Source organism: Parashewanella sp. 2210YD4-3, assembly GCF_056591735.1.
Genome location: NZ_JBWQOG010000003.1, coordinates 1 through 57,671 on the forward strand (window position 1 = coordinate 1; position 57,671 = coordinate 57,671).

At 38.9% G+C, this 57,671-nt stretch carries 50 protein-coding genes, 1 tRNA gene and 1 other annotated feature (1 of these 52 running past the window's edge); of the genes, 17 read left to right on the forward strand and 34 right to left on the reverse strand.

Annotated features, from left to right (window positions below):
* On the forward strand, positions 1 to 381 hold a 381-nt coding region (locus AC1EU0_RS05270), incomplete at its 5' end, for a hypothetical protein (RefSeq protein ID WP_480300971.1).
* Here AC1EU0_RS05270 and AC1EU0_RS05275 read toward each other — a convergent pair.
* The 3 genes from AC1EU0_RS05275 to AC1EU0_RS05285 all read right to left on the reverse strand — a co-directional run bounded on the left by AC1EU0_RS05275 (position 353) and on the right by AC1EU0_RS05285 (position 2,002).
* A complete protein-coding gene (locus tag AC1EU0_RS05275; RefSeq protein WP_480300973.1) occupies positions 353 to 628 on the reverse strand; it encodes a hypothetical protein in 276 nt (91 codons plus the stop codon). The genes AC1EU0_RS05270 and AC1EU0_RS05275 overlap by 29 nt on opposite strands.
* Before the next feature lie 487 nt (positions 629 to 1,115).
* Positions 1,116 to 1,436 carry a hypothetical protein gene (locus AC1EU0_RS05280; RefSeq protein WP_480300975.1) on the reverse strand — a complete coding sequence of 107 codons (321 nt, stop codon included), beginning with the start codon at positions 1,434 to 1,436 and terminating at the stop codon, positions 1,116 to 1,118.
* 83 nt (positions 1,437 to 1,519) lie between these two features.
* On the reverse strand, positions 1,520 to 2,002 hold the full coding sequence (locus AC1EU0_RS05285; protein WP_480300977.1) for an N-acetyltransferase family protein: 483 nt from the start codon (positions 2,000 to 2,002) through the stop codon (positions 1,520 to 1,522).
* A 201-nt stretch (positions 2,003 to 2,203) separates the two neighbouring features.
* Here AC1EU0_RS05285 and AC1EU0_RS05290 point away from each other — a divergent pair, with 201 nt between their 5' ends.
* The gene (locus tag AC1EU0_RS05290; protein ID WP_480300978.1) at positions 2,204 to 2,401 is read left to right on the forward strand and encodes a hypothetical protein; all 198 of its coding nucleotides are present in this window, start codon (positions 2,204 to 2,206) and stop codon (positions 2,399 to 2,401) included.
* Positions 2,402 to 2,490: 89 nt separating this feature from the next.
* On the opposite strand, the gene AC1EU0_RS05295 is transcribed toward AC1EU0_RS05290, so the two are convergent.
* The 6 genes from AC1EU0_RS05295 to AC1EU0_RS05320 all read right to left on the reverse strand — a co-directional run bounded on the left by AC1EU0_RS05295 (position 2,491) and on the right by AC1EU0_RS05320 (position 7,747).
* Complete coding sequence (locus tag AC1EU0_RS05295) at positions 2,491 to 2,805, reverse strand: hypothetical protein (RefSeq protein ID WP_480300980.1); 315 nt, start codon at positions 2,803 to 2,805, stop codon at positions 2,491 to 2,493.
* Between the two features lie 1,638 nt (positions 2,806 to 4,443).
* Positions 4,444 to 4,707, reverse strand: a complete 264-nt coding sequence (locus AC1EU0_RS05300) for a hypothetical protein (protein WP_480300982.1) — start codon at positions 4,705 to 4,707, stop codon at positions 4,444 to 4,446.
* Between the two features lie 626 nt (positions 4,708 to 5,333).
* Complete coding sequence (locus AC1EU0_RS05305) at positions 5,334 to 5,966, reverse strand: relaxase/mobilization nuclease domain-containing protein (protein WP_480300983.1); 633 nt, start codon at positions 5,964 to 5,966, stop codon at positions 5,334 to 5,336.
* Complete coding sequence (locus tag AC1EU0_RS05310; RefSeq protein ID WP_480300985.1) at positions 5,947 to 6,477, reverse strand: plasmid mobilization protein; 531 nt, start codon at positions 6,475 to 6,477, stop codon at positions 5,947 to 5,949. Before AC1EU0_RS05310 ends, AC1EU0_RS05305 begins: the two co-directional genes overlap by 20 nt.
* A gap of 224 nt (positions 6,478 to 6,701) precedes the next feature.
* Positions 6,702 to 7,055, reverse strand: a complete 354-nt coding sequence (locus AC1EU0_RS05315; protein ID WP_480300986.1) for an oxidoreductase — start codon at positions 7,053 to 7,055, stop codon at positions 6,702 to 6,704.
* Positions 7,056 to 7,075: 20 nt separating this feature from the next.
* Complete coding sequence (locus AC1EU0_RS05320) at positions 7,076 to 7,747, reverse strand: oxidoreductase (RefSeq protein WP_480300987.1); 672 nt, start codon at positions 7,745 to 7,747, stop codon at positions 7,076 to 7,078.
* A gap of 237 nt (positions 7,748 to 7,984) precedes the next feature.
* Between AC1EU0_RS05320 and AC1EU0_RS05325 the strand changes: the two genes are divergently transcribed.
* From AC1EU0_RS05325 to AC1EU0_RS05355, 7 genes are all read left to right on the forward strand, one after another.
* On the forward strand, positions 7,985 to 8,710 hold the full coding sequence (locus AC1EU0_RS05325; RefSeq protein WP_480300989.1) for a class I SAM-dependent methyltransferase: 726 nt from the start codon (positions 7,985 to 7,987) through the stop codon (positions 8,708 to 8,710).
* Entirely contained in the window at positions 8,697 to 9,194 is a 498-nt protein-coding gene (locus AC1EU0_RS05330; protein ID WP_480300990.1) for a hypothetical protein, read from the forward strand. The genes AC1EU0_RS05325 and AC1EU0_RS05330 overlap by 14 nt, the downstream gene beginning before the upstream one ends.
* A complete protein-coding gene (locus AC1EU0_RS05335) occupies positions 9,125 to 9,874 on the forward strand; it encodes a queuosine precursor transporter (protein ID WP_480300992.1) in 750 nt (249 codons plus the stop codon). The genes AC1EU0_RS05330 and AC1EU0_RS05335 overlap by 70 nt, the downstream gene beginning before the upstream one ends.
* Positions 9,875 to 9,966: 92 nt before the next feature.
* Positions 9,967 to 10,608, forward strand: coding sequence for a hypothetical protein (locus AC1EU0_RS05340; RefSeq protein WP_480300993.1), 642 nt, complete (start codon positions 9,967 to 9,969; stop codon positions 10,606 to 10,608).
* 245 nt (positions 10,609 to 10,853) lie between these two features.
* Positions 10,854 to 11,093, forward strand: a complete 240-nt coding sequence (locus AC1EU0_RS05345) for a hypothetical protein (protein WP_480300994.1) — start codon at positions 10,854 to 10,856, stop codon at positions 11,091 to 11,093.
* Between the two features lie 9 nt (positions 11,094 to 11,102).
* Complete coding sequence (locus AC1EU0_RS05350) at positions 11,103 to 13,724, forward strand: toprim domain-containing protein (RefSeq protein ID WP_480300995.1); 2,622 nt, start codon at positions 11,103 to 11,105, stop codon at positions 13,722 to 13,724.
* A 37-nt stretch (positions 13,725 to 13,761) separates the two neighbouring features.
* Positions 13,762 to 13,968, forward strand: coding sequence for a helix-turn-helix transcriptional regulator (locus AC1EU0_RS05355; RefSeq protein WP_480301552.1), 207 nt, complete (start codon positions 13,762 to 13,764; stop codon positions 13,966 to 13,968).
* 268 nt (positions 13,969 to 14,236) lie between these two features.
* Here the strand turns inward: AC1EU0_RS05355 and AC1EU0_RS05360 are convergent, their stop codons facing one another.
* Together AC1EU0_RS05360 and AC1EU0_RS05365 are read right to left on the reverse strand one after the other, a co-directional pair.
* On the reverse strand, positions 14,237 to 14,614 hold the full coding sequence (locus AC1EU0_RS05360) for a hypothetical protein (RefSeq protein WP_480300996.1): 378 nt from the start codon (positions 14,612 to 14,614) through the stop codon (positions 14,237 to 14,239).
* Positions 14,607 to 14,930, reverse strand: a complete 324-nt coding sequence (locus AC1EU0_RS05365) for a monooxygenase (RefSeq protein WP_480300998.1) — start codon at positions 14,928 to 14,930, stop codon at positions 14,607 to 14,609. Before AC1EU0_RS05365 ends, AC1EU0_RS05360 begins: the two co-directional genes overlap by 8 nt.
* Before the next feature lie 125 nt (positions 14,931 to 15,055).
* Between AC1EU0_RS05365 and AC1EU0_RS05370 the strand changes: the two genes are divergently transcribed.
* The gene (locus AC1EU0_RS05370) at positions 15,056 to 15,961 is read left to right on the forward strand and encodes a LysR family transcriptional regulator (protein WP_480301000.1); all 906 of its coding nucleotides are present in this window, start codon (positions 15,056 to 15,058) and stop codon (positions 15,959 to 15,961) included.
* A 219-nt stretch (positions 15,962 to 16,180) separates the two neighbouring features.
* On the opposite strand, the gene ltrA (AC1EU0_RS05375) is transcribed toward AC1EU0_RS05370, so the two are convergent.
* The 16 genes from ltrA (AC1EU0_RS05375) to acs form a co-directional block, all read right to left on the reverse strand.
* The gene (gene ltrA, locus AC1EU0_RS05375) at positions 16,181 to 17,653 is read right to left on the reverse strand and encodes a group II intron reverse transcriptase/maturase (protein ID WP_480301002.1); all 1,473 of its coding nucleotides are present in this window, start codon (positions 17,651 to 17,653) and stop codon (positions 16,181 to 16,183) included.
* A gap of 838 nt (positions 17,654 to 18,491) precedes the next feature.
* The gene (locus AC1EU0_RS05380; protein ID WP_480301003.1) at positions 18,492 to 21,233 is read right to left on the reverse strand and encodes a M16 family metallopeptidase; all 2,742 of its coding nucleotides are present in this window, start codon (positions 21,231 to 21,233) and stop codon (positions 18,492 to 18,494) included.
* A gap of 353 nt (positions 21,234 to 21,586) precedes the next feature.
* Positions 21,587 to 23,059, reverse strand: a complete 1,473-nt coding sequence (ltrA, locus tag AC1EU0_RS05385; protein ID WP_480301005.1) for a group II intron reverse transcriptase/maturase — start codon at positions 23,057 to 23,059, stop codon at positions 21,587 to 21,589.
* 671 nt (positions 23,060 to 23,730) lie between these two features.
* Positions 23,731 to 24,981: a tyrosine-type recombinase/integrase gene (locus tag AC1EU0_RS05390; RefSeq protein ID WP_480301006.1), complete on the reverse strand. Its 1,251-nt coding sequence runs from the start codon at positions 24,979 to 24,981 to the stop codon at positions 23,731 to 23,733.
* A gap of 323 nt (positions 24,982 to 25,304) precedes the next feature.
* A tRNA-Ser gene (locus AC1EU0_RS05395) sits at positions 25,305 to 25,392 on the reverse strand.
* Positions 25,393 to 25,521: 129 nt separating this feature from the next.
* Positions 25,522 to 26,139, reverse strand: coding sequence for a bifunctional phosphoribosyl-AMP cyclohydrolase/phosphoribosyl-ATP diphosphatase HisIE (hisIE, locus tag AC1EU0_RS05400; protein ID WP_480301007.1), 618 nt, complete (start codon positions 26,137 to 26,139; stop codon positions 25,522 to 25,524).
* A gap of 7 nt (positions 26,140 to 26,146) precedes the next feature.
* Positions 26,147 to 26,923: an imidazole glycerol phosphate synthase subunit HisF gene (gene hisF / locus AC1EU0_RS05405; protein WP_480301008.1), complete on the reverse strand. Its 777-nt coding sequence runs from the start codon at positions 26,921 to 26,923 to the stop codon at positions 26,147 to 26,149.
* A complete protein-coding gene (gene hisA / locus AC1EU0_RS05410; RefSeq protein ID WP_480301009.1) occupies positions 26,905 to 27,642 on the reverse strand; it encodes a 1-(5-phosphoribosyl)-5-[(5-phosphoribosylamino)methylideneamino]imidazole-4-carboxamide isomerase in 738 nt (245 codons plus the stop codon). The genes hisF and hisA overlap by 19 nt, the downstream gene beginning before the upstream one ends.
* Positions 27,643 to 27,644: 2 nt before the next feature.
* Entirely contained in the window at positions 27,645 to 28,268 is a 624-nt protein-coding gene (hisH, locus tag AC1EU0_RS05415) for an imidazole glycerol phosphate synthase subunit HisH (protein ID WP_480301011.1), read from the reverse strand.
* On the reverse strand, positions 28,268 to 29,356 hold the full coding sequence (gene hisB, locus AC1EU0_RS05420; protein ID WP_480301012.1) for a bifunctional histidinol-phosphatase/imidazoleglycerol-phosphate dehydratase HisB: 1,089 nt from the start codon (positions 29,354 to 29,356) through the stop codon (positions 28,268 to 28,270). The genes hisH and hisB overlap by 1 nt, the downstream gene beginning before the upstream one ends.
* On the reverse strand, positions 29,353 to 30,411 hold the full coding sequence (gene hisC / locus AC1EU0_RS05425; protein WP_480301014.1) for a histidinol-phosphate transaminase: 1,059 nt from the start codon (positions 30,409 to 30,411) through the stop codon (positions 29,353 to 29,355). The genes hisB and hisC overlap by 4 nt, the downstream gene beginning before the upstream one ends.
* Entirely contained in the window at positions 30,411 to 31,712 is a 1,302-nt protein-coding gene (hisD, locus tag AC1EU0_RS05430; protein WP_480301015.1) for a histidinol dehydrogenase, read from the reverse strand. Before hisD ends, hisC begins: the two co-directional genes overlap by 1 nt.
* 5 nt (positions 31,713 to 31,717) lie before the next feature.
* Positions 31,718 to 32,614, reverse strand: coding sequence for an ATP phosphoribosyltransferase (gene hisG / locus AC1EU0_RS05435; protein ID WP_480301016.1), 897 nt, complete (start codon positions 32,612 to 32,614; stop codon positions 31,718 to 31,720).
* Positions 32,615 to 32,675: 61 nt separating this feature from the next.
* Positions 32,676 to 32,799 (reverse strand) — a sequence feature (His leader region).
* Between the two features lie 238 nt (positions 32,800 to 33,037).
* A complete protein-coding gene (locus AC1EU0_RS05440; protein ID WP_480301017.1) occupies positions 33,038 to 33,301 on the reverse strand; it encodes a GrxA family glutaredoxin in 264 nt (87 codons plus the stop codon).
* A 236-nt stretch (positions 33,302 to 33,537) separates the two neighbouring features.
* Positions 33,538 to 35,271: a DNA repair helicase RadD gene (gene radD, locus AC1EU0_RS05445; protein WP_480301019.1), complete on the reverse strand. Its 1,734-nt coding sequence runs from the start codon at positions 35,269 to 35,271 to the stop codon at positions 33,538 to 33,540.
* Between the two features lie 230 nt (positions 35,272 to 35,501).
* Positions 35,502 to 37,457: an acetate--CoA ligase gene (gene acs / locus AC1EU0_RS05450; protein ID WP_480301021.1), complete on the reverse strand. Its 1,956-nt coding sequence runs from the start codon at positions 37,455 to 37,457 to the stop codon at positions 35,502 to 35,504.
* 284 nt (positions 37,458 to 37,741) lie between these two features.
* On the opposite strand from acs, the gene AC1EU0_RS05455 reads away from it, so the two are divergent.
* The 4 genes from AC1EU0_RS05455 (at position 37,742) to AC1EU0_RS05470 (ending at position 44,872) form a co-directional block, all read left to right on the forward strand.
* Positions 37,742 to 39,148, forward strand: coding sequence for a hypothetical protein (locus AC1EU0_RS05455; RefSeq protein WP_480301022.1), 1,407 nt, complete (start codon positions 37,742 to 37,744; stop codon positions 39,146 to 39,148).
* 288 nt (positions 39,149 to 39,436) lie between these two features.
* On the forward strand, positions 39,437 to 41,029 hold the full coding sequence (locus tag AC1EU0_RS05460; protein WP_480301023.1) for an ABC-F family ATPase: 1,593 nt from the start codon (positions 39,437 to 39,439) through the stop codon (positions 41,027 to 41,029).
* A 260-nt stretch (positions 41,030 to 41,289) separates the two neighbouring features.
* On the forward strand, positions 41,290 to 43,437 hold the full coding sequence (locus tag AC1EU0_RS05465; RefSeq protein WP_480301025.1) for a hypothetical protein: 2,148 nt from the start codon (positions 41,290 to 41,292) through the stop codon (positions 43,435 to 43,437).
* A 283-nt stretch (positions 43,438 to 43,720) separates the two neighbouring features.
* Entirely contained in the window at positions 43,721 to 44,872 is a 1,152-nt protein-coding gene (locus AC1EU0_RS05470) for a hypothetical protein (RefSeq protein ID WP_480301027.1), read from the forward strand.
* A gap of 98 nt (positions 44,873 to 44,970) precedes the next feature.
* On the opposite strand, the gene AC1EU0_RS05475 is transcribed toward AC1EU0_RS05470, so the two are convergent.
* From AC1EU0_RS05475 to AC1EU0_RS05485, 3 genes are all read right to left on the reverse strand, one after another.
* Entirely contained in the window at positions 44,971 to 45,699 is a 729-nt protein-coding gene (locus AC1EU0_RS05475) for a phytochelatin synthase family protein (RefSeq protein ID WP_480301029.1), read from the reverse strand.
* A gap of 28 nt (positions 45,700 to 45,727) precedes the next feature.
* Entirely contained in the window at positions 45,728 to 46,231 is a 504-nt protein-coding gene (locus tag AC1EU0_RS05480) for a hypothetical protein (protein ID WP_480301030.1), read from the reverse strand.
* A gap of 136 nt (positions 46,232 to 46,367) precedes the next feature.
* On the reverse strand, positions 46,368 to 47,282 hold the full coding sequence (locus tag AC1EU0_RS05485; protein ID WP_480301032.1) for a M14 family metallopeptidase: 915 nt from the start codon (positions 47,280 to 47,282) through the stop codon (positions 46,368 to 46,370).
* A gap of 215 nt (positions 47,283 to 47,497) precedes the next feature.
* On the opposite strand from AC1EU0_RS05485, the gene AC1EU0_RS05490 reads away from it, so the two are divergent.
* On the forward strand, positions 47,498 to 52,453 hold the full coding sequence (locus AC1EU0_RS05490) for a hypothetical protein (RefSeq protein ID WP_480301034.1): 4,956 nt from the start codon (positions 47,498 to 47,500) through the stop codon (positions 52,451 to 52,453).
* A 48-nt stretch (positions 52,454 to 52,501) separates the two neighbouring features.
* A complete protein-coding gene (locus AC1EU0_RS05495; RefSeq protein WP_480301036.1) occupies positions 52,502 to 53,194 on the forward strand; it encodes an SDR family oxidoreductase in 693 nt (230 codons plus the stop codon).
* A 262-nt stretch (positions 53,195 to 53,456) separates the two neighbouring features.
* On the opposite strand, the gene atcC is transcribed toward AC1EU0_RS05495, so the two are convergent.
* Genes atcC through atcJ form a run of 4 tightly spaced genes read right to left on the reverse strand, consistent with a single transcriptional unit; the run spans position 53,457 to position 55,928 of the window.
* Positions 53,457 to 54,359 (reverse strand): cold adaptation protein AtcC, encoded by a 903-nt coding sequence (gene atcC, locus AC1EU0_RS05500; RefSeq protein WP_480301037.1) that lies wholly within the window; start codon positions 54,357 to 54,359, stop codon positions 53,457 to 53,459.
* Between the two features lie 10 nt (positions 54,360 to 54,369).
* Entirely contained in the window at positions 54,370 to 55,128 is a 759-nt protein-coding gene (atcB, locus tag AC1EU0_RS05505; protein WP_480301039.1) for a cold adaptation protein AtcB, read from the reverse strand.
* Positions 55,128 to 55,622, reverse strand: coding sequence for a cold adaptation protein AtcA (atcA, locus tag AC1EU0_RS05510; RefSeq protein ID WP_480301040.1), 495 nt, complete (start codon positions 55,620 to 55,622; stop codon positions 55,128 to 55,130). The genes atcB and atcA overlap by 1 nt, the downstream gene beginning before the upstream one ends.
* A 24-nt stretch (positions 55,623 to 55,646) precedes the next feature.
* Entirely contained in the window at positions 55,647 to 55,928 is a 282-nt protein-coding gene (gene atcJ / locus AC1EU0_RS05515) for a cold adaptation protein ActJcold adaptation protein ActJ (protein WP_121837443.1), read from the reverse strand.
* A gap of 270 nt (positions 55,929 to 56,198) precedes the next feature.
* Between atcJ and AC1EU0_RS05520 the strand changes: the two genes are divergently transcribed.
* Positions 56,199 to 57,671, forward strand: the start of a protein-coding gene (locus tag AC1EU0_RS05520) for an ankyrin repeat domain-containing protein (RefSeq protein ID WP_480301042.1). 1,599 nt of this gene lie beyond the right edge of the window; the window shows 1,473 of its 3,072 coding nt (coding positions 1–1,473); the start codon lies at positions 56,199 to 56,201; the stop codon falls past the right edge of the window.

The following is a 57,671-nucleotide window of genomic DNA, read 5'->3' on the forward strand; positions in this document are numbered from 1 at the left end:
TATGTTTTGGGCTACAATTGCCACTTTTTTGTTAATGATGACAGAAAGCCATTACATGACTCTATGCATATACCTAATAATAGAAATATTGGAAATGAGAAGTTATCCCAAGAAAAAACATTAGCTTTAGCAGGATCTATACCTGAGCTATCCAATAGTAAGAGTGCTAAAAAGACAGAAATACCGATAGTTAAAAAATTAAGGACATACTTTTTACTTTTACTCATTACAAAATCATCCATGAGTTACGATTTGAAACATAACGCCGCATTAAGCGGCAAATGGTTGTTGGCTATAATTTTGGAACGAAGTGACAAAAGCCAACAAGTATTTGTCCGTCTTGAATGCCTTGTTATGTATTTGCTTGATTTACCGATTTAGCTGCTTTTTTATAGCGAAATTGAGCAATGTACCAAGTGACAATACCAAATAGTAAACCTGCTAATGGCCACACAACATAATGAACAATTGCAGCTTTTGATGTGAAACCTTCGGCAAAAGGCCGAGTCATAAATGCCATTGCTATAAACATTGGTAAACCCCATGCAAGCAAGCCATTTATTAATACATATTTAAGCATTCCTTTATCACGAGTAGATTCCCAAGATTCCATTTCTTCTTTCGTCATATCACTTCTCGATTTCAATTTAATACATAACGCCGCATTAAGCGGCAAATGGTTGTTGGCTATAATTTTGGAGCGAAGCGAAAAAAGCCAACAAGTATTTGTCCGTCTTGAATGCCTTGTTATGCGAAGTTACTTTAAACCCAATAGGTTAGGGCACGCAATACCCTTGAATATTTTTACTGCCACGACCAAATACCGGTGACTATTTGAGCCATTTTTTGTAAGCAAACAAGCTAATGGCGAAAACGATAGCAAGATCTTACTTTGCTGGTTGACGCCTATTAGCGTAACGATGCTATTGAGGCGAAAACACAAATGAGCATTGTTAAACGCTGATTTGAACTGAAATGCTCAAATTTCCAAAATACCCAAACACGAATGAGTGGCAGCCACGCATAACGCCCGTCTTAACAGGCAAATAATTGTTGGCTAAAATTTGGAGCGCAGCGACAAAAGCCAACGAGTATTTGTCCTGTTGAAGCGCTTGTTAGTTTTGGGGTAAATCAGACCCATTTTCTAGGCTTAGTAAACAATTGCCGTTTATTGCTGATTCAACTTTTACTGAATCTGCTAGGAACGTCCTATTTTCGAATGAAATTTTAATTCTGTCTTTATCATTAACAGTGATATTCGAAAGCGAAATATCACACGATTTTAGCGTTAATTGGTCAACATAATTGGTTTCAGTAACGTAACCCGCTTGAATATTATGAACTTCAACATTTCGGGTTTGACCGGAAATAACATAATTCACAACAGCGAAAGAGCTGCAAGAGAACACTAAAGCAATTACTACTAAATATTTCATTGTCACGTCCATGTCGAGTAAAAACTAACGCCCAAATCAGGTGCGCCGTAGGCGTCACCTGGATTTTTTTGTTATGTGCGATTCTAATTTTTTGCGAAGTTTAGAAGTGATTCGCCTTCAAGACGATAGCCCACCCATTCATTTTGAGCTTTTGCTCCAATGGATTCATAGAACTTAATAGCAGGCTCATTCCAGTCCAGAACACACCATTCAAACCTTCCACAGTTGCTCTCAACTGCTATCTCAGCTAAATGCTTGAGAAGTTTCTTGCCTGCACCTGCACCACGAAAACTTGGTGAGACATATAAATCTTCAAGATATAATCCATTTCTTCCAAGCCATGTGGAGAAATTAAGAAAGTAAACTGCAAAACCTATTGGTTTATTTTCATGCGTACAAATGAGAGCTTTAGTAGTTGTATTTTCGCTAAATAGAGTATTCTCAATATCTTCTACAGTTGCTACAACTTCATGCTCGGCTTTTTCATATATGGCAAGTTCTCTAACGAATTCAAGTATTAGACTTGAATCCTCTATCGTCGCATTTCTTATATTTACTTCTGACAACTTAACTCTCCGAATTGTGGTAGCACATAACGCCCAGTTAACGGGCAAATAGTGTTTGGCTAAAATTTTGGAACGTAGTGACAAAAGCCAAACAGTATTTGTCCCTGTTGAACTGCTTGTTATACGATTAGTTAATTAGTACAACAACTTAGCAGTTTACAGCTTTTCTAGATTGTCTTTCTACCACGACAACGATGAATTTTGAATTTTGAGCCTGACTACGAAATCAGCAGAGCTAATGGAGCAAAATATCAGTTAGATCTTACTGCAACGTTGCCGACGATTAGCGGAACAAATGAACGCAAAGGCGAAAATACAGAATTACTAAATGCTGTAAAAATAACGACAGCAAACTTGCCGCAACAAATAAACCCAACCTTGCCAAGTGGTAGCGTATAACGCCTCGCTAAGAGGCAAAAAAGCGTTGGCTAAAATTTTGGAACGAAGTGACAAAAGCCAACGATTTTTTGTCCTTCTTGAGCGACTTGTTATGTTTTCTTTTCTACAGCGCTAATAGCTTGTGCTAAAAATGGTTTTATAGTTGGGATTTCTAGACTATTTAATTTGAGATTAATAACCATTGTGATTAGTGCTGAGTAGGCAATTGCTAAGCTGAAACTGAAAAATGAATAAATAGCAAACGCAGGTAAAAATACAACGCCTAATAAAAGTAGAAGTCGCTTAGCTAAATTTATTGGTCGTTCTTTTCGGGATAGTTTCACTGCAGCATTTATAATTTTATTTTTCATTTCTGCAGAATATCCTTCGAGCTCAGGTGCATCATATAACTCAAAATAAAACATTATTCCTCCGTGAAAACATAACGCCCAATTAACGGGCAAATAGTGTTTGGCTAAAATTTTGGAGCGCAGCGACAAAAGCCAAACAGTATTTGTCCCTGTTGAATTGCTTGTTATGTTTAGCTTTTTGATTGTATTTGAACTGTTAGAGCAGACATTGCAGCTATGTAATGTGTAAAAAACAAACCAAAAGCAAATAAATTTATGATAAATACCAGTAAGCTTGGAGTTTGAAGAAAAATAAAAATAATACCTAACGCCACCGAAGTACTAATAGGTGAACAGTTTCGCGAGTTTATGAATTTTAGGGATTTTTGTTTTATAGGTTCAAACTGCGTAAGAACTGGTGCGAGAAGAAGTAAAATTAAAAAAATCTCAAACTTCGCTTCGAAGAAAAATTCCATCAGATACCTTTATCATTCTGCGCTAAACATAACGCCGCATTAACGGGCGCAAAACGTTGGCTTATAATTTGCGACGAAGGAGCAAAAGCCAACGATTTTGCGTCCTGTTGAATGCCTTGTTATACGTACCGCTGACTATTTTCTTGAGATTAGCGGCACAAAATTAACTACTAAATACAAAGAAAAAGCTAATGTAAGAGGCATTAAGCTAATAAATAACCCACTGCTTATGTAGGGAATCATAAATGTGAGCAAAGGAGTAGGCAACATGCTAAACGAAATACCAACAAAGGGAACTGTGAGTTCTGCTTTGCAGGAAGCACACTTTCGAGTTGCAATTGGTGCGAGATTTAGCTTGTTCCAACTAGACATAGCCTTTTGATTACAGTTCGGACAAGTCAATTTACTCATAACATTCCTTGTACGTATAACGCCGCATTAACAGGCGCAAAACGTTGGCTTATAATTTGCGACGCAGGAGCAAAAGCCAACGATTTTGCGTCCTGTTGAATGCCTTGTTATGCGAAGTTACTTTAAACCCAATAGGTTAGGGCACGCATTACCCTTGAATATTTTTACTGCCACGACCAAATGCCAGTTGCTATTTGAGCCATTTTTGTAAGCAAGCAAGCTAATGGCGCAATTGGTAGCAAGATTTTATTTTACTGGTTGTCGCCTATTAGCGTAACGATGCTACTGAGGCGAAAACACAAATGAGCTTAGGCAAACGCTGATTTAAACTGAAATGCTTAAATTTCCCAAACAACCAAACACGAATGAGTGGCAGCCACGCATAACGCCCGTCTTAACAGGCAAATATTTGTTGGCTAAAATATGGAGCGCAGCGACAAAAGCCAACGAGTATTTGTCCTGTTGAAGCGCTTGTTAGGCGCACCAATTACGTTTTGATATTACAGACGTTTTGGAGTGTGCCCAACTTTGTTTTTTGTAAAACAGCCATTGATTTTGGTAATTACTGAAACTTATAAAACGACCAGAAACAACATTGATAAATGCAATTTTGTGGTTGATCTACAGCAACAGAATTTAAGCTGAATTTCCATTGCTACCGCAGTTGAACCTTGCATGGTACAACATTAAAACCAATGAAATTTTTACCACGCATAACGCCGCATTAACGGGCGGAAAATTGTTGGCTATAATTTGCGACGCAGGAGCAAAGCCAACGATTTTGTGTCCTGTTGAATGCCTTGTTAAATTGCGATTGATAGTTGCCCTAGATTACGCCTAGAACTAAGCCAACAACAAAAATTACCCAAAATGTAGCAGTTTCCCTGAAACGGTCGAGTAACCAAAAATATATAAAAGCTAAACCGCCGGAAATAGCTGTACCAATAATTACGGGAATAATCCCCGCGCCAGCTAATAATGAAAAAATAAAAACAACCGCTGCATATATACCAGCGCAAAGACCGGGACGTTCAGTTTTTAAGAGTAATTGTATTAGCCCAATTAAGAGCAAAATTTTTACAGCGATCATTAAACTTTCCCTAGCAATTTAACGCCGCATTAAGCGGCAAATGGTTGTTGGCTATAATTTTGGAACGAAGTGACAAAAGCCAACAAGTATTTGTCCGTCTTGAATGCCTTGTTATGCGAAGTTACTTTAAACCTAGTAGGTTAGGGCACGCAATACCCTTGAATATTTTTTACTGCCACGACCAATTGCAAGTGACTATTTGAGCCATTTTTTGTAAGCAAACAAGCTAATGGCGTAATGAATAGTAAGATCTTACTTTGCTGGTTGACGCCTATTAGCGTAACGATGCAATTAAGGCGAAAACACAAATGAACTTTGGCAAACGCTGAATTAAGCTGAAATGCTTAAATTTCCAAATAATCCAAACCAGAATGAGTGGCAGCTACGCATAACAGCTTATTAGACGGAAAAAATCCTCTTTTCTACGGACACTCTACCGCCTGTTAAAATTTTAACATTTCCCTAATTTATCTTTGAACCCTTATTAAATCAACCTTTAAATATTCAGTGGTTAGTGAATTTTCGGGGAAACAAGGAAAAATTCCTTTTTTCCTCGAGAAAAGAGGAATTTTTTGGAGCTGTATATTTACACAGTGGTTTTTTTGTTTTGTGTAATTTTATTTTTGTTACTCAATTTCTATCTGTGGAAGATGTTTGTGTTTAATAAGTTTTAGCCTTTTCAAACTCGGCGTAGCTTCAGCTACTATACCTTGCCTTTCCATCTCCATCGCAAACCTCTCACGCCAAATCTGCGGCAAGCCTTTACGAACATGCAGTCGCTTACCATCGAATCCAAGGTTCTTAACCGTTAGGTGAACGTGTGGGCTGTCGGTATCAGTGTGCAGCGCCATAACGTATTGATGATTGTGGGCGAAGGTCTTTTTAGCGAACTCTCTTACGGCTTTTTTCACTGCTATTGGTTCCGTTCCATCGGGCATGGATAGTACGATGTGGGTGCTGTGACGGGCGTTCTTTTTGCTGCTATTGGTATCGGATCCCCATTCTTTGGCGAGTTGCTGTAGGGCAGAGGTGTTTTGGTAACTGTTACTTTGCTCGTCTTCTACTTCAAGTTTTCCGTTACGGCTAATGTAATCAAAATGGGCTTGTATGTGGTCGACACTTTTACAATGGCCGCTGATTTTGACCATGACTTCTGGTGCTCGTCGTGTAAAACGTTTTGAAGATTTGATGCGGTTGGCTTTGTGCCAAACGTCATTATTGAGTAAACCTGATATTCGGTCATTCAGTAGTTGGCTCATGACCAGTGCTCCAACGAGTTCGGTTCTTGTCGAGTAATTTGTATACCTTATCTTTGTGCTTCTCAATTCTGTGACTGAGCATTTCAATCATTTCTTTAGTTATTTTGTCGCTTTCTCTAAATTCGATATTTAGCACTTTGGCTATTTGATTAAGGTTCCTACCTATGGCCGATAATTGGCGGTTGGATTCCCGTAATACTTGCATTTCCTCTACTGACAAAACAGGTGAACGGTGCAGGTGAGCGAGTACCGTAGACGTTACCCAATTGGTTTGTGAAAAGTAGCCTTCTTCTTTGGCGAGCATTGATAGTTTTTTGTGATTTTGGCTATCCAGTCTTATGGTCACTTTATTGGTTCTGCTCTCTTTGAAGTTATCGGTATTGGCAGCAAGAGGAGAGGCTTTATTGATGAGCATACGAAGCATTTGGGCTTCGCTCATTGAGTGAGAGCGACAATATTCTTGCCAATGGGATTTTTCATCCGGCTCTAAATGTACTTCTGTTTTTGGCATAAACTTCAACCCTCAGACACTCATGGATTTAATTTATCGCTATGAATAAAAAATGTACAGGGTAAGGAAGGCGTTTTTTTAGATAAATAAGGCTGAAAATGGTGTTGCATGCAAATGCCAGCAACTTTGCATGTATACGCCAGCAGGTTTGCATGCAAATGCCATCATTTTGCGAATCCTGCATTAGTTATTAAACATCCAAGTTATCGATAATGTGCAATTCACTAATCCAGTGTTTTGAGCATATCAGGATGGTAAGAACGCCAAGAACATTGGCCTTTTATCAGGGCAATGAGATTAGAGTTAGCAATAAAAGGTCGACCAAAAGCAATGAGGTTGTTTGGGTTCTGTTTAATAAAGTCTTTGGCTGTTTGATAGCTATAGCCACCAGAAGCAATGACGTTTTTCGAGTAATGGCTTCTGATAAAATCGGTCATCGTCATATTATCTAATTCTTCAAATTTAATAGAATCATCAAAATTCCCGGTATGCACATAGCAGATTGGCATTTTCTCAAATTGCTTCAGCAAATAACTAAAAACTAATTTATCATTTTGATTTGGTGTGATATCAGCCATGTGTCCAGCAGGTGAAAGCCTTAAACCACTCTTCCAAAACCAATACGTTGCGCACAAGCTTGTACTATTTCCAAACAAAATCGTGACATATTCTCAGGAGTTGATCCGTATTGATCTGTTCTATGATTGGTGCAGTAATGATTGAATTGATCGATCAGATAGCCATTAGCGCCATGAATTTCAACACCATCAAACCCGGCATGAATTGCATTTTCCGCAGCAACGGCATAATCACTAACTAAGGCTTTTATTTCATCAGCGGTTGCCGATCTTGATGTGCTAGGCTCTAGTCCGCTATTTCCAAGAGGTGTATTCATAACGGTTTTGGATGCAGAGATTGGCTCTCGCCCTTGATGATAGCTCGTATGAGATACACGCCCACAGTGCCAAAGCTGTAAAAATATTTTCCCTTGTTTTTCATGTACTGCATTGACGACTTTTGACCAAGCCGCTATTTGAGATGAAGAGTATATTCCGGGTATATTACCGTAGTCTATAGCATCTTCAGAAATAAGAGTACCTTCAGTAATAATTAGCCCTGCATCACTTCGTTTTGCATAATAATCAATGGATTCTTTGCTAGGACAGCCGCTCTTATCAGCAAAACGCCTAGTCATCGGTGCCATTACGATTTTGTTCTTTATTTTTATTTCGTTTGAAAGCTGTAGCGGGGTCAGCAGAGGCTCATTCATTTGATTCATACCTTAGTTTATTATGGGTTATGGCGTTAATGTCAGGTAATGATGGCTTTCTATTTTTCAAAGTATGTTCTCACTATTCATCAAATAGAAAAGTCCAGCATATCAAGAGGGTATAAAATACATTCAATTTCTTAATGTGACCTGAATTCAACGTTAGTTTCTTTTGTAAAAATAAAGCTCATTATCTTATTGTTGTTTCAAATATAGAAATAATAATAAGGTGATGATATGAAAGAAGAAACAATGCTCTTTGTTCCTACGCTCAATAAACAAGGTTACGCCGCAACTCAGCTAGATCCATTTTCCCAAAAATTTACAGAATATGTGGATGGTGAATGCTTAGAAATAGGCTCTGCATTCGGGTTTACTGCACTCAAAGCATTAGCCAATGGTATTTCGTTAACCGCCAATGATCTGGACGCTCAGCACCTTGAGCATCTTTCCAATGAGGCACAAAAGCTGGGCTTTAAAAGTCTAAAAACCATTGTTGCAGAATTTCCTACCGAACTGCAATTCAACCCAAAATCGTTTCGAAAGGTGTTGATCAGTCGTGTACTGCATTTTTTTACAGGTGAACAAATCAAGTCAGCTTTAGAACAAGTTTTCAATTGGTTGGAAGAGGGAGGTGAGCTGTTTGTGGTTTGTGAAACAACCTTTCTAACCAATTGGAAGCGCTTTATCCCTGAATACTACAAGCGTGCTGATGCAGGGCATCCATTTCCCGGTGAAATCGATAACCCAAAGCATTGGGAAAATACTTGGTCAGATAACTTACCTGATTTTGTGCATTGGCTTGATATTGAACCACTAAAACGACTTTTCAAAGAGGTGGGTTTTGAGGTTGTGCATGTTGATTACATTGATCGCTGTGGGCAATTTCCCGACAGCTTATTAATGGACGGCAGAGAGAGTGTTGGGATCATTGGAAGGAGGCCGAAAAATGAAAAAGGGTAATCGTTTTATTGAATACTTTAAAGAAGCCTTCAAAGACCTAAAAAAAGAGAGTCGTTATAGCTATCGCCTTATTGAAGTGGTTGAAAAAGGTGGTATCAAATACGCCCACATTGGCTTGAGACAATCCTACATGACTTACAAGCAGCCCGTTCATGAAGCTGTTTGGGATGAAAAACTTATCGAGGGACTGTCACCACAAGACAACCGTATTTTATCCATGTTTTCGATGTTTTGCTGTATGCAACCTAGTCATGAGTATCACGGTTGTGATTATCCCCGTAAAGGTGATTTTATGCTGGTACTGCGAAACATTGAAACGGGTGAACTCGTTCGAAAATCCTATAAAGAAATTGAAAAGAATGTGGATCTAATACGCAAAATTTCAAGCGATGATGCTTATGAGGTAGGAAAAATATGTGGCAGTCACGAACAATGCAAGAAACACCAAAAATCGAAAGAAAAGCAGGACAAGAGTTTTCACTAGTCATACCGCAATACCAGTGCAGTAAACTTTCGTTATTGCTTGCGACATATGTGATGCTACTTTGCTCGACGGTTTGCTTTGCTAACAACTTCAACAATGTTTATGGAATGACGCTTCCGGGGGGGATTTATGTGTTTCCTATTTCATTCATCATTTGTGACATTGTTGGAGAAGTTTACGGCTATAGTGCCGCAAGACTGTTTATTTGGATTGGGATCATAATGGAGTTGTGTTTTGCTGGGATATCTGAGCTTCTAATACTGATCCCAAACGCTGAATTTTTCCATCATGGCAGTGCTTATCAAACGGTATTTAGTCCAACAATACGTTATGTATTGTCAGGTGTAGCAGGCTTTTTTAGTGGCGAGTTTATAAATGTCTACATCTTGTCTAAATGGAAGGTGAAAACAGAAGGACGTTACTATCCTATTCGCAGTATTTGCACGACAGGAATTGGTCAAGCACTACTGAGTATCGTCGTTGATACATTAGCATTCTATGGAAAAATGAGTCATACCCAATTAGCGAAAATGATGCTTTCAGGTTGGATGATCAAGATGGGATACACTTTAGTATTTGTATTACCAGCATTTCTGATTGTTCGGCATTTGAAGCTTCATGACAAAATTGATGTGTATGATACAAAAACAAACTTTAATCCGTTTAGGTTTAAGAAATAAAGTGAAACAGGTTAAGATAGCGCCACTAAACCGTTTCGAAGTACATCATCTTATTGATGTAAAAATAGTATCCATAAGCTAGGAGAGGGACGTTGACACATCATTTGTTTGCTGAACGTGCTGTAGCTATCTCTAATCAATTACGACCAGAAGAAACAAATAAAACGATTAATGTTGCCGAGGTCAGCGGTGAGAAAGTCTCAACAGTAAGGAATTGGCTCTTTAACAAAAAAGCGCCTCCCAAAGCTAAAAAGCTATGCATTGCTGATCGTTTTGGTGTCGATGCAGATTATCTATACGAAGGACAAAATTTCAGTCAGCCTCTTACTCAGTATGATGAGAATCTTAATTGTTATCTCATTCCCAAGTTAGGGTTAGATCAGCTGCATGGTTTATTTAGAAGGGAACCATTACCAGTCTATGATCGCATCGTAACCAGCATGAGTAACGAATTAGTCAAAGAGCTTGGTAATATTCAACAGAGTTACTGTGTTGTTTCTAGTAAACTAAAATTTGAACCATTTATTTCTGCAAAAGATACCATTGTATTTAATATTGCTACATCAGTGCCGTCAGGGACTTTTTGTATTTTACTTGGCGAGCAAATAAAAATTTTGATGTACCAGTCTAGTGGTGAGTTTATTGACGAAAAAGGCATGGTGGTGATCCATTCGAGTGATAGACTTTTGCCCATTATCATGACGATGTCTTCTAAGAATGCTCCAATCTGTTAAACATAGTCTTGTAGAGCTATTCTGTTCAATTCAGCCTTATTTTTCCCTCTATTCTTAATATCAACTGACAAGTTTTGATGTTTATTTTCTTTATATTTCAACAGTTAACCTGTTTTTATCCCTGAATATCGACGAATCTTAAAAAAATAATTGAACATCTTTTGAGCCATTGTGGTATCAATATGAGCCAGCTTTAGTTTCTATTTTTTAAATGAAAATTAGAGAGGTTAGAGATGAGTACTCCTATGCCGTTTACATTTAAAAAGCTACAAGGTATTTCCGAAGGTAAAAGAACACTTGAACCCTCGGTATCACAAATCTGGTATAGCCGCGCTGAGCTTTGTCGTTATTTAGGGATTAGCCTAAGCACACTCAAGCGTTGGCAGCAGCATCAAGAGTTTCCCCTTCTAGAGTTTAAAAATATATGCAATGGACGCTACGACATTCGAAAGATTGAGCAGTTCTTAATCGACCGTTATAAGTAAGGTGATCCTATGCAGCAAAATATTTGTGATGAAGTATTAAGAAGAGTAACAAGCGAATTTGATTTCAAAAATGAAAGCTCTGATTTTTTACAGCAGGGAGTTTGCCCTAATTGTGGCAAGCGAGAGCTTTACACCCATAAGTATCAGCCTTGGGTTCTACGATGTGGGCGCTTGAATAAATGCGGTCATAAACTTTATACCAAAGAATTGTACAGTGATCTTTTTGTTGGTTTTGACAACAAATATACAGAGGAAAACTCAAACAATCCTAATTTTGCGGCAGATAGTTATTTAGCCAATTGCAGAGGCTTGGATATTTCAATCATCAGTGGTTGGTATCAACAGAGCTGTTACAAAGATCTAACTACAAACCATAAAACGGAAACGGTTAAATTTCCCCTTGCTAACGGCTCTTTCTGGGAGCGATTTATTGATAGCTCAGAAAAGTTTGGTTCAATGAAAGCCCGTTTCTTGGGGAAATACAAAGGCTATTGGTGGCAACCACTTAACTTCAATCATGAGCTTTTAAAGGAAACAGACGAACTGTGGATCACAGAGGGCATTATTGATGCGCTTTCTTTGCTGGAAGTTGGCGTTACAGCGGTAAGCGTGATGAGTTGCAATAACTTTCCCGGTCAAATGCTGAATGATCTGATGAAAAAACTTAATGGCGAAACTTTACCTACATTGGTGTTTGCCTTTGATGTGGGGAAGGCTGGTGAAAGTAATGCTATAAAGTTTGTTAAACGGGCAAAGGAGTTAGGCTGGCCTTCAACAGCTGCACTGCCAACAGATGGTAAAGAAAAATTAGACTGGAATGATTTACTACGCCGAAACCAGCTAACACCAAAAAAAATCGAATATGCTAAGTATTTTGGCAATTTACTATTAGCTTCTAGTCCAAAAACTAAGGGGTTAATGATCCATCAACAAACAAAAAAGGCCGAGTTTCCATTTGAGTATAAGAGTTTCATGTACTGGTTTAAGTTTGACTCGAATAAATATGATGAAACAGATGGGGCTGACTCCTTGAATGATGCATCGAATATTCAACTTCTATGTCGTTGTCACCCACATGCTTTGTACTTCCAAGAAAATAGTGCCAACGATGAAAGCTGGTATTACTTTCAAATCGATTTCCCTTACGGATTGAGCGTAAAAAAGACGTTTACGGGATCTCAAATCAGTTCAGTCAGTGAGTTTAAAAAACGGCTTGCCAGCATCGCATCAGGCGCAATTTTCAGGGGAAACTCATATCAATTAGACTCATGGCTAGAAGAGCACTTATACAAGATAAAGCGTGTTGAAGTGTTGGATTACATTGGTTATTACCGTGATTACGACTGCTATTTGTTTTCAAATATTTTGATCAAATCAGGGAAGTTATTTCATATTAACGACCAAGACTACTTTGAACTGCGAGAGCTTGGGATTAAAAGCTCAAATCCTATAACTATTAATCCAAACCCTAAATTATATGACTATCGCCCAGAGTTTTTCAACGAGTTATGGAAGGCATATGCTGAGAAAGGTGTCATCGTTCTCGCATTCTGGCTGGGAAGTTTTTTTGCTGAGCAATGTAGGCAATTTATTGGTGGTTATCCTTTTTTGGAATTAGTAGGTGAGCCGGGTACAGGTAAGTCTACATTACTGGAATTGATGTGGAAGCTTACGGGCAGAGAGCATCATGAAGGTTTTGATCCGGTAAAAGCCAGTAAAGCTGGGCTTTATCGTAATCTTGCTCAAGTATCTAATTTGCCAGTGGTGTTGATTGAAGCTGATAGAGGAGAGATTTCATCTTTTCAGAACGATGGCTTCAATTGGGATCAATTTAAAACCGCTTATAATGGCCGTGCAGTAAGAAGTGTTGGTAATAAAAATCATCAAAATGATACCAAGGAACCCTTATTCAAAGGGGCGTTGGTATTCAGTCAAAATAATCAAATATCAGCCTCACCAGCAACTTTAGAAAGGTTGATTCATGTGTTTACAGATAAAAGTGGCCATAGCAAGTTAAGTAAACAAGCAACAGACGAATTATCAAGTTGGTCTATTGATGAACTATCGGGGTTTATCGTTAAGGCTCTGACCAATGAGAAAAAAATCGTCGCTTTAATCAAAGATCAGCAACTTCATCATGAAAAATTTGTTCGTCAAGGTTCTCCTGTTAGCAATAATCGCATCATCTTAAATCATGCCTTGCTCTGCTCCTTAGTCGATGCATTAGCGCTTGTGGTGCCAATAAGCGATGAACAAATTACGTCTACCAAGAATATGTTGGGAGTGTTTGCTTTTGAAAGAGAACAAAGCTGTGGCGCAGATCATCCCTTGGTTCAAGAGTTTTGGGATGTTTATGATTTTTTAGAAGGGGACAATAAAAGGGTGGTCAATCATTCGTTGGACAGCAAACTTATTGCTATTAACTTACCACAATTTGTTGAAGAGGCGATTTCTCGTAAGCAGCGATTGCCCTCAATATCAGATTTAAAAAAACTACTTAAAACAGGCAAAAAACACAAATATATAGAGCACAGTAAAACAGTAAAAAGCGCAGTGAACCAGAGAGTCAATCGTGACTTTCCCAGTCATAAGCTTGCAAGCACAATTCGTTGTTGGGTCTTTGAACGCTGATGATACATAGCAGAGGTGAATGATGTCTCATAAATTAATGAAGTTACGAGAAGTCATCGAAATGACGGGGTTCTCTAGAAGTTCAATTTATAACTTGATGAACGCAGGAGATTTTCCTCCAAATATTAAACTGGGAGGGCAGGCTGTGGCATGGCTTGAACAAGATATCATAGATTGGATTGAGTCTAGGACAAAATATCACCCGAAACCTGTCGTGACATTGATTCCTGCTTCCGGGAGCTAGGGTGCCTTTGCATCATAATAAATGATAATGTAACCAAGTTACATACAGGTGGCACACTTGGTTACTTCAATAAGCTGTCAATTTATGAAGGTTACATTGGTTACCAGATAGGGTGACATTGTCTTCTGATATGTTTGTAACGGTTTATATTTATTTGGATAACAAGCTTTTGCCCCAAAACGATTTTAATCTAAGTTGTTTAAGTGAAGCATTTTGCTTTGTGTTTTAATTACGAGGCAAACTCATAAGTTTGCCCCTATTTGACTTTTTAACGATTAGATTTAGTTAATTGAACATAACTTAATACAGTTAATAGAGTAAAAAATGCTGGATCACTCCAACCAAATCCAACAAATATTCCTGTCAAACCTGCATATGTAGTAATGATGACTCCAAGTAAGTTCGTAGTGAGTATCGCTTTGAGCAATTGATTAATGCTGTTTTTATCTTTTACATTTCTAAAAAATAAACTGACAACACCGATTCCACCTAAAAAAATACTCGTATGCTGTGATAAAAAAAGTGCATATTTATCATTGATTTCTACACCGTACACAGGCCACATTAATGTTGGAAGAAAAAACAATGCAAGTGCAAATACAATGTAAATAGCACCATGAATATTTAAAAATGTTTTGTTATTCATAGCGTATACCTTCTTTTTGAACAGGACCGTTGTTTATTGTCGTTAGAGGTAAATTAATATCAAATATGATTCCTCTGACTCCTTGAACGCCCATACTTTTTAGCCGATTTGAATGCATTTCTAAATAATTCTGTGCGTCCTCTTCATTTTCAAATAGGTAAATTCCTCCTCCAATTTTATTGGATTCATTTTCAGTCCAGATTTTCCAAATCAAGCCCTTCTCTCTATTAATGGATTCGGCCAAATTAATAAGAGATTTTGATATCTCTTCGCCCATTTTTCCTTGAAATTTAAAATCAACTTGTAATAGCTTCATTGTGTTTCTCCAAAGGTGATGCGTTGTGCATTTTGTTTTCTCTTGAGATAATTATTCACAATAAGTAATGCACATTAAAGTTCATAATTTTACGCTTTTATGTTGAAAAAACTGACAGGTTGGATATGAGATTAAAAAGCACACTGGAACAATGGATTACGTTGCAAGAAGTAGATAAAGCTGGAAGTATCCAAGCTGCTGCATTGTTGCTAAATAAAAGCCATACAACCTTAATCTACTCAATAAAAAAACTAGAATCACAGTTGAACGTTAAGTTAGTTGTAGTGCAAGGTCGAAGGGCTGTACTGACGGCTCATGCTAAATCTCTACTTCGAAGAGCCAGCAGTATGCTCGAACAAGCTAAAGACTTGGAGCAGGTAAGCTGGCAACTTTCCCAAGGTGTTGAATCTGAAATTGTTATCTCAATAGATCACCTTTGCGAACCTACTTTGCTCTATCAACCAATGAAAGAGTTTTTAACTGTAAACTCAACAACGTCGATTCAAGTTATCGAAACCTCTCTTTCAGAAACTTCTGATATGGTTACAAGTGAAAAAGCTGATATTGCAATAATAACGTTGCCAATAACAAACTATCCAGCGCAAATATTTTCTACAACCAATATGATACCTATCGTTTCTATTGATCACCCACTTGCAAAATTAGAGAGTGTTTGCAATTCAGATTTAATTAATTATTGCCAAATAGTAATAAGAGATTTGGGAGGAAAACCAGCTAATAAAAATAAGAAAGACGTAGGCTGGTTAAAAGCTAATCAGCGTATTACAGTTGATAACTTTGATCATGCGATGAGAGCCGTTGAAAACGGGCTTGGTTTTTGTCGTTTACCTAACCATATGTTAAGAGAAAGAACCAATCAAAAATTAAAAATAATTCAAATTGAGAATAGTGAAAAGTATCAAGTACCTCTGCATATTACGTTACCTAAAGGAAGTAAAACAGGAAGCGCTGCGCTCGATTTTTTTGAAATATTAATAATGGACTCAAAAAAGCGTTTGAAGGGAAAGTAGAAGAATGACTTCCATGATATTGCTAATATTAGTACTAAGGAATTGTTTGAAGCTATGCATGTTTTGTCCATTGGTGAGTCAGTTCTGAATGAAAGCTGACTCGGCTTTGTCGAGTAGACGACACCTGTTACCAAGTGCCGCCCCTCTAAGAACCCAGCGTGCAACTTTCACCGCACTAGGCTCAAGCCTTCACAAAGGCACCTGTTGGCACCCAGCAACTTATAAAGCAGTGAGAGTAGGCTCATTCCAAGAGTTACGACTTTGCCTTTTTGACTTTCTCTTTGCCAAGTATTCTTGGTATTGAGGATCAAAAGGCATAGCGGCATTCCTGATTTTCACATGTCTCTCTATTGGCACCTTGGCTATTTGAAACAGATTGAACTGACAATCTATATTCTTGATCTTCTGCCAACCGTGAAATTGCCATTGACCTTGGCGGTTGATGAAGTATTTAAGGGCTATCCAAGTTTTCGATTTTGTTGGATGGCGCCTTTTTGCCCAGTGCCATAACGTTTGGAATAGCTTGTGACCTACATATCCGAATACCTGTTTAGCCACGCAGTGTCGATAGTAATTCGACCAACCCCTGAGTTTCGGATTTATCAATTTGATTAATTCGTTAACAGGAGTGGTTGCGTGTTTTTTTATGAGTTTACGCAAATTACTCAAGAACAGTAGCGTGTTGTGTTTACTCGGTTTAATGAGTAGTTTCCCTTTGTACTTTCTATGGTTAAAGCCTAGGAAATCAAAACCACTACTAATGTGGGTAATGTGCGTTTTCTCTTCGGAGAGTGTTAAGCCTCTTTCTGCTAGGAAGTCAGCAATCAACGGTTTGATATCGTTCTCCAGCACTTCCTTTGAAGCACAAGTGACGACGAAATCATCGGCGTATCCAATAAAGTTGGCTCTAGTACCCTTTTTGAGTGCAGTAGACTTTATGCGTTGCTCAAGCCCTGCAAGTGTCATTAGCATCAAGGTTGGGGATATGACCCCGCCTTGTGGTGTACCCTCTTCAGTGCGATAGAACAACCCTTTGTCCATAAAGCCAGACTTTAACCATTGTTCCAACATACGTTTATCGACGGCAATGTTATCCATAAGCCATTGATGCCCGATATTGTCGAAACAAGCTTTGATATCTCCCTCGAGAACCCATTGAGCAGAGCGTTTCATAGCCAAGCACTTGAAGCACTGCGCTATAGCATCGGCAGTACTGCGGTTTGGTCTAAAACCATAGCTATTTGGGTCAGCAATAGTTTCAGATATAGGCTCTAATGCAAGAAGATGTAACGCTTGTTGCGCTCTGTCAATCATACAAGGGATGCCTAATGGTCTGAGCTTGCCGTTTTTCTTGGGAATGTAGATACGCTTGAGCGGTTTGGCTTGATATGCTTTTCTGCTCAATTGATTGACAGCTTTCATGCGGCGTGTATCTGTATTCCAGATGACGCCATCAGTTCCAGGTGTTTTACTGCCTTTGTTTTGTGATACTCGCTTAATAGCAAGAAGCTTTGCTGACCGCGAGTGAGTCAGTATCCACTGCAACGCTTTCGCTTTGCCGTGTTTACCTTCTCTTGTTGCCTTTGCAATACGCATTTGAAGCTTTAAAACGTGGGATTCAACGGTTTTCCAGTTTATGGATTGCCATTGAGCGCTGTGAGGAGAGGCACTAATCTCTTTTGAAATCATCATTTGCATTTCTCCTTGAATAAAGTTCTTCGAATTCTCTTGCAACGGAAGACCCGTCGGAAGTCAGCCCACTTTCGTGCCAGATATGTATCTGTATCTGCATCGTTACAATGCAGCCTTCGCTTTTTCCAACGTCCTCTACCTGCATCACTATCGGCCAAAGTGGCTTTCCCAGAGGGAGTGATACAGGCTTACCGTGTTCCGTATGTCGCGCAATGTCAGTTTAGATGCCCGCTATAGTGCGGAGAGTTCAATGATCACGAAAGAGCATGGGGCAATCTCTTTCCGACTCTCTTGCCTTTTGGCTACAGCGTAAAAACCACTTCCGCTGATTCATCACATAACGCACCTTATGCGGATTCACGTATGTTCATCATGCTGACTGCCTAGCACTCACCCAATTTTGTGGTTATCAGGAGGATCGTCCTCTCACGATTTAGATCCCGATTGGCAAACGCCAACCTTCGTTACATTGTCAGAGCCGCTACTTTATTCAGGCTCCTAGGCTCATCTGGTGATACAGATGGTTCACTCATTTAGCGGTGAACAGCGCTTCATACGACCTCACGTCGCACGCCCCAAAGTGTGTTAGCTCGGTTACCAAAAGTTTTCTGCATGAGTGGTTGGTTTCAGTCAGTATCAGTAATGGCGGCAACAGTAAATATATGTGAAGAGAAAACAATGAATATTTTGAAGTATTTCGCAGTTTTTACTTTGGATTCCTGTTTAGTGATTTTTTCCACTAATATTAGTTTTTTGAGTGAATATTATTAGTAAATATCGCGCCCTTAGCCTTAGTAGTAGCATATAAGAGCGCAATAACTATTGAATATATGAGATTTTATTTAATTACATTGCCATAAACATCCCATGTTTCTACATCACCTAAATTCAATGAACGTACACTTTGCTCAATTTTCTTTAAGTCACCAACAATTACCCACGTTAATTGTTCAGGTCTCAATGTTTGTTTAGCCAGCTTTTTAATATCGCTAAGTTTCACGCGTCTGTACTTTGTTGACTTCTGTTTATCTGCGTCGAAAGGAAGTCCATAGCGAGCAGAATCCATCATGCTACTTAAATAACCATTATTAGATGCGAATTTTGAAGGTAAAGAGCGATTCTTACTCAACATATCTCGATGCAGTTCGTCAGCTTTAATAGGCTTACTGCTTACAAAAGCACTTATTTCCTTTTTAAGCTCTTTAATGCTTTCAATAGTTTTATCTGTTTGAAATTTACCTTCTGCCAAAAAGAACATGTCCCCATTCGAGTTAAAGCTAAAGGCTGAGCCTGCTCCATATGTCCAGCCCTTATCCTCTCTTAGGTTCATATTAATTCGGCTATTGAATCCTCCACCTAAAGCGGCATTCATCAACTCAAGTGCTTCTGCTGTTTCATGGTTATAAGGTGAAACACCATGACCAACAGTAACTTGAGTTTGTACTGAATTAGGTGAGTTGACCAAAATCACTCTGCCTTTTTGAGATTTCACTTTGCCGATGTTTTTTACTTTTGAGTTACCTTGAGTTTCCCAAGCTTCAAATGCTTCATTTAAATACTCTTCAGCACGTTCGATATCGACATCACCTACTAAGTAAACAGTTGTTGTTTTCGGTGATAATTCATTCTTGTGAAATGCAATGAGATCTGTTCTTGTAAGTGCTTTCAAGCCTTCTCTTGTCCAAGTCGAACCCAACGGAGAATCAGCTCCAAACAGTGCTCTTTGAAATAAAGTTCTGCCTGCTGAGTCAGGATTTCGTTCTAAATTTAAAAAATACCCTTCAGAATTATCTTTGTATTTTTGTAACTCATCCTCGGGAAAAGTTGGATTCACAATTGTTTCAGCGGCTAACAGAAGTGATTCATCAAGCTTATTTGAAATAATATCAAAACTAAATTCTGAAGTTTCTGTATAGGCACTAGCTTTTGGGTTCATTGCTATTTGCTTGAATGCTGTTGCAAGTTCATTGGAATTGTATTTTTGAGTTCCTTTTAATAATTGAGAGAACACTGTGCTAGCTGTTTTAGGACTATACGCATAGTCTGCACCACTACCCGTTGCAAATTCAAAAGCAACGGACACTACTGGTACTTTTTTTCTGGTAGCAACAACAAGCTTCATTCCATTATCTAAAGTGCTTGTTCTGATCTCTGGAAATTTCACATCGCCCACATCTCCAACTTTAGGGATCTTCGACCAATCAACGTTACTTTTGGCTTCTATGGTATTTGGGGATGGTAGAATTTGTAGCTCAAAGTAAGGCTTTTTCAGCCACTTGTTTGCAACTAATTTTATTTCTGACTTATCAACATTGTTTGACCAAGATAACGATTTTTTAAAAAATAGTGGGTCATTATAAAAAAGTTCACCTCTCACTAGATACCGTCCAATATTAGAGGTGCTTTCCATGGATTTAATAGTATTGCTATTGAACTCATAAACAGAGCTCGACAATAAATCACTGTCCGGTCCTGATTTTAAGTATTTATCTAGTTCTGCATCCAGTACCTTTGCAACTTTAGATACATCTACCCCAGGTTTAATCACCACTTGGACATTAAACAATCCTGACAAAGATTGAGAGTGAGCCGATGCTGAAACGCTGGATGCATATTTCAGTTCATCTACGAGTATTTTATTTAATGGTGCATTTTTATCACCGGCTAATGTCTTACTGACGAAAGTCAATAAATTTGCATCTTTGGTTCTATGATTAGGGATTGGCCAGCTTCTGATCAATAGAGGAGCGCCAATTTTGTCGTAAAGAATTTCTTTTTTTATTGAAGAAAGCTCTGGCAGCCATTCTGTCAATTTATTCATTGCCTTTCCGGTTCTTGCTCCACCGAAATAATGTTCTACTTTTTCTTTAGCCGCAGCTGTATCAATATCACCTGCTAATACTAGTATGGCATTAGAGGCACCATAATAATCAGTAAACCATTGTTTGACATCTTCTAACGAGGCTGCATTAAGATCTTCCATGGAACCGATGACATTATGGTGATATGGATGGTCTTTTGCATGAACACCTTTCAAAAGAGTTTGGTATGCTTTTCCATATGGACTATTTTCACGCTGTCGCTTTTCATTTTTAACAACCTTACGTTGCTCGTCTAATGCTTCTTGAGTTACGGCACCAAGAAGATTATTCATACGATCGGACTCCATCCACAGTGCCATATCCAAAGCAGAGCTTGGTACTGTCGCATAATAATTTGTTCGATCTTGGTTAGTTGTACCGTTCATATCTACAGCACCAGCTTTGGTGAATGGAAGAAAGTATTCACCGTCTCTATTTTCAGTGCCTTGGAACATAAGGTGCTCAAATAGATGAGCAAAACCTGTTTTACCTCTCGGTTCGTCTTTAGAACCTACTCCATACCACATTCCCACGAAAACACTAGGGGTAGAACGGTCTTCATGAACTAATACTCTTAACCCATTATCAAGTGTAAACCGTTCATAGTTGATACTAATTTTTTCAGAGTTTTCATCCCAAGCGAGTGAACTCGTGCATATTAATAACCCTGAAAGGTTTATACCTAACCTCGTAAAAAATTGTCTACTTACTTTACCCATTAAAATCAACGTCCTTTTAATCGTTATAGATATCGAAAATGTACTTCTATATTGCAGAGTACATATATACTCACAGTCCATTTTTCAGAGAAAAAATAACAATTTAAAAACAAAAAGAATACAAATTTTGTACTACGAAAGTCTGGTTGGTGGATTTTTATCCGCCTAATTGGTTTTTAATCATAAGGAGGAAAAACAGACGAGGTGAAGAACGCAACATTTTATTTTTTAGCAAGCTTTTGTCGGATAAACGACACCTGTTACCAGATGCCGTTCTCCTAAGAACCGTACGTGCAACTTTCACTGCATACGGCTCAAGCCTCCACTAAGGCATATTATGTTACCCAGCAACTTCACAATGCAGGCATGACAGGCTCAAACCAAGAGTTTCTACTTTGCTTATTGAGCTTACGCCTTTGTAAATAGGCGATGTACTCCGGATCATAAGATGTAGCAGTTGCTCTAATTTTCACATGTCTTACAATTGGAGTTTTGGCTATTTCTACAAGGTTAAACGCACAATCCATATCCGCTATTTTCTGATGACCATGAAATCGCCAGTAGCCATTTCGATCTAGAAAATACTTCCTTGCTACCCATTTTCGTCCTTTTGTTATGTGCTTTCTAACAGCCCATCTCCATAACGCTAGGAATAGTTGATGCCCTACATAGTCAAAGACCTTCTTTGCAACGCAATGGTGATAATAATTCGCCCATCCTCTCAGTTTTGGATTTAACAACTTGATTAAATCATTTACTGACATAGTTGCATGCTTCTTGATGAGTTGACGCATATTACGCAGAAATAACAGTGTATTGCGCTTGCTTGGTTTAATAAGCAGTTTGCCTTTGTACTTTCTGACATTGAATCCCAGAAAGTCAAAACCATCATTAATGTGCGTTACATGCGTTTTCTCAACCGAAAGTGTTAAGCCTCTTTCTTGCAGAAATAAAGCAATTTGCGGTTTGACTTCGTTAACAAGCACGTCTTTTGACGTGCCTGTAATAACAAAATCGTCGGCGTATCCGATGAAGTTGATTCTATCGCCCGTTTTTGATGCGACTGACTTAACCAGCTGCTCTAGGCCTGCTAGAGTCAGTAACATTAACGTTGGTGAGATTATTCCACCTTGCGGTGTCCCTTCTTCCGTTTTGTAGAATAAGCCTTTATCGATAAAACCACATCCAAGCCATTGCCTCAGCATTCGTTTATCTGTTTGAATGTTATCGATTAACCATTGATGGCCAATCTTGTCAAAACAGGCTTTTATGTCACCCTCAAGCACCCACTGTGCTGATGCTCTTTGACTCAAACAAATGAAACATTGAGCAATAGCATCAGCCGCACTACGGTTCGGTCTAAACCCGTAGCTGTTTGCGTCGGCAACAGTTTCAGATATCGGCTCTAATGCTAGAAGATGTAACGCTTGTTGCGCTCTATCATTCATACACGGAATGCCTAATGGTCTGAGTTTGCCGTTTTTCTTGGGGATGTAGATACGTCTGAGCGGTTTGGCTTTGTAGCCTCTACGCTTCAATTGATTAGCCGCAATCATGCGACGGTTGTCGGTGTTCCAGATGATACCGTCAATTCCTGGCGTTTTACTGCCTTTGTTTTGTGATACTCGTTTTACAGCAAGAAGTTTTGCTGACTTCGAGTGAGTTAGTATCCATTGTAAAGCTTTTACTTTACCTCGTTTACCTTCTCTAGCTGCCTTTGCAATACGCATTTGAAGTTTTAATACGTGCTGTTTAATCGCTTTCCAGTTAATGGATTGCCATTGTGCAGCGTAAGGAGAGGCACTAGTTTCAGATGAAACCATCATTTGCGTTTCTCCATCAATAAAATTCCTCAAATTCTCTTGCAACGGGAGACCAGCTGGAAGTGGGCTCACTTTCGTGCCAGACATAAATCTGTATCTGCATCATTACAATGCAGCATTCGCTTTTTCCAGCCTCCTATACCTGCACCACTATCGGCCATCTTCGCAGACGGCTTTCCCAAAGGGAGCGATACAGGCTTACCGTGTTCCGTATGTCACGCAATGTCAGGTTAGATGCCCACAATAGTGCGGAGAGATTTGTTGATCACGAAAGAACATTGGACAATTTCTTTACCTACTCTCATTGCCTTTTGGCCACAGTGTATAAACCACTTCCACTGCTCCATCGTATAACGCACCTTAAATGGATTCACATATGTTCATCATGCTAACTACCTAGCACTTACCCGATTCATGTGGTTATCAGGAGGAACGTCCTCTCACGATTATTTTCCCGTCGAATCGACTTCATTACATTGTCAGGCTCGCTGCTTTATTCAGAGCCCTAGGTTCAACCGGTGATACGGCAGGTTCACTCAAAGCGGTGAACAGCGCTTCATACGACTTCACGTCGCACGTCCAATAGCGTGTTTGTAATACTCTGCTTTTGTTGGTTTTTGCTCGCTTAAATCGAGTCGCTTAAGATTCAAGGCGAGCAGATTATCATTGTTTAGTCACTTGGTTCGAGTAAAAGAGTCTGATAGAAGTTTACTGTCAAAAACTTGATACGAGCCAACGGCATGTTTGCTAATGTGGTTGCTCCACCATTGCATGATTTTCTTTCTTTTCTTTAAATAGGTTGTACGCTTATAGGCTGCTCGGATTTTATTGGGTTCTACGTGCGCTAAGGCGGCATCCACTGCTTCAGGATGAAAACCCTTTTCATTCAATGTCGTGCTGGCCAGAGATCTAAAGCCGTGTGCAGTTGTTTTATTTCGAAGACCCATTCTGCCTAGTGCTTTGTTGATTGTTTCAGCGTCAGTTGCTTTACGATACTTATATCTAGAAGGGAAAACATGTTCAAGATGACCACTTAGTGGTCTTACTGCTTCCAAGATAGCTAAAGTTTGTGTTGTTAATGGAACCTTGTGCTCTTTGTTCATCTTCATCCGTTCTGGTGGAATCACCCATACTGCTTTTTCTATATCTATTTCACACCATTTAGTGCCTGCGGCTTCAGCAGGACGAACCATGGTATGAAGTTGCCATTCGATAAGACATCGAGTACCGAAGTAAATATTGGCACTGGCGATGGCTTGCATCAGCTCTTTTATATCATCAGGTTCCATTGCCCGAAGATGAGTTACTTTGGGTTTACGAAATACTTTATTGATACCCACTAATGGATTGAAATTGATCAAGCCGCTGTTAACGGCATAATTCATCACTTCATTCATAAGCTGCCCACAGCGTTTGACCATTTCAAGTTTGCCTTGCGCTTCAACTGGCCTAAGAATTTGGATGGCAATGGGGGCGGTGATTTCTTTTATTGGTATTGAACCAAGGGTAGGGAACACGTAGTTTTCTAGTTTACGCCAATTATCTGAAATGGTTTTAGGCTTTAGATGGCCTTCTTTGGTTGCTTTCCATTGTTGAGCTAAGGCTTCAAAGGTGTTTGTTTTCTCCTCTGCATAAATTCGTTTTTGTTCAGAGAGAAATAATTGAGGATCTATTCCCTCAATGAGTTTTCCTCTGTAAATCGATGCTTTCTTTCTAGCATCAGCAAGACTTACATCGGGAAATGAACCTAACCCCATGAATGTTTTCTTTTTGGTTGTTGGTTTTGTATATCTAAATTCCCAAAACTTAGTTTGGTTTACTTTCACTAGTAGATATAACCCTCCGCCATCAGACTTTCGAACAACCTTTCCTTGAGATCGTATGGCTTCGATAGCTTTTACTGAAAGTTTGTTGAGTACTGGCATATGTCCTCCAAAGTGTATGACCGTAAATGGAGCTTAAAGCTTCGAAAAAGTAGTCATACACTTTATTTAACACCAAGATTTTTAAAGACAATTTAAGAGTTTTTATTGATCTGTCATGTTTGGGTTAATGTGTTGAGCTTCAAATTTAGAGATCTAAGAGTGTATGACTAATTACTTCAAAAACATTGAATCATACACTTTGTCATACACGCAAATCGTGGAACAGTCTGGAAGAGTTCGGACTGGTTTGGACACTAACTGATTGTTTAAGCTGAATTTAAGGCATTAAAAAAGACGTGCTTGGACATCTCTAGTATGGAGTTTGGCGGTGAAGGTGGGAGTCGAACCCACGATACGTTTCCGTATACACACTTTCCAGGCGTGCTCCTTCGGCCACTCGGACACTTCACCGTTTTGTTGTTGAGAATTGCGAGACTTCGCTATCAACGGGGCGCTACTTTACGCAAAAGCCGATACTCGGTCAAGCTAAAATCTTGTATCGGCGCTTAAGTGGATAAATGCTAGACGTTTTGCTTTGTTTTACTGCTTATGTCTTGATTGCAAACAGCTTATCGTATCTTTAAGTGATAAGTTTTGTGACTCTAGCAATACCATTAAATGAAAGAGTAGATCGGCACTTTCGTTAATGAGTTCTTCTTTATCATTAACTGTGGCGGCAAGTGCGACTTCAACACCTTCTTCTCCTACTTTTTGGGCGATTCGTTTTACACCTGAATCAAATAACGATTTGGTATAGCTACTTTCACTGTCTGCGTTTTTTCTGGTCTTGATAAGTTGGGATAAGCCAAGTAAAAACGGTTGTGCGTTTTCATCACTCCAGCAGCTGGTGGTGCCAAGGTGGCAGGTTGGCCCGTTAGGAATCGCTTGAATCAATAGGCTGTCGTTATCGCAATCAATACTGGCCGATATTAGATTGAGAATGTTGCCAGAACTTTCACCTTTGACCCATAGCCTTTGTTTACTTCGGCTAAAGAAAGTGACTTGTTTGGTGGTTAATGTTTGATTGAGTGCCTCGACGTTCATATAGCCAAGCATCAATACTTGGCCTGATTGATAGTCTTGAACAATGGCAGGAACTAAGTGATTTTGTTTTTTCCAGTTGATGCTGGATAAGTTTGTTAGGGTAATCTTTGTCATCTTGTTCTCAGTCGATTCTGGTTGGTATTCGGTTATTGGCTAATTGCTGTTTTAATTCACTAATGGCGATTTCTTGCTTGTGAAATACGCTAGCGGCTAGGGCGCCATTAACATTGGCTTGTTCGAAAACATCAATAAAATGCTGAATATTGCCTGCACCGCCAGATGCAATAAGTGGTACTGAACACATGGATCTGACTTGCTGTAATTGCTCTATGTCGTAGCCTTTTTTAACGCCATCTTGGTTGATGGCATTAAGCACGATTTCACCACAGCCCAGTTGTTGCACTTTTTCTACCCAATCAAGCGTGTACCAATCGGTAAATTGTGTCGTGGAGTCAGAGCCTGTGAATTGTTTTACTTTGTAACTATTACTGGCTTGGTCGTGATATGAGTCAATACCAACCACGATACATTGCTTGCCAAATTTGTCTTGCATTCGTGTGATCAATTCAGGTTCGGTAAGTGCTGGGGAGTTAATTGAAATCTTATCTGCACCGTAAGCCAAAATCTCTCTAGCATGTTCTAGGGTTTTTATGCCGCCAGCGACACAAAATGGAATGTTGATCACTTCGGCCACTTGGCGAACCCATGATTTATCAACTTTATTGCCGTAAGCACTGGCGGTAATGTCGTAAAACACCAACTCATCAGCGCCTTCGTCTGAATACCTTGCTGCGAGTTCAACAATATCACCCATGATTTTGTGATTGGTAAATTGCACGCCTTTTACTACTTTGCCGTCGCGTACATCTAAGCAGGGGATTATCCGTTTTGCCAGCATTGGATTGCCTCCTCAACCGTAAATTCATTAATCAATAATGCCTTACCAACAATGACACTTGGTGCCCCAGATTGTTTAACCTTGTTAATGTCTTCAAGGTTACCGATGCCACCAGAGGCTTGCCATTGAACCTTGGGGTATTGCTGCGATAACGCTTTATATAAGTTGACGTTTGCGCCTTGTAAGGTGCCATCGCATGATATGTCGGTGACTAAACAGTGTGTGACGTCGTAGGCTTGGTAAATATCAAGCACGCTTTCTAGAGTGATGTCAGAATTATCTTGCCATCCCGAAGTTGCCACACACTTTTTTCCATTTTCCATGATGTTTATATCAAGTGCCAAGCAAATGCGTTCTGCACCAAATCGTTCAAAGCATTGCTTGACGATTTCAGGTTGGCTAACGGTTAATGAGCCAATTACGACACGCTTTACACCAATATTTAGCAATGCTTCAACTTGTTCTATTTTGCGTATTCCACCGCCAACTTGGATATTGGCAGATAATGATTGAGTTAGAGTTTTTATAAGAGAAAGTTGACGTTTTTCAGGATATTTTGCCCCAGTTAAATCCACAAGGTGAAGCCATGTTGCGCCTTGCTGTTGATAGGATTGCAATTGCGTTAGTGGATCAACACTAAAATCCGTTTGTTTTGCATAATCCCCTTGGAAGAGGCGAACAACTTTGCCGTCAATTAAATCAATCGCTGGGATGATCATTATTATTCAATCCTTAAACTTAGAAAGTTACTCAGAATGGCTGCGCCTGTTTTACCGCTTTTTTCTGGGTGGAATTGCAAGCCGATAAAGTTGTCTTTGGCAATGGCTGCACTGAACTCGTTACCATAATTACTGCTAGCAATGGTGTGGTCGCTGATAGGTGCACCATAACTGTGTACAAAATACACAAAGGCGTTATCAGCAATGCCATCAAAAATTGGATGTTTCATATTGCTGAGCTGGTTCCATCCCATATGAGGTAAAGGTTGGCCTTGGCTTTCTAGGTGTTTAATTTGTGTTGGTATCACTCCAAGTCCATTTATTAGTGCACCGTTATTGGACTCTTGTGACTCTTGAGTCAGTAGTTGCATTCCCAAGCAAATGCCTAAAACAGGCTGGGTGAGTTGTTGTATGGTTTCAATTAAACCTTTATTTGTGATGGACTGCATCCCTGATTGTGCTGAACCTACGCCCGGTAATATCACTCTTGCCGCTTGTTTAATTATTTTAGTATCATCACTAACGATAACGTCATCCGTTAAACGTCTAATGGCTTGATAAACGGAGGTGAGATTACACACTCCTGTATCAATAATCACAGTGCTATTTGTTGCTGAATTTGCCATTAAAGTGCTCCCTTACTAGACGGTAGTACATCAGACTCAATCTTAATAGCTTGACGTAAACATCGACCAAGAGCTTTAAATTGTGATTCAACTAAGTGGTGTTGATTTTCACCTTTGGCGGATATGTGCAAGTTGCACAGTAAGCCGTCTGATAGAGAGTGAAAGAAGTGCGGCACCATTTCTGTCGCCATTTCACCAACTTGGTTGCGAGTGTAGTCAACATCATATTTGAAGTAAGCACGACCTGATAAGTCGATTAAGCACTGAGCTTGAGTTTCATCCATTGGTAAACTAAATCCAAATCGTCCAATACCACGTTTATCCCCTAATGCCTTTTTCATGGCCTGACCGAGAGCAATACCGGTATCTTCTATGGTGTGGTGATCGTCGATGTGCAAATCACCAGATACATCAACGTTAAGATAAAAGCCTGCATGAGTGGCTATCTGATCGAGCATGTGATCGAAAAAGCCAATGCCTGTGCTGATTTGACTTGGTAATAAGCTATCAAGGTTTACTTCGATATTTATCTTGGTTTCTTTAGTATTACGTTCAACACGAGCTTGGCGTGATGATCGAGTCAATGATTCGACAATAGCATCCCAATTCAGCATATCACGGTCGTAGTTAATGCCTTTTATGCCCATTGCATCAGCCAGTTGAATATCGGTTTCCCGATCACCAATAACGGCTGAAGTTTCAAAGTCAATGCAGCCATTTACCAGTAAGTGTTTTACTAAGCCGAGTTTGGGTTTGCGGCAACTACAGTTATCGCTGTCAAAGTGTGGGCAAATAAGTTCGTCTTCAAATTTCACACCTTGGCTAGCAAAGAGGTTCATCACGAACTGATGTGACTCTTCAAAGTCAGCTATTGGAAAGGAATTTGTGCCTAAACCATCTTGATTGCTGATCAAAATCAGTTTGTAGCCCTTACTTTGAAGTTTGAGTAAGGCTGGAATGACATTAGGTTCAAGTTCAACTTTATCGAGTCTATCCAGTTGCTTATCAATTTCAGGCTCTTTGACTAATGTGCCATCACGATCGATAAGTAAGATTTTGGTTTTTGTTGTAGGGATATATTGTGTCATGCTTGTTCTCCAGCATTTAAAGCGTCTATCAATCGTTGTGTCTGAGCTTCATCAGCAATGGTAAAACGAATGCAGTAGGCAAGTTGCGGACTAGAGTAACGACGTGCCAAAATGCCGTTTTCAATCAAGTTTTGCCAAACTGTTTCGGGATTAGTAAATTCGGCTAAAACAAAATTTCCGAAGCTGTCAAAGTAGGGGATTTCTACTTGCTTAAAATAATCCTCTACTCGTTGTTTCTGTTGAGTAAGTTCTGAAACTTGCTGTCGCATGAGTTCAATACCCATTGGAGATAAGGCTTGTTGTGCTATTTCAGCTACTGGAGATGGCACTGGATATGGCGCAATTACTTTACTCACTAATTCAATAACTGATGAATTTGCCAATAGGAAACCACATCGCAATCCTGCTAAAGCAAAGGCTTTGGATAGGGTACGAAGCACCACTAAGTTAGGATAATTTTCTAGCAAACCAACAACAGAGCTTACGGTTGCAAACTCGATGTAGGCTTCATCGACTACTACAAGTTGTTGCGGAAATTTCTGAAGTACTTTTTCTATTGATTCAACTGAAACAAGGGTTCCGGTTGGGTTATTAGGGTTACAAACAAAAATCAGTTTTGAATCAATAACAAGATTTTCAAGATCAGGCAGTACAAATTCATCTGTAAATGGAATTGCTATGGGCTTCACGCCACAGGTTTCGGCAGAAATAGCGTACATGCCATAGCTTGGAGCAAAGTAGCTAATGCTGTCTTGGCTCGGAGTACAAAAGGTTCTAATTAATAATTCAATTGCTTCATCAGCACCACGAGTACAGAGAATTTGATTTTGATTAACTCCTGCGTATTCGCTATAGCGTTGATTGAGCTTTCGAGGTTGCGGCTCTGGGTAGCGATTAACATCAGCTAACGCGACTTGCTCAATATTGCAGAAAGGTGATTCATTGGCGTTGATCATCACTAGCGCTTCACCACCAATTCTTCGTGCGCTTTCATAAGGCACTAAATCCATTAAGTCAGGTCGTTGTAATTGAGCGATCCAATCAAGGTTTTTCATCAACGCAGCTCCTTTAAAATGGCTTGCTTTCGGACTTTGGCGGCATTGGCGTGAGCTTCAAGTTGCTCTGCATTGGCTAAGGTAATAACGGCATCTGCGATTGCCAAAAAGCCTTGTTGATTGAGACTTTGTACCGTGTAACGTCTTTGAAAATCAGCCAATGAAAGACTGGAGACTGATTTTGCATAACCATAAGTAGGTAAGACATGATTGGTACCACTGGCATAATCGCCCATCGATTCAGGTGAATAAGCGCCTAAAAAGATTGAACCTGCATTTCTAAGTGAGCTGAGTAATTTTCTTGGTTCTTGCGTTTGAACAATTAGGTGTTCTGGTGCATATCGGTTCGATATTTCAACAGCTTGCTGTAAATCATCAACGATAATAACTCGACTCTGAGTTAAGGCTTGTGAAGTGATTTCATGCCTTGGCAGTTTCGTAAGTTGATCTTTAACTTCGTCACTTACAGCTTTAGCTAGTTTTATGCTGGTAGTAATACAAATACATTGTGAATCAACACCGTGCTCAGCTTGGGAAAGTAAATCTGCGGCCACAAATTCAGCATTGGCTTGCTCGTCAGCTATCACCAACACTTCCGAAGGTCCAGCTGGCATGTCAATGGTCGTAGAGGTTCTATTATCACTGGCAATGGCACTTTTGGCGGCTGTCACATAGCGATTACCCGGACCAAAGATTTTATCGACAGGTTTGATGGTTTCAGTGCCAAAAGCGAGGGCTGCAATGGCCTGTGCGCCACCTAATTGATAAACCTCAGTAACACCACATTGTTCTGCAATGGAGAGAATTGCAGGGTGAATAGGTGGTGGCGATACAATGACTCGACGTTGGCAACCAGCTAGCATAGCAGGGAGAGCAAGCATTAGAGTGGTTGAAAGTAATGGAGCTGTTCCACCCGGTATATATAAACCAACAGACTGGATAGCTTCAGTTCTTAATTCACATTCGATGCCTTTTGTGGTTTCAATTTGTATGGTTTGTTGTGCTTGAGCAGTATGAAAACGTTGGATATTATCAAAAGCTACACCGATAGCTTTCTTTAGTTCATCATCAAGTTGTGAGTTAGCCGCACGAATATCCGTTTGAGAAATGGCTAAGTCATCAATATCGATATTATCGAGCTTAGAGGTTAATGCTTTTAAAGTTTGATCGCCTCCTTTTATCACTTGTTCGATGATGGCATTAACGTTAATAGATACATCTGTATCTTGAATCAACTCGGTTCTGGATAATGCTTTAGTTTTTTCAGTATTATCTAAACTAGACCACTCAAGTATTTGCATTGTCATTACCTCATCATTTTTTCGATAGGCAAGATCAAAATCGAACTGGCACCTAAGTCTTTCAGTTTTTCCATGGTGCACCAGAATATATCTTCTTTACTGACAGCGTGAACAGCCACTGAGTCATCATTGTGTGTAAGATCCATAATGGTTGGGTTCTCTGCCCCCGGAAGAAGTGCAATTACATCTTCTAATGATGATTTCGGTACGTGCATCATTATGTATTTACTTTCATTAGCCTGCATTACACCATCAATTCGGCAGAGAATTTTATCTATCAATGCTAATTTGATTTCGTTCTCAATAGAGGGGCTTTGAATTAAGCAGGCTTTTGAACGGAAAATAACGTCTTGTTCTACCAAACCGTTGGCTGCGAGCGTGGCACCAGTTGATACTAAGTCGCAGATAGCATCTGCAAGTCCTGCTCTTGGCGCAACTTCCACTGAGCCTTTAAGTTCACAGTCTTGAACGGTAAGTCCTTTTGAATCCATATATTGCTTGAGTAGATTAGGGTAGGAAGTAGCGATGCGGGCATCATTCAAGCTTTCAATGCCACTGTATTCTTGCTCTGATGGAGTGGCAATGGATAAACGGCATTCACCAAAGTTGAGGACTTTGATTTTTTGATACTTGGCAGGGGAGTTGAGTTTTTGCCGAGTGAGTTGTGTTTCTACGAGTACGTTTTCACCCACAATTCCAAGGTCAACCACGCCATCCATGACTAAGCCGGGAATGTCATCGTCACGAACGCGAAGCATATCGATATCAAAATTATCGGAGTGGGCGATAAGGGTTTGCTTGCTAAACATGAATTTAATGCCGCAGGTTTTTAAAAGCTGAATGGATTCATCCGCTAGGCGACCTGATTTTTGAATGGCGATTCTAAGTCTGTTAATACTCATTGTGATTCCTGATGCTTGGTGCCATTTGCTGGTGTGAATGGCATAAATTAATTGAAAGTAGATACGAAAAAGCCCCTGAATTCCTTCAGGGGCTTTAACATTACAATTCGAGTATCAGGCCACCGGAAGGAACATACCTCCGGCGAATAACAACCGAAGGCTATCGCATATGATGATGGTGATGATGCTTGATAACGTTCAGTTGTAATGTCATGTCTAAATCCTGTTCTATGTACGTATAAATAACGAAAAAAAGTCGTTTATGCTTTAGTCTTATTTAAACTATCTGGCTTTGAAAAAAAATGCAATAGAGGAATTGTGAATTTTTAATTATATTAAATGAATAAATAGGAGGGTGTCGAAAGACTTATTTTGAATTTTGTAGGAATTTGCCTGCCGTAACAGGCAAATAAAAGCAATTGGCTAGCTTAGAAGTAAGCCGTTTTTAGCCACATAAGCTTCAAACTCAGTGCATCCGCCAATATATTGATCATCAAGAAGAACTTGAGGAACAGTACGTACATCAACACCTATTTTTTTACTGAGTTCTTCTTTTGAAATGTTTTCTGCATACATGTCTGTATAGGTGAAATCAAAATCATCACGCTTTTGTTTTAACATTTCAGCAATTTGTACTGCTCGTGTGCAATACGGGCAACCCGGACGCCCATAAATGGTTACTTGCATTGTTACTCCTGTAACTTGTATTTGATATTGAGTTGTACTGTATACGGCAAAATAAAATGGTGATTTCAATGCTGGTAAAATCTACACTTTACGTCATACCCGCGGAGGCGGGTATCCAGAGTCTTTCGGTTGTTTGGCAAAAGGCACTGGCCTCCTGCCTTCGCAGGAGTGACAAAATTTAACACATTGCTGTGTACAGGGATAAGTATTTTTATACCATAGCAAGACCTGAAATTCTAAGTTTTACTTTCAACTTGATATCGACCTTTATAATCAAAAAAGCTATCAATCCATTGCCAGCCTTTTTTTTCTTTTTTCAGTAATAACATATCGGGCTTTCTGAACCTTGATAAGTCGTTGATGACATCTTGTGGTTTTTTATATTTAGGGTGTTGAGTCCCCGGAACTTTGGTGTGCGGGTGAACAAATAATGCGAACAATGCACGAATTTGGGCCGGTGTTTCCATTTTAAAGTATCGATTAAAATCATTACCTTCTATGTCTATATATTGGACTTTCAAGGTGGAATTATCTGCATGTAGCAGCATATCTTGGCATTTGAATAAGTGATGATGTTGTTGGGATAACACTTGCTTTAAACGTTTGTCTGGATCAATCAAAGTCGAATTACAACTCTGGCAAACTCTGGCTGCAATGTCGTTTTCTTCACCACAGTTAGGGCAAGATTTTGAACGAAAATGAAAGTCACATTGTTGTGTTTTACCATTATGTTCAACGATTCCTTGGCAGCGTCGACCAAAATGTTCAACTAGATCACCGTCGTCATCGGTAATTCCCCAAAACGTATTCGCAAACTCACAAACAGGGCAGTGAACTTGAACGGGGACACTTTTACTATTTGGCTTTGCTTGTCCAACTTCAGGAAAGTAAAGATCATAGCCATTAGCCGCATAATCAATGACTAAACACTCTTCTTTACCGTCGGCTAAGCGTAGACCTCGTCCAACCATCTGCTGGAATAAGCTAACTGAAGCAGTTGGGCGTAAAATAGCAATGAAATCAACGTGCGGTGCATCAAAGCCAGTGGTTAATACGGCCACATTGACCAAAAATTTAAACTGCTTTTGTTTAAACGCTGAAATGTATTGGTCGCGATCGGCCTGAGGGGTTTCAGCTGTGATCAACACTGAGTCGTCATCAAGGTACGTCATGACCTCTTGGGCATGACGTACGGTAGCCGCGAATATGATTACGCCTTGCCTTTGTTTAGCTAGCTCGATGATTTGATTGGTAATCGCTTTAGTTGCTCGTCCTGCGTGATTCAGTAAATTGTCTACTTTTTGTTGATTATATTCGCCCGTTTCTGATGGTTGAATTGAGCTAAAATCATATTGTGCAGAAACGCCATCCAGTACCTTTGGAGGAGTTAAAAAGCCTTGCTTGATCAAAGGTCGAAGCGGTAGTTCAAAAATGCACTTTTCAAAAATAGGCTTATCATCGTTTCCCATTTTGCCGTGATAATGATGACGGTAAATCCAGCCACTGCCTAAGCGGTAAGGCGTTGCGGTTAAACCTAATAGTCGTATCTGTGGATTGATGGTTTTTAAGTGAGATAACAGTTGCTGATACTGACTGTTTTCATTCAAACTCACACGATGACATTCGTCTATGATAACCAGTGAAAATGGCGTATTAAATTTTTCGATAGCCCTTGATGCCGATTGAACACTGGCGACAACTGTTTTACCTTGAGTTTGTTTCTTTTTCAGGCCAGCAGAATAAATATCCGCATCTTCAGTAAGTAATCCCACTTTTTCAGCGTTTTGCTCAACGAGTTCTTTAACATGGGTGAGAATTAACACACGACCTTTGGCGATTCTTGCGAGTTCTGCAATAACAATACTTTTACCTGCGCCTGTTGGCAGAACGATGACGGCAGATTCTGTTGAGGATTTGAAATGAGTAATGGCAGCATCGACGGAGTGCTGTTGATAATCCCTGAGTTTCACTTTAAATATTTTGATGATAACTAATCGTTAGACTTTAACACGATAACTTGATGAATGCAGGGGAGTTAGGCTAGTGAAAGATAAATCAATGTCAGATACATGAAGAGGGGAAATAGTGTGATAAGACAACCGTCCGTGGCAGGATGTCACGGTCGTCAGCACATGGACGTGCGTTTCTGTTGACGTTCACACTATTTTTCCGTTGTATTTAAACCTGCATGCTTCAAGCATTAACCACAATGCGGTGGATTAATTCTATTTTCAATAAGCTGTTCAATGACAGCAGGTTCAGCCAAAGTGGAACTATCACCAAAGTTTTCAAAATCATTAGCAGCGATTTTACGCAAAAAGCGACGCATAATTTTTCCACTTCGAGTTTTAGGCAATTCAGGTGCCCATTGAATGGCGTCTAGAGAAGCCAAAGCCCCCAAATGCTGTCTGACCCATTGAGTTAAAGTATGTTTTAATTCATCCGTCGGTGCAGTGTTTTCCGTCAAAGTGACGTAAGCGTATATGCCTTGTCCTTTGATATTGTGCGGATAACCGACAACAGCGGCTTCGGCAACCGTTGTGTGACTGACCAAAGCGCTTTCAACTTCTGCTGTTCCCAAACGGTGTCCTGAAACGTTAAGTACATCGTCAACACGGCCTGTGATCCAAAAGTACCCATCTTTATCGCGTCTCGCGCCATCACCCGAGAAGTAATAGTTTTCGAAAGTGGAGAAATACGTTTCTTCAAAGCGCTGGTGGTTACCATATACGGTACGCATCTGTGATGGCCAAGAGCCAGTAAATACTAGATTTCCTTCACCTGCGCCTTCGATAATATTTCCTTCATTATCGACTAGCTCGGGTTTGATACCAAAAAATGGCAGCGTGGCGGCACCGGGTTTTGTAGCCGTTGCCCCCGGTAATGGCGTGAGCATTGGCGCGCCTGTTTCGGTTTGCCACCAAGTGTCGACAATTGGACATCGTTTTTTACCGATAACGTCGTGATACCAAAGCCATGCTTGAGGGTTTATGGGTTCACCAGCGGTTCCCATCAGACGCAGTGAATCGCCATTATAACTCTCAAAGTTTTCCTCACCTTTTGCCATTAGTGCTCGAATAAGCGTTGGCGCTGTATAGAGAACGGTGACGTTATGACGGTCGATCATTTCACCAATACGCGCAGCAGAAGGGTAGTTAGGTATGCCTTCATGCATCACAATAGTCGCGCCGTTACATAATGGAGCATAAACCATGAAGCTGTGTCCTGTGATCCATCCTACGTCAGCAGTACACCAGTGGATATCGTCTTGTTTATAGTCGAATACATATTCGTGAGTCATGGAGGTATAAACCATATAGCCACCAGTTGTATGTAATACGCCCTTGGGTTGGCCTGTTGAACCTGAGGTGTAAAGCAAAAATAGCGGATCTTCTGCGTTCATTGCTTCTGCTAGGTGTGTATGATCAACTTGAGCACATGCCTCTTGCCAACAAATATCACGATTATCCACCCAAATAGCACTGTTGCCTGTGTGTTGGTAGACGATTACCGTTTCGATTTGTCCTTCATCTAATTGTTCTATCGCATGGTCGACATTGGCTTTCAGTGGAGTGATTCTTCCGCCACGGACACCTTCATCTGCGGTAATAATGACTTTTGAATTCCCATCTTTTACACGCGAAGCAATCGCATCAGGAGAGAAACCGGCAAAAATGACAGAATGTGGCGCGCCAATTCGAGCACAAGCTAGCATAGCAATAATGACTTCAGGAACCATTGGCATATAAATGGTAACGACTTCGCCTTTGGTTACACCCTTAGATAGCAATACGTTAGCAAATTGACAAACACGTTCATGCAATTGGCGGTAAGTGATGGTTTGTTGGTTACTGGCATCATCACCTTCCCAAATAATGGCAACCTTATCACCTTGAGTTTCCAAATGGCGATCTAAACAGTTATAGCAGGCATTTAACTGACCATCTTCAAACCAATTAATATGAATATTGCCTTTTTGGAAACTGGTATCTTTGACTTTTGAATAAGGTGTGAACCAATGAAGTCGCTTTCCGTGTTCTCCCCAAAACTCCTCTGGCGATTCGATAGATTGCTTATATAGAGCGTGATAGCCCTCGGTATCTATGTTGGCTTGTTGTGCAAATTCTTGTGTAGGAGGGAACAGAGTATCTTTCATTATTGCTTTTCCTTGCATGTGTCTGTTTGAATGGTTGAGATTTCTTGTTGTTATTCTTAATCCCTTTCTCTTAGGAAGAACTAAAGGCTTGTAACACAAGGCGCTTTACTCTTTTATCTGGATAATATCAAAACATGCAACAGCAGAATGTAAGACTTTAGTCTTGCTATTTGTGGATTTCAGCTACTTGGAATCGGACATTAGCTATTTACGCAAAATTCACCTAATTCAATACCATTCGACTATGCTTTATACGATTATTTAGAACAAAGAGGTTTTAAGGAATGAACTGTAAATGGATAATTTTAGTATTTATTTCGACTCTGCTCGTAATGAATAAAGCACCTGCTGTAGAGATAAATGTTACACAAATACCTGGAAATGATCCTTTAAACTTATCTTTTACAACACCCATCGGGTTTATGAAAATCAGAAATGTTAATAACAATTATCCGACGGGGCTCCATATTAAGCATAGAGATAGCGGACGTAGCTTTACTATTTACCCTTCTAGTGGTGTACGTAATTCCAATCCACTAGGTTTTTATCCGTCATACAATAAAATTGTAAATGATATTGACAATCCTGGACAGCAAGTGAGGAGATTGAAAGTTAACTTTCCATTTCCATTGACGGCCGCTGGGCATGCGGGCTTCCCATTGGGTAAAAACCAATACGATGTTTACATTACTGATGTTAATGGTTCTATTATTAGCGATGCAGCACAAACGGTATCAGAAGAATCAATGCCTGTTGAGTTTAGTGGTGGTAATGGGGAGCCATTAAAAATTTACCTTGAGTTTAGTTCACACTTTAATTTTAAAGAAAAAGCCATTTCAAATGTTGATAAAATTTATCTCTCCCTAACAAGCAAGAGTTTTTCTGTACCAAAAATTCAAACTGATATTTCGGCTTCTCCACTTGCTGCATATGATCAAACCGGACATATATTCACTACTTTCGCAGGAAGAAAACCAACAAATAGTTATCTTACATCCGATAAAAATTCATTACTTATACAGGCTATTACGGTTTATGACGGTGATTTCTATCAGTCTGAATATCGTAAGAAATATACTCAAATCGGTTTTCTTCCTCGCGTTATTATTACTAATGAAATATTTAATCAAGCTAAGCCAAAGTCAGGATGGTATGACATTAGTTTACAGGCTGAAAATTTGAACTATAAAGGAAGAAAAAATTTAAGATTATCACCTCGATATTTACTTAGCGATAAACCTATCTTTGATAAAACGCCTATCAGTTCAGAAATTACTGACTTAATCACTCTTGTGAACACTAACGATTGGAATCGTTACTTTGACCCTAAAAAATTGTCAAATGAAGTCTTCCATCATCAACGGTTTTACATTGTGAGCAGTTATGATTCGCAAGGTCGGATAGAATTGAAGTCCATTGAATCACGATACGGAAGCGCAGCTCACCCTGCGTTTACTTTATATCTAGATGAAATTGCTAATGGAGATAACGTTTGGTATGGCAGTTCTGTGCGTTGGTTTTCAGCAGGGAAAGGAGATAAATTAATTGTGAGAGATGGTTATTTAGGCTGGCATGATCCCCGTGGTAAATATGCATTTCTTAAACTTCATAACGGTCAACTTGCAAAAGGTGAAGCAGCTCCAAAAGTTGGAACTGTTTTTACATTTAACTGGGCAAAACCATCCCAGTAAATTGGCTAACGGCCTCTAGGGGCCGTATATGGTCTCTATTATTTCCACGAGTTACAGACTCACCACTCTTCTATGAATACATGTTTTTAAGCCCTTTAGTGTTAATTTATGTCATTCAATATGAAGTTTTATTGATTAAGCGATAGCCCAATTATGAACATATACTTGGGTGTTATTTGAACTATTTACCAAACTTAATCATATCCAAGGTAAATTTTCTGGTTATCGCTTGGGTGAGTGCGTATAATTTCGCTGTTTTTTTCTCTTCATTAATTCGGAAGTTTCTCAGTGATCACAACTGCAAATATCACAATGCAATTTGGCTCTAAGCCATTGTTCGAAAATATCTCTGTAAAGTTTGGTGGTGGTAACCGCTATGGCTTAATTGGAGCAAATGGCTGTGGTAAATCCACGTTCATGAAAATTCTTACTGGCGAACTAGAGCCGTCTAGCGGTAACGTTTCTATCGATGTTAACGAGCGCGTCGGTAAATTAAGCCAGAACCAGTTTGGCTACGAAGAATACAGCTTGATTGATACTGTGATCATGGGACATACCGAACTTTGGGCTGTTAAGAGAGAGCGTGATGCTATTTACGCAATGGCTGAAATGTCAGAAGAAGACGGAATCAAAGTTGCTGATTTAGAAATGCAGTATGCGGAGATGGATGGTTATTCAGCAGAATCTCGTGCTGGTGAATTATTATTAGGTGTAGGCATTGGTATTGAATCCCACTTCGGTTTAATGTCAGAAATTGCGCCGGGCTTAAAGCTTCGTGTGCTTTTGGCTCAAGCTCTGTTCTCTGATCCAGATTTACTTCTGCTTGACGAACCAACCAACAACTTGGACATAGATACCATCCGCTGGTTGCAAGAAGTGCTCAACGAACGTCAAAGCACCATGATCATTATCTCGCATGACCGTTACTTCCTAAACTCAGTTTGTACGCACATGGCTGACTTAGATTACGGTGAGCTAAAAATCTTCCCTGGCAATTATGATGAGTACATGACCGCGGCATCACAAGCGCGTGAGCGTATGCTTTCTGATAATGCTAAGAAAAAAGCACAAATTGCCGAACTACAGGGCTTCGTTGCTCGTTTCTCTGCTAATGCTTCAAAAGCTAAGCAAGCGACGTCTCGTGCTAAACAAATTGATAAGATCAAACTTGATGAAATCAAGCCATCAAGTCGTCAGAATCCGTTTATCCGATTCGAACAAGAGAAAAAGCTATTCCGTAACGCTTTAATGGTTGAAAAATTATCTAACGGTTATGACGAACTACTGTTCAAGAATCTGAATATGATTGTTGAAGTGGGTGAGCGTGTTGCCGTATTAGGTGAAAACGGTATTGGTAAAACGACGTTACTAAGAACCTTAATACACGATTTACCGCAAAAAGACGGCTTAATCCAATGGTCAGAGAACTCTAACATTGGTTATTATGCTCAAGATCACGAATCTGATTTTGAAAATAACATGACACTGTTCGACTGGATGAGCCAATGGCGCCAACCAAACGATGATGATCAATCTGTTCGCGGTATTCTAGGTCGCATGTTATTCAGTGCTGATGATATTCAGAAAAAAGTCCAAGTTCTATCAGGTGGTGAAAAAGGACGTATGCTTTTCGGTAAGCTGATCATGCAGAAGCCAAATATTCTGATTATGGATGAGCCAACCAACCACATGGATATGGAAACCATTGAAGCATTGAATAATGCGCTTGAAATGTTCGAAGGCACTTTAATGTTCGTCAGTCACGATCGCGCATTCGTATCATCGCTTGCTAATCGCATTGTAGAACTTAGCCCAGAAGGCGTGACTGACTTCAAAGGTAGCTACGATGAATTCCTTGCTAGTAAAGGGATTGAAGGCTAATTAGCTTCTTCTAAATTGAATGCGTTTGTCGAAAGGTAAGCGCATTTTTTTCTTGTTATATATAAAATTGCCTCAATTAAAATCCTATAACATTAAGATCAATTAAAAGTGCTTTAATCAGGCGAGATATTTTTATATTTCTGGGGGATACCTAGATCATCTCTTAAATCACTTGTTTTTTGAAATTAAACTTCCATTCAATATTTATTCATTGTATCTATGGTAAACATAATATATTCATACATTTACTTAGAAAAAATATGGCGGCTTGGGCTGAGTTTATATCTTGTGTTCCACCTGATTCTGGTGATCCTATTGTTTACCGAAATTACTCAGAGGGCGATAGAAATTTTTTCACCTTAGATACACGTCGTAGGTATTTTGCCGAGCAAAAATGTGTTGATGGGAAAACACCCCTTACAAGTGAGGGGGTTAACGGTGGTAGACCCTTAAATTGTGGTAATAGTAGAGAAAGAAGCCCTATTTTATTTCGTTATAATCAAAAAGATAAACGTGAGCATCCTCGACATCTCGAATCATTTCATAGATTTCATCCTAGTTCTAGTCATAGCCCAGAACCTTTCATAGTTGATGAGCCATTACATAATTTACCAAGTGAATACGTAATTCAGGCTTTAACTTCACTCAAGAGGAATGGTGGTTCACAGGTTAGATTTTATCCTTGTGTTAATGAAATTTTGCCAACAGCCCCAAAAGCCTATCAAGAGATGATGTGTAAATATTGTAAACACTTCAAATGTTGTAGTAGTGTCTCACTACTTGAACCTTGCATGACTGTTTCTTTAGTCGCCTGTTCTAATGACCAAAGGTTAGTTTTCTCACAGCACCTACCCTATAACTTTCTCAATAATAGTGGCTACATTGCCTTGGCGTATAATGGTGAATACCCTGAAAGGGCATTTGCTAGCAAGCAAGTTTTCTCTAATTATATCGAACTTATTCTATTGTCACGGGATATAAGTAAAAGGGAAGTTGCTACAGAGCAAATAATCTGTTTTTGTATTGCGCATAAAAAATATCCACGCTTGATTAAAGCACTTTTGCTTGAGCTTAATGTTACAGGGTTTCCAATTGAGGCAATTTGTCCTGTCGCTATTAATGCTTTTATTGATGCATTAGCAATAGATGATAGGTGGCTAAATGATATTTATCAGCTTACATTGGTTTGTGAAAGTTACCCTTTTGAAGTCATGCTTAATTTATACAAAACGATCGGTAACCACCTAAAGTCAAAAGATATTCCTGATAAGTGTATATTACATGTACTTGAGTTTGCTGATTATACAAGATTTACAAATCAAGATAATAGGTTGTGTTTTAATAAGATGTTGATTAAAGCATGGAGTAGAGCGATTTCTAGAGACGTTACTTATATTTATCGATTTCAGGTTGATCGTTTTCAAACGGCAGATGAGCGAAAACAAGTTGTTAGTTTATATACGGAATGGGTTAAAGCCTTAGTTCGTTTGCAAGATACTGAACAGCAAAAAGAATTAGTCACTAAACAAATTGCTCTTTTAGAAGGAATCTTTGATGCTGTAAAGCAATATGCAAATGAATATGCAAAGAAACATGGTGGAAAAGAGGTTACTTTCAAATTTAGCTATATAGGCTTGTTGGGTTATAGCTGCTTATTACATCAAGTTGATCACCAACGTATTACAAGCAGATTAGCTAACTTTGAAAGTGAGGTGCGTAATTTTGAAACATTATGCAAAAGGCCCTTAGCGCAATTTTATGCTAATTTATCATTAAATCACCCACAATATACTTGGTTTGCTGAACGTTACTTAGATGATTTAATGAAAAGTAAAGAGTTCAATGATGTAAAAAGCGCGTTACATACAGTTTCAGTTTTACTAAAGTGTGAGTCTTTTATATATAAAAATTTCGAGTCAAGAGTATTTAGTTGCGTGAGTCGTAATGACTTTTCTGTGTTTACACCGATAATCAAAGAAGCTATAAATCAAAACAAATATGAAATTGCTTTGGCCATTTTTGAAAAAGCACAAAGAGTAGGGGTTATAAAAGCAACTCCTGCTCATGGTGTTAATTCTACTGATACATTTTTATCTCTTTATATGGACGGAAAACGTTTTTTTAAAGATGGATACAGAAAAGTAATACCAATTGAATTATGTTACATTGCTTTACTTTGGTGGATAACAAAGGGGGTTAAAAACAGAGGGTTTGAACATATTTTCTGTATTGAATGTATTATTAGTTTTCCCTACTCACCTAACTCTATCATTGAACTTAAGCAGCTGATTAAAGCTCACCCACTTCCTAAAATTAATTTTTTGAGGTTTCATGAAACTGAATCCAGTGTAGCTTTGTTTTGGGAGAACCCCATCAAAATCTCAAGTGATGATTATAACTTCGATTAGCTGTGTTTTATTTCGGTACTTTGTGTGGTCAGAGTAGTGCAATTTTTCATTTATACATTATTGTTACGCTCATTGTTCAAGAAACCTCAACTCCTTAACACTTTGATATCGATTAACAAATAGCATGGTTAGAGTTTATACTCTTTTGATTGCCGTCCAACCAAATGATTTAATTAGAGTTATGACTCTTTTGTGATCGTGAACATTCTATTGATTTAAATCAAAACTACCTATAACCTCCGCAAAATAACAATAGTTTGAAGTCATTGTTTGGAGAGTATGTATGCTAAAAAAAATTACGACAGTCACGACATTGCTTGCCTCTGTATTTATCAGCGGTACAGTTTTTGCGAAAAATTATACCTTTGATATTGCTAATCCAACCCCTAATTTAACTGTAAAGTTATCAGATGTTCTTGCAGTAAAATCTACAAAGAAAGGTCGGTTAGTACATGTTTCTAAAGAGGCTTATGAAACCTGTAATATCGATGAAATACACAGAAGTAGTTATGTTGTTGGAGAGTACGCCCCCCGTAACAATGAAGCTGGTACGGTCTTTGTTTTCGTTCAGAAAATTGATGCCAGATTAGAGAATGTTCCAATTTATGATTATGGAACAACCCATCATTATATTTTTCAAGATGATGAGGACACTAATAAAAGATGCTTAGATGGGACTGATAAGTTTACTTTTAAGATCGAAGACAAAGAAGTAGGGCCTAAGAGGTATACGTTTGAACTTGAAAATCCAATTCCGAACCTATCAGTAAAGCTTGATGATGTGATAGCGGTAAAGTCCACTGAAAAAGGTCGTTTGCTGCGTGTTTCAAAAGAGGCTTTTGAAACTTGTAATATTGATGCAATTAAACAAAGTCGCCTAACAATAGGTGATTTTCAACCTAAAGATGGAAATGCATGGACATTATATATCCTTGTTCGAAAGTTGCATGGCGGTTTGGACGGAATCCCTACCTATAAAAAAGGTCACACGTATTACTACATCGTTCAGGACGACAAAAACTCTAATCAAAAGTGCTTAGATGGAAATGGTAAGTTCACTTTTACAACTGAGGGTAAAGAGCCTCCAATTACGCAAGAAGAAATTGATAAAAGCCTTGTTGCTGATATCCGTATGATTAACCATATTGAATTGAACAAACATAAACATACAGGTGAGTACAGAGTACGAAGCATTGATAAAGATGGCCGAGTTAAACTCAGTTATTTGAATGGTATTCACTTTAATCACACCAATGTTCCTGATAGAAGAAATAAAGTGTTTTGGGTTGTCATGCAAAATGATGTTAGATACGTTTACTCAGGTCAATTAGGCTGGCATGCTAAAGATGGTGGCTATGCTTTCTTAATTAGAGATAATAGTAGCGACCCTTTTCCAAAAGTAAATTCTGGTTTTGTAATTGAGTCGATTCATTAAAGACTTTAAATGTGTACTCTCTGTCAGTACACATTTTAGATGTTATCCATCTTACAAAATATTAAAGGCATCATAGTGATGCCTTTTTTATTAAACATTTAAAGTGAATTTGGAAAAACCAACAAGCCTCTACTGCGATTACTATCTGTATCTATTTTTTGAGCCGACTCATAGAGTGCTTTTGCCGTTATCCAAACCGGTGGATATTTGTACCGAGCAACATCTAAAATTAAAAAACGATCAGATTTTGGGTTGTAAGCTGCAATCGGTGAGAAATGTCCAGTTCCGACTTGTTTTACATCTTTTCTACCATAATTGATGATCACAAAACCATGGATTAAGCCATCAATAATGATTCGTTTAAACTGCTTTAAGTTTGATATATTACTGCCGAATATCATTTTTACATTAGGAACATATTCCTTACTCAGATTGTAAACTTCTTCTAATATCATTCCTTGATGATTGATTCTCGCGGGTGTTATTTTTTGTTTAAGTATCTTATTGTTAAAAAATAAGTTGCCTTGATTAAATATTTTGTAAGGGTAGTGCTCAGGGGCGGTTGTAGGTTTTACACCCATTGCATTTAAAACCATAACAACAGAAGCTGGACCACAAAAAGCTAACCCATTCTCGGTGATATAGAACCGGGATAATGACCAATAATCATGGCTAAGTTTTTGTGGGGCACTGATGAGTTGCTGTATGCCATTTGTAGAATCAAGCCGAATTAAATTCTTGGGAACGGGTAGGTTATTGGAGCTTGCTAAACAGCCAAAGCTGTAAATACAAGATAACAGAGTGATACTAAACAGATGTTTTTTCATGTCAAAGATACTTCCTAAACCTTGCAGATTAGGTTGAGCTTTTTGAAGTAGTAACGTTCTGATATTTCACAGTTTGCTTAATTTCCCAATGCATAAAAAATTTACTGGCTTGGGTGGTCATTACCGTTTTAACTGGAATGAGTAGCTTTGATGCCGGTTGATACTGATATTCGGTTTGAAACTCAAAATCATGGTTATTAATGGTCTTATGATAAACATTAACCACTTTATTATTTATTACCTTTAAATTGCTGCACTCTAATTTTTCTTCTCTAAAATATTCAGTGGCTATATCTGTGTCATCCATACCACCTTTTACCAAAACTTTCTTATCAGAGTAACTGGGTTTCTGCTGTTTATAGATTACGTGTTCTGTTAAGTCAGAGCGTTTAATGCCATCAACTAACACCGTGACCTGTTTATCGAATGAAAAATCAGACTGGTTAAGGTGGGCTAGCCCTGCTTGAAATTGAGTGCAGGCTATTGATAAGTTTGATGTTAACAGTAAGCCTACTGCTAATAGAATTTTCATGGCATATCAATCAAAAGAAATAATTCATTGATATTAGGTTGGTGTTTTATGTGTGTAAATGAATAACTGAGATTCGTTCAGCTTCTATACGCGTGATACCTGAAAGCTGCATCTTCAGATATCACGAGTATGAATATTAACGAATTGATAGCAAATAATCTAATCCGCCAGTAATTGCTGCTACCTGAGCCAAATTACATTCTGCATCGGTTACACGTGGGCTGTCGGGATAAACTTCAGTAGTCGTGCAATAAGTGCGATCAGTAAAACCTGCACATAATCCTAGCTTTTTAGTCGGATAGTTGATAACACCATCTTGTTCTATTGGTTTGCTCAAAATCTGCCCGTCAGCTTCTGGTGGAGCGATATGAGTTACCTTGCGAACTGAATCAATAATGGCTTTTTGGAATTCAGGCTGAGGCATAGTAGAATCACCCACGAGATAAAAACCATCAGGAATAGTGCCTGCAACATAATCTTTACCATCTCTTGCGGCTAGTGCAGGGCGAAACTCTTCTTCGTCTGAGTCTGTGGTTTCATGTAAGTCTATATGTGCCAGAACCTTAACATTCAAGCTTTTGACAAATGCCATGGCTTGAGCAGCTTCTTCAGATGGACTGTTTGCATAAAAAGAGCGATTAGGGTCCACAGCATTGGGATTCCAGCGGTTGATGGTTTCGTAACCCCAAGGGCTAATGCAAGGTAGAATTATAACGTTGAAGTGTTCAACATAGTTTTTTGCATGTTCTTTTGCAAAAAGAATCGCACCTTGCACGCCGCTTGTTTCATAACCATGAACTCCACCAGTAATTAAAATTGTTGGTTTATCGTCATGCCAGTGTTTGGATGTTAAAGCATAAAGCGGGTATCGATTAGGCTTGATAGGCAAGCTACCGTATTGGCTGACTTTAAAAAGGTCTGATACTGCTTCCAGTTTATAGACTACTTCAGTTTTGTACTCACGTTTAATTTCTGTTTGGGCTAACCAAGCCTGTTTTTCTGCATGTTGCCAAGGTGTGTTTGGAGCACCGATTGGGTAAAAGTAACTCATTGTGTCTCTTTCTTTAAGATTTTTACATAGCTTAATACGAGAGTGATTTGAGTAGCAACAATTGCTTTGGGTTAAAGTATAAAGCCAACAAAATCAGTGAATAAAAGACACCAGTATGAAGCAAGATTAATTTATAAAATACTCAACTGTAATTCTTTAATAAATAGATTTTGATAGATTGATTTACAATCAATTAAGGTTGTGGTGAAAAAATTATGGCTTCATGTGGAGTAGAACAAAGTAGTCCGGTCGTCGTTCTGAATGCTCAATTGTCAGATGAGCAGCAATTATTTAATCAAATAAAACAAGCAGTAGCTAACAACGAATTTGATAAGTTCACTCAATTAGTAAATCACCCCCAGTTTAAAATGACATATCAAGATAGATCTCCTTCACCCGATCACCCTGACGGCACACAAAATAATGTCATTCATGAAGTGTTAGGAGCGAGCAGTCATAGAAGAGATGAAATGTTGGCTGTTCTTTTGCGCAAAAAAGACATAACCCATGAGTTGTTTGTAATAAATGCTACGGGTAAAACAGCAGTACACCTATTATTCTCATCATATAATCGGTGTACAGAACCTTGCTGTAAGCTGCTCATAAGTCATTTGAATCATGAATGTTTGGTTGACGCTATGAGAATGCTTGATTCAGATGGGAATACAGTATTTCATCTTTTGATTGGCAGTCTAAAAAGCAAAAGCGAATTCGAGCCTACAAAAGTAACAGCCGTTATCGCCAAGAAAATTTCAACTTTAATTGAACATGCATTTAAATTAGCGCCTGAAAAGCTCCCTCTGCTATTCAATGTAAGGAACAACCAAGGTCAATCAGTAGGTAACATATTGGAAGTGCTAATGGACGAGGCGCAAAGAGAAGGCATAACTTCTCAGCAGGAAAGGACTGATGTGCAATTGATGAGAATGAAGCTTAAGTCTCTACTTAGCCAATATAATGTGGTACTCGAGCGCAGTGCTGCTGTTAATGGCTCTACTCTTTCTGAACATGGAAAAGCATCACCTCAAACGGAAAGTTCGTCGAAGGAAGGTAATCTAAAGCAAGCTGACCATTTAGTCAGCCTTTTGCCAACAAACATTACTCAGGGAGCAGCTGACAACATCAGCACTTGGGCAAAGCTGTCATCACAACAGACACATCTTACGGAACACTTAGAAGCTATGGATGATAAAGCTACTACACAACCACGCTCAGGTCATTTGCTTCAACCCCATTGGCAAAGTGGTCTGGATGGGTTTTCCTTGATTCCCAGTGAGGCTGCATCGGGGCTGCAATCAGGAGTAGCGGCTCAAGCATCAAACTTTAGTAGAGAGGAAAGAACACCATTAACTTCAAAACCAGATGATCTGAATACCCCTGTAATAAGTGTTAGTAGAGAAGAGCACTCAGATAGAAACACACCAGTTGTCTCCACTGAATGTGTAGGAATGACCGAAGAAAATCGGCAGAATACAAACAGTTTTCAACCAAAACAAGCTCAGCCAGTTGCGGCGGTGCGCGTTCTAGGGGGGGGCTCATATCAAGGTCATCCTTATCCACATGCAGCCCTTTATCAAGCTAATCAGGATCCTAGAGGAATGCAGTATGTGCCTCATGTTTGGGGATTGGATGGCCATAGATTCGGACATAACGCGCCTTTACATCAACCTGTAGCACTTCGAACACAGTATCGACAACCTGTTCCATTCCAAACTCATTATCAACAACCTTATCCATATAGATCTGGAAAAGTTGAACCCAATGGCTTTATTTTAGCTTCAGCGAATGCGCCTTTAACTCCACAGCTAGTTTTACAGCAATGGGACCAAATGGTAACCGCTTTTATAAATACAGTAAGAAAAGAACACGGCAGCTATTTTACAGATGAAAAATGCAGTGTTTTGAGGAGAATCTTAGAGGAGCCTAACACTAAGCAGTGGTTTACGAATACTATATTTCCTACTTGGGAAGGGGACTTAAAGCTGATGGGGAAAGTAATTGAGTGGCTGCAAGTCGAAATTATCCGTGATATTAATTGGTTGCAAAATAAGCAAGAATTCATAGCAGATTTACAACGACAAAATCCTGGCGATTTTTCTTCATCAGATATTCAAAAGCTGTCCAGAACGATTGACCGTCATAAGCCAGAATTTGAAAGATACTTTGAAAGTCGATTAAAAAAGGAAAAGTTTACAGCCTACTTTATTCATTGGCTTAAAGGAAGCATAAGCACAATAGAGATAATGGACCCTGAAGCTTCACAGGCTTGCAGAGTTTTACCTGTTGAACTTTCATTGGCTCCTACAATGCGAAAGCCAGTAGCTGGTAGTGTGCCACACGAGCAAAATACCTATGAATCTTCAACTTCAACTAACACTGTAACCACATCAGCAGCAATGTCTAAAGCAAACCCTGATAGCCAAGAAGACACTGAGTGGGCGCAAACTAAACGTCATATTTTAAATGCGATGATTATATTTTCATCAGAAGCAATACAAAGTGGGGATATAACTCACTTAGGAGGATGGTTTGATAACAACAGAGGATTAGTTGAAGAAATCATAACCTTAGAAAGTCAGCCAAGAAAATGGGAGGCGTTGGAAAAGAAAAAGCGTGAAATGTGCAACATATTGTTGGGACTTCTTGGTAGACCGCAACTGGTATTGAAAGAAGCAAAATCTATTACGCATGCCGAGTTGTGGCAAGCTGACAAACAACGACTATTTGATTTTTTAAAGGTTAATCACCCTGACTTATTTTCTTCTGCTGATGAGATGGTTGTTTCTGATTTGATAGACTCTAAAAAGGATTTTTTCCAAATATACTTTAATACATGGGATGGAATTACAGCAGTAAATCATGAAGTGTTAAGCAGGTTAAACCCAAAAACTCATTCTAAAAGAAAACAAGAAGTACAAAAAGAATCTGTATCAGCTACAAGGCGAACACCTATTCAATCTGCTGAAAAGAAAGCTGTTGAAGTAAGCTCTGAGGTGGAGAACTGGGAAGAGGTTAAAGGTATAATTGTAACTATTTTGTTCAGTGAAGATGAAAAATTATTTTCCTTTGCTAACTCACCCATATTAAATCAATTACTAGATAGAGATAAGCTAAGTGCAGTGCAGGCTTTAAATCAGAAACTAGTAACACTTCAACATGTATTTATTCAAAAAATGAGGCAGCAAGTCACAGCAGCCTTATCTAGTCCAGCAAAACCTATTGGAGAAAGAACGGTTCAATTACCAGTTGCCACTAAAGCTCAACAAGTACAAGCAAAGCCAGAAAATAGCATGTGGGACGAATCAAAGTGCAAATTTTCACAAGCACTAAATGCTTATAATGACCGAATCTTTCCGCAAGCATGTCTTGGGGTGTTAAATCGAATCTTTGATGCAGAGAAAGGACGTTTTGAAGCGGTATTAGCTACTTGGAGTGGCCAACCACCATTTCCTGAAAGTTTCAACAGCATCATAACTGAATTAGCAGGGCATCCAAGTATTACGGCCATTTCTAACTATAAAGTGCCTGTTATTAGAACCAGACAGCCAGCGCAACAACAAGCTGTTCCAAGAGTCGCTCGAGTGCCTCGTTCTGATTATGTAGCTAAGCCTAGGTCTAGAATTTATGTAGATCAAGCAGGTCTTTTCCAAAAGCTCAACCAAGCTGGCTTACTTAATGGTGAGCCTTCATTCAATGAAATGATGGAAAGAATAAAACCTGAATTTTTGGTTGATCATAATGAGTTTGTACGAAAGCTAGGCATTTTCCGGTTGCTGCAGCAATATAGTTTAGGACTGCCACAAGAGTCGATAAGAGGCTCAAGATATTTACTCAGACCAGATGATTTCTTCATGCTGGTGAATCACGATGTTTTAGTGCCAAGTGATTACGCCAGAGTTAGAACCAAAAATGATGAACAAATTAAACCGCTAATTCGAAGACTTACTTTGCAGCATACCGATCCAAAACTTTCAGCCATTGGTCTGTCTCATTGGGGAAACACCTGTTTCTTGAATACTGCTATACAAATCATGATAAGGACAATGCCTGAAAGCACATTATTTGAACTAACACAAAAGAGGTTTCCTTGCGGTTACACCCAAGACGTTGCCGATGCCTTGGTAGACATAATTAAGGAAGGCAAGCGAATCCTTAGAAAAGAGCAACGGCCAGCACGACTTACTTATCATGAAAGAAAATTGCATCGAGCATCACATGAACTAGCAAAAAAAGTTGGCTTTAAAAATTGTTTAGATGATGTTTTTACACATACTCGGCTAAATCAGCGAAGACAGGAACAAAACGATTTAGTTAGGAAACAGGAGATAGATGAATTAGCTAAGGGTGATGCTGGAGATACCGTTGATGGATTTTATGAAGTCTTAGGGTTGAATGCTAGTCCTGTATTTTCTGTGGCTAAGCGTAAATGTGAAATTGCTCTATATGGTAGAAAACAGGTCGTAAGGCCAATTGGCAGCCCAGAGAAATCTACCAGAAGTCTTGAATTATTGCCTTTTGGGTTTGTTGATAGGGGCCATCCCAAAGGGCTTACTATGCTAGATTGGTTCGAAGAATATTGTAATCCTAATTTTGATGCAATAACGCCAAAAAATAAGCTGTGGGAGTTAAATTCAGCGACTTCGAATCGAGCTGTAAAAGTACAGTTAGAAACAAAAGAAAAATCTATTTTAGAGATTGATCGGGATAAATTCAGTCAATTGGATTTTTCTTTCGTTGTGCAAGATGCGCCTAGATTAAGAGAAATGTTGAGAGAGGCATTTTGCAGAACTGGATACAATTTGACTATTCCTGTGATAGATCAGCATGGACGTTTTGGAACTTGCCACTTAACTACTGAGTTGATTGTATTACACCGTAATACTAGAGACGACATTAAAGAATCAGAGGCTGCAAATAAAAGTGATCATGAGCATGATTCAGGCGGCCACTTTATTTTGATGAGTAGAAGTGTTTCAAATGGCCAAGAAGTCGTGACTTTCCAAGATGATTATAGAGATTTGTCATTTAAAGATTTTCGTGAACACAGCGATAGAGATGGTAGAGTTAAGGATCAGCGTATATGGAGAAAGCCAATGGATGTGATTGAACTAGATAATTACACTCCCGTGAGAGTAATCTATAAAGTACAAAAAATAGATTGGGATTATTAAGTCAGTTAATATCTGTATATACAAAACACTTGAGTCCTAGGAATTACCATGAGTAAAACACTATTTATCACAGGCGCAAATCGTGGAATAGGATTAGCGTTAACAAGAGCTTATTTGAATGATGGTTGGCAGGTGATAGCAACCTGTCGTAGCCCTGAGGATTCGATAGAGCTAACCACCTTACTAGATGAATTTGATAAGTTAGATATCTTTGCCTTAGATGTAACCAATTACGATGATGTAGCAGAGCTTGCAAATGAACTTAAAGAGGCTGAGTTCGATGTTTTGATTAATAATGCTGGCTATTATGGTCCAAAAGGTTATAGCTTCGGAGAAACTGATATTGATGAGTGGCGAAAAGTGCTTGAGATTAATACGATAGCACCACTCAAATTGGTTGAAATCTTTTACCCACAATTAAAATCAGCGCGTGGGTTGGTGGTCAATATGTCATCAAAAATGGGTTCAATGGGAGATAACTCAAGTGGAGGAAGTTATATTTATCGCTCCTCAAAAGCTGCATTAAATGCGGTGACCAAATCCCTTTCCCTAGACGGTTTAATCGATGGTATTCATGCTGTGGCACTTCATCCAGGTTGGGTGCAAACCGATATGGGTGGACCTAATGCATTAATTACATCGGCGGAATCAGCAACAGGATTAAAGTATATTTTAGATAATTTTTCTATAGAACAAAATGGTGGTTTTTTTGATTTCAAAGGAGAGAGCATCGATTGGTAATGGTTAAATAACCAAAACAAACCTAGCTCAATGCTTTTACAGTTACTCGTTTCGTTATATTTTGTTAAGCTCATATGTGCTTTAAGATATATATTTACCTAATGATTTTAAGGCAGTTATTTATTCAAGCTTACCAAATGCTCTTAAGCTTACTATCGAAGAGCGTTTACAGAAATTATTAAAGTAAAAAGAAAGTAAAAAGTTGAGAAGAAGCTTGCTTGATATTTTATCGAGCAAGCTGATATGAATAGCAATAATTAAATCAAAGCAAAAGATACAAAGGCCAGCCTAAGATAACTCCTGCCATACCTTCTTTATGCTCTATACGTTCAAGTTTTTCAGGTGTGGCACCATCAATGACATGCTTTTGATATTTTTTCGCAAATTTGATGGTTTTGATAATCGAAGCAATAAAGCTCTTGTTGATATCCGCTTGAACACTCTCTTGAAGCTGTTCAGGCAAAACGGCTAAGTTTTTTTCCATCCAGTCTGATATAAAATCAGATTCTAACCATTCGTCTTTGAACTCAACATCAGTAATGTGTTTTTTCAAATCTTCTTTGACTTTAGCATTCGCACCAAAAAACAAACGATAGATAAGCGCTTCAGCGAACATCTCTTCTAATGTTTCGCACTCTATTGGGTCAAAAATTGGGTTGTTGAAAAACAAAGCCTTTACCGCTTCGGAGGCTTGATAGCTTTGGTGCTCTTTTAATGCATCTTGGTAATTATCCCAGCCATTCCATTCATCAGCATCAGATGGGGCTGATACGCTTTCGAGTAAGCGTTGATCAACATCTCCATATACCGATTTTGCATGCAACAAGCGGTATTTACTGATGACAGTTAACATGCTCCAGCCTTTTTGGAAGCTTTTTACTAATCCATCAGGTTTTTTAAGTAAAAGCATAGCCTTAACTTGATCGTGAGCAGTCAGTGCTGCAAGACCTAAACTGGCGACACCAATCACATCTTGTGAAGCTTGCTCCAATAAATGCATTTTGTATTTATTGTAAAATTTATCCGCAAGTTTTAGGCTCATAAGCGCGCCTTTGTGCTTAATTTGCGCTATGTCTTCCTCTGAATAGATTTCTTCTTCTTTTGCAAAGTTTAAAACTTTAGACAGAAATGGAGCTTGATCCAAATCTCTTAATACGATTTGCATTGAGTATTCCTTAGTCTAAAAAGCTAAACATATCGTCAACTTCTGAATACTCATCTTTTGACTCATTCTTTTCTTTAGCTTGAGTAACAATCTCGCCAACAAATTTATTAATGATGGTTTGCCAACTCGAAGACTCATTTTTTAATAAACTTTTAATTTGCTTTTCTACTTCTGGAGCTAACTCTTTAATGAGGGCTAATAAGCTACGAGGATCGTCAATTTCTAAACTGCGAGACTCTTCAGCGTCGGTGCGATCGGTATAGCCAACAGTGGTACCGTCGTCTTCATCGTCAAATACATCAGCAATATTATTGTCTAAGTCTTCTTCCGACGGAGTCATCAGCAATTCGATAAATGGAATCGATAGATAAAACAGACCCGCTGGTTCTTCGGCAATGCACTCAAGCACTTCAGTTTGTTTTTCTTCACTTGGCTGAACGCGAATCAAATAAGTCAAAAAATCGAAAGTTTGTTGCATAAGTTCATCTGCATTACTTTTGACTTTTTCTTCCCAATAAAGAGGTTGTTGGCAAACCGTGTCGCGGATTTGCTCAGGCGTCATCAACTCAGACATGATAGACGGGCAAGATATATCATGGTTACTATTGATTTGAGTTAGGGTAACAATATCCATATTTTCAATGACTTCAACTAATTGTTCGTCATTCATGGTATTGGCGATCAGCTCGAACTTCTTGCTGGCTTGTTTTGGCTCAACATCGGCTAATTGTTTAATTTCTGCTGCAGTTAGTTCAATGAGACTATTCATTAATATTCCTCATCATAATCATACTGATCTTGGTATTCATCACGGAAATCATTCGAATCTTCATTGAGGTCTTCTAGACCCTCTTTTTTAGCCGTAGGCTTGGAATCAACAATCATTAACAAAAATAATGCAGCGCAGCTTTGTTTAAGTAATGATTCCGAAACTTCTTTTACAGCTTTTACAAGTGCAATGTCTTCGTTGTTAAACGCTACACTCACCTTAAACTCATCCCAAGTGGGCATAGTGTTGTTATCAATCCAGTCCTGCCACTTTAGTTGCACTTGGTCAGGAAAACGAACATTGCCATAAAGCGCTACCGTGAGATATTCGGGTAGTGAGTTTAACATTTGCGCATCTGCCAATAGCGCTTTTTTCATTTGATTTGTGTATTGAGCTAAGGCATCTGGTGTATCAGGGTCTTGATATGACTCAATATTTTCAAGAGCGTCTAATTTTAATTGGTTGACGTAATTAAGATCGAGTTGATCAGTCATAGTAATCTCAAGGTACTGTTAGAATTAATAATAACCATCCCACAGCTCTTTCATCGCTGCGGTTGGGTCGTTAACGATGACATTATTAAAGTCACGGATGAATGCTTTACGGGATTTTGGTGAAGATAAGACTTCGTAAGCATTTTGAATACGCTGTAATAGAGTAGCCGCTTGTTGCTTTTCTTCCTCTGAAGCGTTTAAAAGTTTATCGGGGTGATATTTATTGGATAAACGTTTATACGCTTTCTTGATTTCATCGTCTTTTGCGTTGGCTTTAACACCAAGCACACTAAAGTGATTTATCATGTAGGTTCCTGACTTATATATGAAAATATATTTTTGGCAGAATAGTTTTAAAGGGACAAAACTACCACGACCCAACATAATACCAAACAATTCAGATCTTGTCTCAGTCAGCATAGCTAGCTAACGGTATTAAGTTAATAAAGTTTAACTGCATACGGGGTAAATCCTAACTATTATTAATAAATTCATTGGCTTAATTTCTATACAGGGTAAAGTATGGCAAATATAAGGGTTGATAGTGGTAGATTAAATACGAAGTTTGAGACAGAAATGGAAAGTATAGAGGCACGTCCTCATTCTAAAGACTTTGTAAAACTTTTAACATCATATCTTACAACTGAGTCAAATATGGCTGAACAGTTAAGACAGCTTGAAAGAGATTTAGCACAAATCGAATCTATGGATGATCCTACTAAGGGCCATTCAGAGTTGTTGACGCAAATTGATGAACTGTCGACGTTAGTAGGCTCATCTGATTATTCAGACGATTTGAAAACTCAAGCCATCGAGGAAATGTTGATAACTCATGCAGCAGCAAAAGCAGGAGCGTCTAACTACCTACCAGATACTTTTCTTCTTAGTTTACCAGTTGGAATCATAAAAGGAGAAATCCAACTTCAACCTAAGCAGGTACGAAAAGAAATTACAGAAAAACTAATTAGAGTTGCAGTTGATGGATTAGATAGTGCAGCTAAGAGCTCTAGTGCTGGTCTATCGCGTTCAGATAAAGAAGAAGCTATAAAGCAGCTTATGAGCGAATATGGTATCAGTGAGCGTAGAGGTTCTTCTCACTCACCATCAGTCCCAAGAAGAATTAATCAGATTAAGGATAAAGTAAGGCAAGCGCTCCCATTAAGTGCAGTTAGGCATTTGTATACCCGTAACAAAGCTCTAGAAAGTGCAGCAAATGAAGATCAGCTAGGAAGTGAAAGTACAAAGGGTTTTAAAACACCGGATGGTGTTCATTTTTATAAACTCAACTCACGAGATGGTCTTTATCATTTAGTTAAAGCAAAAGATCTCAATCTCCATGAGCTGAAAGAACATGTTCGTGATCTTGGACCTGCTTTAGGTTTGCAAATGATAGCCTCTATTAATGACCTAAGTGATTGGGGCCGCTTTTATGAAAACCAATTACAAGATGGTGTTGGGGAACCACATCAACAAGTATTTGAACACGCAATGCTAATGGTTCTTGATAGGCTAGTACAAGAACAAAAGATTGAACTTAATGAACCTTATCAATGGAAAAGTTCAATTCAAACAGCATCTTTTTCACAAGTTGCCGTAGAATTAAGCTCAAGTCGTTTTGCTGCTAAATTTACACCAGAAGCAGCTAAACAAACGCAGGGTTCAATCAATTCAGTAACAATGGCTGTTGGGCTTATCATATGTAAGCCAGGTCTTTCTCCGGAAATTGTAGCTCATCGTCGTAAGCAAATTTTAGATTGGTGTTTTGAACAAAAAGGAGCTGGAACAGCTTTAGATAGAATCACTAAAGAATCTCACCTAGCTCAGCTCGAAAATGAGCTACTTTCGAAAGAACTTAAAGTCTTGGCTGGCAGTTTTGCAAAAAAAGTTGAACAAGAAATAGAAAACGCAAAATCAGTAGCCAAAGTAACAGATTTATATGAAAGAGGTCATTTTCCAGATGATTTAAGCACGCCTGCTTGGACTTATTTGACCAATTTTTTTCAGAGCCTTAAAACAAATGATTATCCCATTACCCCTAGTGATGTCACT

Coding starts and splice junctions, on each gene's coding strand:
- AC1EU0_RS05380 (WP_480301003.1), bottom strand. CDS start 21,233: ATGGGTAAAGTAAGTAGACAATTTTTTACGAGGTTAGGTATAAACCTT.
- AC1EU0_RS05495 (WP_480301036.1), top strand. CDS start 52,502: ATGAGTAAAACACTATTTATCACAGGCGCAAATCGTGGAATAGGATTA.
- AC1EU0_RS05345 (WP_480300994.1), top strand. CDS start 10,854: ATGCCGTTTACATTTAAAAAGCTACAAGGTATTTCCGAAGGTAAAAGA.
- AC1EU0_RS05310 (WP_480300985.1), bottom strand. CDS start 6,477: ATGCCAAAAACAGAAGTACATTTAGAGCCGGATGAAAAATCCCATTGG.
- hisB (WP_480301012.1), bottom strand. CDS start 29,356: ATGACACAATATATCCCTACAACAAAAACCAAAATCTTACTTATCGAT.
- hisF (WP_480301008.1), bottom strand. CDS start 26,923: ATGCTGGCAAAACGGATAATCCCCTGCTTAGATGTACGCGACGGCAAA.
- AC1EU0_RS05355 (WP_480301552.1), top strand. CDS start 13,762: ATGAAGTTACGAGAAGTCATCGAAATGACGGGGTTCTCTAGAAGTTCA.
- AC1EU0_RS05315 (WP_480300986.1), bottom strand. CDS start 7,055: ATGGCTGATATCACACCAAATCAAAATGATAAATTAGTTTTTAGTTAT.
- AC1EU0_RS05295 (WP_480300980.1), bottom strand. CDS start 2,805: ATGTTTTATTTTGAGTTATATGATGCACCTGAGCTCGAAGGATATTCT.
- AC1EU0_RS05390 (WP_480301006.1), bottom strand. CDS start 24,981: ATGCCAGTACTCAACAAACTTTCAGTAAAAGCTATCGAAGCCATACGA.
- AC1EU0_RS05335 (WP_480300992.1), top strand. CDS start 9,125: ATGTGGCAGTCACGAACAATGCAAGAAACACCAAAAATCGAAAGAAAA.
- AC1EU0_RS05330 (WP_480300990.1), top strand. CDS start 8,697: ATGAAAAAGGGTAATCGTTTTATTGAATACTTTAAAGAAGCCTTCAAA.
- AC1EU0_RS05300 (WP_480300982.1), bottom strand. CDS start 4,707: ATGATCGCTGTAAAAATTTTGCTCTTAATTGGGCTAATACAATTACTC.
- AC1EU0_RS05485 (WP_480301032.1), bottom strand. CDS start 47,282: ATGAGTTACTTTTACCCAATCGGTGCTCCAAACACACCTTGGCAACAT.
- hisA (WP_480301009.1), bottom strand. CDS start 27,642: ATGATCATCCCAGCGATTGATTTAATTGACGGCAAAGTTGTTCGCCTC.
- hisIE (WP_480301007.1), bottom strand. CDS start 26,139: ATGACAAAGATTACCCTAACAAACTTATCCAGCATCAACTGGAAAAAA.
- acs (WP_480301021.1), bottom strand. CDS start 37,457: ATGAAAGATACTCTGTTCCCTCCTACACAAGAATTTGCACAACAAGCC.
- ltrA (WP_480301005.1), bottom strand. CDS start 23,059: ATGATGGTTTCATCTGAAACTAGTGCCTCTCCTTACGCTGCACAATGG.
- AC1EU0_RS05480 (WP_480301030.1), bottom strand. CDS start 46,231: ATGAAAATTCTATTAGCAGTAGGCTTACTGTTAACATCAAACTTATCA.
- AC1EU0_RS05465 (WP_480301025.1), top strand. CDS start 41,290: ATGGCGGCTTGGGCTGAGTTTATATCTTGTGTTCCACCTGATTCTGGT.
- atcB (WP_480301039.1), bottom strand. CDS start 55,128: ATGAATAGTCTCATTGAACTAACTGCAGCAGAAATTAAACAATTAGCC.
- atcC (WP_480301037.1), bottom strand. CDS start 54,359: ATGCAAATCGTATTAAGAGATTTGGATCAAGCTCCATTTCTGTCTAAA.
- atcA (WP_480301040.1), bottom strand. CDS start 55,622: ATGACTGATCAACTCGATCTTAATTACGTCAACCAATTAAAATTAGAC.
- AC1EU0_RS05280 (WP_480300975.1), bottom strand. CDS start 1,436: ATGAAATATTTAGTAGTAATTGCTTTAGTGTTCTCTTGCAGCTCTTTC.
- AC1EU0_RS05325 (WP_480300989.1), top strand. CDS start 7,985: ATGAAAGAAGAAACAATGCTCTTTGTTCCTACGCTCAATAAACAAGGT.
- AC1EU0_RS05365 (WP_480300998.1), bottom strand. CDS start 14,930: ATGAAGCTATTACAAGTTGATTTTAAATTTCAAGGAAAAATGGGCGAA.
- hisD (WP_480301015.1), bottom strand. CDS start 31,712: ATGCAAATACTTGAGTGGTCTAGTTTAGATAATACTGAAAAAACTAAA.
- AC1EU0_RS05440 (WP_480301017.1), bottom strand. CDS start 33,301: ATGCAAGTAACCATTTATGGGCGTCCGGGTTGCCCGTATTGCACACGA.
- ltrA (WP_480301002.1), bottom strand. CDS start 17,653: ATGATGATTTCAAAAGAGATTAGTGCCTCTCCTCACAGCGCTCAATGG.
- AC1EU0_RS05350 (WP_480300995.1), top strand. CDS start 11,103: ATGCAGCAAAATATTTGTGATGAAGTATTAAGAAGAGTAACAAGCGAA.
- AC1EU0_RS05305 (WP_480300983.1), bottom strand. CDS start 5,966: ATGAGCCAACTACTGAATGACCGAATATCAGGTTTACTCAATAATGAC.
- hisC (WP_480301014.1), bottom strand. CDS start 30,411: ATGAAAAACCTTGATTGGATCGCTCAATTACAACGACCTGACTTAATG.
- AC1EU0_RS05320 (WP_480300987.1), bottom strand. CDS start 7,747: ATGAATGAGCCTCTGCTGACCCCGCTACAGCTTTCAAACGAAATAAAA.
- AC1EU0_RS05360 (WP_480300996.1), bottom strand. CDS start 14,614: ATGAATAACAAAACATTTTTAAATATTCATGGTGCTATTTACATTGTA.
- AC1EU0_RS05455 (WP_480301022.1), top strand. CDS start 37,742: ATGAACTGTAAATGGATAATTTTAGTATTTATTTCGACTCTGCTCGTA.
- AC1EU0_RS05475 (WP_480301029.1), bottom strand. CDS start 45,699: ATGAAAAAACATCTGTTTAGTATCACTCTGTTATCTTGTATTTACAGC.
- AC1EU0_RS05370 (WP_480301000.1), top strand. CDS start 15,056: ATGAGATTAAAAAGCACACTGGAACAATGGATTACGTTGCAAGAAGTA.
- hisH (WP_480301011.1), bottom strand. CDS start 28,268: ATGGCAAATTCAGCAACAAATAGCACTGTGATTATTGATACAGGAGTG.
- AC1EU0_RS05490 (WP_480301034.1), top strand. CDS start 47,498: ATGGCTTCATGTGGAGTAGAACAAAGTAGTCCGGTCGTCGTTCTGAAT.
- AC1EU0_RS05470 (WP_480301027.1), top strand. CDS start 43,721: ATGCTAAAAAAAATTACGACAGTCACGACATTGCTTGCCTCTGTATTT.
- AC1EU0_RS05275 (WP_480300973.1), bottom strand. CDS start 628: ATGACGAAAGAAGAAATGGAATCTTGGGAATCTACTCGTGATAAAGGA.
- hisG (WP_480301016.1), bottom strand. CDS start 32,614: ATGAGTATTAACAGACTTAGAATCGCCATTCAAAAATCAGGTCGCCTA.
- atcJ (WP_121837443.1), bottom strand. CDS start 55,928: ATGATAAATCACTTTAGTGTGCTTGGTGTTAAAGCCAACGCAAAAGAC.